Source organism: Sphingomicrobium nitratireducens (assembly GCF_026157035.1).
Lineage (GTDB): Bacteria > Pseudomonadota > Alphaproteobacteria > Sphingomonadales > Sphingomonadaceae > Sphingomicrobium > Sphingomicrobium nitratireducens.
Genome location: NZ_JANJZA010000003.1, coordinates 1 through 54,395 on the forward strand (window position 1 = coordinate 1; position 54,395 = coordinate 54,395).

Consider the following 54,395-nt stretch of genomic DNA (forward strand, 5'->3'; position numbering starts at 1 on the left):
CTCGGCGGCAGCCGCTAAGCGAAACCGCCTACACGGCCCAAACAAGAGGCCCGGGAGGAAACTCCCGGGCCTTTTTGCTATTTCGGTTCGACGATCAGGTAGACGACGGGGGTAGTGCCGACATTGAGCACCTCGTGCCACTCGGTCCCGCCGCTTGCGTAGGAAGAGCCGGTGGCAAGATCGACCTCGCGGGTGCCGCTGGCATCGGTCAGGCGCATGCGACCGCCCGACAGGGCGTAGCCGAAGTGCCGCGCATGATAATGGCGCTCGTGGCCGACGCCGGGCGGGAAGGCGCAGCGCAGCACGCGCTGATGCTCGTCCTCATGCAATTTCTCGCACACCGGCGTGCCCTGCCAACCCGCCTCGAGCGGATCGGGAAGCGGCGGCGTGTGGACAAGGAGAGCGATTGCAAGTGGCAGCATGGGGCAATTCTCCCGGCGCGAAACCAAAAAGGCCGCCCCGATGGGACGGCCTTGGCGTAGATGGTGACCCCTACGGGACTCGAACCCGTGTTTCTGCCGTGAAAGGGCAGCGTCCTAGACCGCTAGACGAAGGGGCCACGTGCTTGACGCGGGGGCCGATTAGGCGAGCGGAGCGCGGGCGTCAAGCGCCTTTCCCGATCAGGCCGCCGCAATATCCTCCAGATGGAGTTCCGCGGCGTTTCCGCCCGTCCATTCGTCGCGCCGGACGGTGCCTGCCAGCCAGAAGCGGGCGTCGGGCGAGGCCGACAGGATGGCCTGTCCGAGCGCGGTGTCGGCGGCCCTGAACGCGATCGTCTTGAACGAGCGGCCGTCCTCGCCGCACGCAACGGCGCGGACATGGTGCTGGCCGACGATCCCGGTGCGCAGCAACCGCACGGGACCGACCGCGACGCGCGGTGCGGGCCAGCCCGCGCCATAAGGGCCCGCGCGCTCGATCTGATCGCACAGTTCGCCCGCAACCCCGCCCGGCGCCAGCAGCGCGTCGATCAGGAGGCGCCGGCCCTCGCGCGCCTGCGCCACATCCTCTTGGAGTCGCTGGCCGAGGTAGGAGGCGAAGCCGTCGATTGCGCCGGGGGCGACGGTGATACCCGCCGCCATGGCGTGGCCGCCCCCCGCGACGAGCAGTCCCTCGTCCTTGGCGGCGAGGACGGCGGCCCCGAGGTCGACGCCCGAGATCGAGCGACCCGATCCCTTGCCCACGCCGTTCTCGTCGAGCGCGACGACGAAAGCGGGCTTGTGGTGGCGTTCCTTGATGCGGCTTGCGACGATGCCGACGACGCCTGGATGCCAACCCTCGCCCGCAACCACGATCACCGGTGCGTCGGCCTGACGTTCGGCCTGCTCGGCCGCCTGTTCGGTGACCAGCATCTCGATCGCGCGACGTTCCTCGTTGAGGCGGTCGAGTTCGATCGCGATCGCCTCCGCCTCGGCGGGGTCGGTGGTCGTGAGGAGGCGTACGCCGAGGTCGGCCTGTCCGACGCGACCGCCCGCGTTGATGCGCGGCCCCAGCGCGAAGCCGAGGTCGCGCGCGACGGGTGCGCGGTTGAGGCGTGCGGCACGTGCGAGCGCGACGAGGCCCAGGTTCGCGCCCTTGCCCATGACCTTGAGCCCCTGCGTGACGAATGCGCGGTTGAGCGTCCTCAGGCGGGCGACGTCGGCGACCGTGCCCAGCGCGACGAGGTCGAGCAGGTCGATCAGCTGCGGTTCGGGGCGCGCCTCGGTGAAGTGGCCGCGGGCGCGCAGCTCGCGCAGCAGCGCCACGCCGAGCAGGAAGGCCATGCCGACCGCGGCGAGGTGACCGTGCGCGGCGCCTTCCTCGCTTTCGTCGAGGCGGTTGGGATTGATCAGCGCGTGCGCGACGGGCAGGCGGCTCGCGCACTGGTGGTGGTCGCACACGATGACGTCGAGCCCGGCCTCGGCGGCCGCCTCGAGCGCCTCGAACCCCTGCGCGCCGCAATCGACGGTGACGACGAGGTCCGCGCCCTGCTGCTTGAGGCCGACCAGGGCATCGGCGCTGGGGCCGTATCCCTCGAGCAGGCGGTCGGGGATGTAGAGCATCGGTTCGACGCCGAGCCGGCGCAGGAGGAGGGTCAGAAGCGCGCCCGAGGTCGCCCCGTCGACGTCGTAGTCACCGAAGATGGCGAGCTTCTCGCCCTTCTCGATGGCATCGGCGAGGCGCGCGGCGGCCTTGTCCATGTCCGCGAAAACGGACGGGTCGGGGAGGAAGTCGCGGATGCGCGGATCGCGTTCGCGCGGCAGGTCGCCTTCCGCCACGCCGCGTGCGAGCAGCAGCTGGTCGACGAGGTCGCGGGCGAGGTCGTCGCCGCCGCGATAGCGCCATTCCCACGGCTGACCCGTGAGGCTCCGCTCGATGTCCAGCACACCGCTCACCGGACCGGATCAAGCAGCCGGTCGCGCAGGTCGAGCGCGTGATCGTGGGGGAGGGCGGCGACGCCGTGATGCGCAAAGCCGCTGCCGCCCGCGACGCCGAGCACGAGGTTGGAGACACCGAGGCGGCGGTCGATGAAGTTGCGCTTGAGGTCGATCGACTGGATGCGGGCGAGCGGGAGGATCACCGTGCGCTGCCGCCAGAAGCCCGAGCGGACGAGCAGCCGATCGCCGTCGAGGCGATGGCGATGGCGGCGCCAGGCGAGGATCCGCGTGATGCCTAGGAAGCCGAGCAGCGCGAGCACCAACAGCAAATGCCAGTCGGTGGTGAGGTAGGCGGCGCCGGCGGCGGCGAGCGCGAACGGCACGAGGAATAGGAGGAAGACAATGACGTAGGCCGGGCTGGGGCGGTGCCAGTCGTCGGCATGAGCGACCGGGCGCCAGTCCATCTCGCGCAGGATGGCATCGGCCTCGTCGTGCGTTGCCAGCGGGGCGACCACATGGTCGCCGCCGTGTCCGCTGTCGCGCGCCAGGCTCTGCAGCTTGACGGCGGTCCAGCCGAAATGGCGGCGGACCGGGCCGGTCGCGAGGATTGCGGCCTGGACGCGCCGCAGCGGGAGGACGACGTCGGTCAGGGTGAGGAGGCCACGGCGGCGGCGGAAGCCCGTTTCGGTGCGGTCGAGCCGGAAGCCGAATTCGCGCAAGACCGTCTGGAGCAACCCGGTCGCCAGCCCGACCAGCACCAGCGTCGCCAGCCCGAACAGCGCGGTAACGACGCGGTTGGCGAGGATGAACGCGATGAAGGGCTGTCCGGCATGACCGAGCTCGAGCCAGAACTGCCGGCGGAAGGGGTCGAAGCCGAGGAGGTCGCCCGCGGTCTGCGTGAAACCTGCGAGGACGCCGAAGACGGCCAGCGAGAAGTTGAACAGGCCGGCGAGGAGGAGGCGCCGCAGATCCATCGCGTAAACGGGGGCGGGTTCGCCTGCCTGTTCGATCGGCGCGTCGCTGTCGGCCGCCATTACGACGGGATCGCCGGCGCGGTGGGCGCGGATGAGATCGCGAAGCGCCTCGGCGTCGGCAAGCGCGATCGAATCGAGCACGCCGTCCTCGTTCTTGTCGCCCGCCGACGCGCCGGTTTCGAGTTTGACACGGGCGAGGCCGAGCAGCCTCGCGATCACGTTCTGCTCGACATTGACGTCCTGTACGCGGTCGAACGGGATCGAACGATGGTTGCGACCCAGAACGCCGCTTTTCATCTCGATCTCGTCGGGCCCGAGTTCCCAGGAAAAGCTGAGCCAGCGGATCAGGGGGCGAAGGAGGCCGACGGCGAGCGTTGCGCCGACGATCAGCGCCGCCAGCTCCCACCGCTGCTGGACGATGAAGTAGGCGCCCGCTGCCAATCCGCCCCAGAGAGAGCGCATGACCCCACCGAGGCCCGCGACGAGTGTCAGCGGGTGGAGCCGCCGGACGTCGCGCCGTTCAATGCCCCCCGCCTCGTTCACTGCCAGTCTGTCCTGATCTCGGCGCGGATCTCGTCGCGCATCGCGGCGGCGCGCTCGGGGCTGAGGCCGGGCAGCGTGACGATGCTGTTGTGCGTCCCCGCCGTATGGACGACGAGGCTGGCCGTTCCGAAGACCTTGTCGAGCGGGCGGCGGGCGACATCGAGATGCTGGACGCGCACGAACGGCACCATCGTGTCGGTGTGGAACAACCAGCCGCGCACGACGCGAAGGAGGTGCGGATCGAGCTTGAAACCGAGGCGCCGGTAGATGCGCAGCGGGACGAACAGGACGATCGCGATCATCAGCACGCCGACGATGGTCGAAAGCACGCCCTGCACCGGCTTGTCGGCCAGAACGACATTGTCGATCACCAGGGCCCCGACGAGAAACGGGAGCCAGGTCAGGAGCAACTGCGTCGTGAGCAGCCAGCGATAAGCGGGCTCGGCGGGCTCCATGCCGGGCGGCAGGAGCGGGCGCGCGGGGTCGATGGCTTCGGACAGCTTGTGATCGAGGGTCGAAAAGTCGGTGTCGCTCATGGCGCCACCTTAGCGCATGAGGCGCAGCCTAACAGCGATTTTCGACCGGAATCAGTCGCCGCAATGATGCTCGCCGCGCACCCAGCGCACGGTGCCCGAGGACGCGCGCATCACGATCGTGTGGGTCGTGACGCAGCCGCCGCTCTTGCGCTTCACGCCGTCGAGGAGCGAGCCGTCCGTCACTCCGCTTGCGGCGAAGATGCAGTCGCCCTTGGCCATGTCGTCGAGCGTGTAGATTCGATCGAGGTCTTCGATGCCCCAGCGGGCCGCGCGCGCCTTCTCGTCCTCGTTACGGAAGACGAGGCGGCCCTGGATCTGGCCACCGACGCAGCGCAGCGCAGCGGCTGCGAGAACGCCCTCGGGCGCGCCGCCCGTGCCGATGTAGATGTCGATCTGCGTGTCGGGATCGGTCGTCGCGATAACGCCGGCAACGTCGCCGTCGGGGATCAGCCGGACGCTGCACCCGATCGCGCGCAATTCCTCGATGATGGCGGCATGGCGCGAGCGATCGAGCACGCAGGCGGTGATGTCGCTAGGCTCGACGCCCTTGGCTGCGGCGAGGCGGGCGACGTTGTTCGTGACGCTATCGGCGAGGTCGATCGTGCCGTCGGGATAGCCCGGGCCAATCGCGATCTTTTCCATGTAGACGTCGGGCGCGTTGAGGAGGCCGCCCTTCTCGGCGATGGCAAGCACCGCGAGCGCGTTGGGGCCGGCCTTGGCGGTGATCGTCGTGCCCTCGAGCGGGTCGAGCGCGATGTCGATCGCGGGGACATCCTGACCCTCGGGGCAGTAGCCGACCTTTTCGCCGATGTAGAGCATCGGCGCCTCGTCGCGCTCGCCCTCGCCGATCACCACCGTGCCCTGCATCGGGAGCTTGTTGAGCGCCTCGCGCATCGCTTCGACCGCGGCGGCGTCGGCGGCGTCGTTGTCGCCGCGCCCGATCCACTTCGATGCCGCGATGGCGGCGGCCTCGGTCACGCGGACCATTTCCAGAACGAGAACGCGGTCGAGGGTGTTGCTGGCGGACATGGGGCCTCCCGAGGAATCTGTCGAGGCGGGCGATAGGCGAGCCGGAATGTCTTGTCGAGACACGCCTCGACTTGATTGCGTCGACGCTTTTTGAGACCATCCGCTTGGTTAAGGTCGGCGTTGCCATCGGGGGTTGGGATGGGGTTTTTCAAGGTCGCCGCGATCCTGTTCGGATTGCTCTACGTCATCGGACTCGGGCTCGAAGGCGTGGCGATGTTCAATCTCTTCGGCAGTGATGTCGAGGGCGGCGATGTCCTGCTCAACCCGCTGGGCTATCCCTGGACCGAGTGGTTCCCCGAGAACACGTCGATGGGCGGCGCGCCGGCGATCACGCTCGTCATCCTCATCTTTATGGCGTACCTGGGAAGCCGCAACCGATAGGTCAGTCGTCCGCCCGATGATCGAGCAGGTGCGCGGCGACGCGGACCGACCGGGTGGCAAGGCGCGTCTCGACGAGGAAGATCGCGAAGCTGACGCCGGTCGCGATCATTGCGCCGATGAAGAGCAGGGCGATGACCGTTCCAAGGTCGATGCCGGTGAGGCCGGCCGCGAACAGCAGCACGACGACCGCGGAGACAAGCACCGCGCCCAGCACCGACAGGGAAATCGCGCGGTTGCAGACGCGGATGCGGCGGTCGAGCATGCGGGCCTCGTCGACCAGCCGGTCATGTTCGGATCCGCGCGCCGCAAGTATGCGCGGTTCGAGCTGGCGCGCGCGGTCGACGATGCGCGCGAGGCGGCCTGCGCACACGTTGAGGAACGCGCCGATACCCGCGAGCAGGAAGACAGGCGCGACCGCAAGCTGGATGTCGGCGGCGACCTGCGTCAGCGTCGGCGCAAGCGCGCTCATCCCAGCACTTTCTTGATGCCGCGCGCAGCCTGACGGATGCGCTGCTCGTTCTCGACCAGTGCCAGACGGACATAGCCTTCGCCATCTTCGCCGAAGCCGATGCCGGGCGCGACCGCAACGCCGGCCTCCTTCATCAGCATCTTCGAGAATTCGAGGCTTCCCATGTCGGCGAACTGTGCGGGGATCGGAGCCCAGGCGAACATCGAGGCGGCTGGCACGGGCACTTCCCATCCGGCGCGACCGAAGCTCTCGACAAGAACGTCGCGGCGCTTGCGATAGAGCTGGCGGTTGGCCTCGACACAGTCCTGCGGGCCGTTAAGGGCGGCGACCGCCGCGGCCTGGATCGGGGTGAAGGCGCCGTAGTCGAGGTACGATTTCACGCGCTTGAGCGCGGCGATCATCTCCGGATTGCCGACCGCGAAACCCATCCGCCAGCCCGCCATCGAATAGGTTTTCGACATCGAAGTGAATTCGACCGCGATGTCCTTGGCGCCCTCCACCTGAAGGATCGAGGGCGTCGGTTCGTCGCCGAAATAGATCTCGGCATAGGCGAGGTCGGAGATGATGGTCAGCCCTGCCTCCCTAGCGAACGCGACCAGTTTCTCGTAGAAAGCGAGATCGGCGACATAGGCGGTCGGGTTCGACGGATAGCCGATCACCAGCACCTTGGGTCGCGGCACGGTGTAGCGCATCGCCAGTTCGAGCTTCTCGAAAAAGAGCGGGCCGGGCGCAGCCGGGATCGAACGGATCGCGGCGCCCGCGATGATGAAGCCGAAATGGTGAATCGGGTAGCTAGGGTTGGGGGTCAGCGCGACGTCGCCCGGCGCGGTGATGGCGAGCGCGAGATTGGCGAAGCCTTCCTTGGAGCCGAGCGTGACGCAGACCTCGGTGTCGGGGTCGATCTCGACACCGAAACGACGCTGGTAATAGCCGGCCTGCGCCTTGCGCAGCCCCTTGATCCCCATCGAGGCGGAGTATCGGTGCGCGGTTGTACTGTCGGCGACTTCCTTCAGTTTCTCGATGACGTGGGCGGGCGGCATGCCGTCGGGATTGCCCATGCCCAGATCGACGATGTCCTCGCCGCGCGCGCGCGCTTCCGCCTTGAGGCGGTTTACCTCGGCGAAGACGTAGGGCGGGAGGCGACGCGTGCGGTAATATTCAGTCATCGCCGCACTGTGCCGTGGGATTGTGCAGTGCGAAAGGGGGATTCTCAGCCCTGGTAGGCGGGAAGCGAAATACCGCGTGCGATGGCCGCACCGCGCAGGCTGAACCCCAGGAGGCCGCCGACGAGCGCCGCAAGGGTGACCGGGGCGCCGAACCACACCAGCAGCACGAACAGCCCCGAGGCGAGCGCGGCGGCGGTGACGTAGAGTTCGGGGCGCATGAGGATCGATGGCTCGCCTGCGAGGACATCGCGGATGATGCCGCCGACGCAGGCGGTCATCACGCCCATCGCGAACGCGGGGACAGGCGCCACGCCGTAGCGCAGCGCCTTGGCCGCGCCATATGTAGCGTAGGCGGCAAGCCCCAGCGCGTCGAACCACAGGAGTGCGCGCTCGGCGAGCCGGGCCTTGCTGAACAGCCAGACCGCGACCGCCGCCGCGACGCACACGAGCAGCGTGGTGTTGTGGTTGACCCAGAACACCGGCGCACCGATCAAGAGGTCGCGCACGGTCCCGCCCCCTACCCCGGTGATCACCGCGAAGAAGATGAAGGTGACCAGGGTCTGCTTCTTTTCGGCAGCGACCAGCGCCCCCGAAACGGCAAAGACGGCAATGCCCAGATAGTCGAGCGCGACGAGCGGGCCGGGTGGGAGCGCGATGTCCGGAGTCATGGGTGCCTCATGCGCCTCTTCGCTTTTCGCCGCAATGGTCGGTATGAGGTGACGCATGACCGAGCGTAACGATCCCGATTTCACCGACATCGCCGCCGCGATGGGCCGCGCGCAGCAGTTGTGGATGGAGGCCTGGGCGGACAGTTTCGCCGACCATGCCAAGTCTCCCGGAATGGGGCTCGCGGACGAGGCCGGAGACGCGGCGCGTCCGACCGGGCCGGGCGCGATGGACTGGATGCAGGCGGGCGCGGAAGCCTGGGCCAAGGGGCTCGACCAATGGCGCCACATGGTCACCGACTATGCCGAGGCGGGACTCAAGCCAGATCGCCGGTTCGCTGGCGAACAGTGGGAAGCGAACCCGGTCTTCTCCGCGCTCAAGCAGCAATATCTCGCCTTCTCCTCGAAAATGGCCGAGACGGTCGACGCGGTCGAAGGGCTCGACGAGGATGCCCGCGAGAAACTTCGCTTCTCGATGCGCGAGTTCCTCGATGCGATGAGCCCGGCCAATTTCCCGCTGACCAACCCGGAAGTGATCCAGCGCGCGGTGGAGACGGGGGGCGACAGCCTGTCGGAAGGCATGGCGCGGATGCTCGGCGACATGGCCAGGGGTCAGATCACGCAGAGCCCCGAGGGCGCGTTCGAGCTGGGCGTCAACCTCGCCACGACGCCGGGCAAGGTGATCTTCGAGACGCCGATGTACCAGCTGATCCATTACGCGCCGACGACCGACAAGGTGCTCGAGACGCCGCTGGTCATCTTCCCGCCGTGGATCAACCGCTTCTACATTCTCGACCTGACGCCCGAAAAGAGCTTCGTGCGCTGGGCGGTCGAACAGGGCGTATCATTGTTCATGGTCAGCTGGAAATCGGCCGACGAGAGCATCGCGGACGTCACTATGGACGATTATGTCGGCGCGCAGGAGGAGGCGATCGACGTGGTGCGCGACCTGCTCGGGGTCGAGACGGTCCACACGATCGGCTACTGCGTCGCGGGCACCGTGCTGGCGATGACGCTCGCCTACCTTGCGGCGAAAGGCGACGCGGACAAGGTGGCGAGCGCGACCTTCTTCACCGCGCAGGTCGATTTTTCCGAGGCCGGCGACCTCAAGCTGTTCCTCGGCGACGAGACGATGACGACCTTGGAGCAGCTGACCGCGGAGACGGGCGTGCTCGACGGGCGCGTGCTGGCGGCGACCTTCAACGCGCTGCGCGGGCGCGACCTCATCTGGAATTACGTCGTCAACAATTACTGGATGGGCAAGGACCCGCGCCCGTTCGACCTGCTCCACTGGAACGGCGACGTTACCAACCTGCCGGGCGAATGGCACCGCGACTATCTGCAGCGGCTCTACCGCGACAATCTGATGGTCGAGCCGGGCGCGATCGAGATCATGGGGAGGCCGATAGATCTCACCTCGATCGAGACGCCGCTCTATATCCAAGCGGGCGAGCAGGACCATATCGCCCCTGCGCCCAGCGTGTGGAAGGTGATGGACCACGCCAGGGGGCCAAAGCGCTTTCTGCTGGCGGGCTCGGGCCATATCGCGGGCGTGGTCAACCCTCCGAGCGCGAACAAGTATCACTTCAGCGTGCTCGAGACCGGCGAGGCGGCGAGCCTCGAGGAATTCCGCGACAAGGCGACCCGCCACGAGGGGAGCTGGTGGCCCGACTGGATCGACTGGATCAAGGGACTGGGCGGCAAGACGGTCGACGCCAAGGGCGCGCGCATTCCCGGTAAAGGCAAGCGCAAGGCGATCGAGGATGCACCGGGGCGCTACGTCAAGACGCGCTAGACGCGCCTAGCAATTCTCGTATTTCCAGTTCCGCTTCTTGCCCTCCGCCAGCCATTCGACGGCTTGAGCGATCCGCTTCGCGCGGGTGGCGTCCTGCTTGGCCTCGTTGATCCAGTCGCAATATTCGCGCCGCGCCCCGGGCGGGAAACCGTCATACCCCGCCCTGGCCGCAGGGGCCGCGTCGAGGGCGGCGGCGAATTCGGGGTGGAGCTTTTCCGGCTTTGGTGTGGACTTCTTGCCGAGCGGCGGGGTCCGCGACAGCGCGAGGGCCGATGCGATGAGGCGGTCGAGCGCGGCATCGTCGGGAAGATCCTCGAGGCTGCCGATCTTGCCGAGCTGACCCATGCCGTCGGCCTCTCCCTTGTCGCCGAGCAGTTCCTTGGCGCGCCAGAAATTGACGGCGCAATGGGCCTTGAAGGCGGCCATGATGAACAGGATCTGCCCATTGGCGATAAACGCCGGGGCACCCCACTTGATCGCTTCTTCGGCCTCGGGAGCGGCATGATGGGCGCGCTCGCGAAGGCGGGTGAGAATGGCTGACGCGAAGGGCGCGGCCTTCGCGATATAGTCGTCGACCCTGGGGTCGCGGGTCAGATGATCCCCCCGCCCAGCAGCAGGCGGACGACCATCACCGCAATCACGAACAGGTTGAGGTTGCGACCCTTGTGTGAGCTTGACAGCTGGCCGAGGCCGGCGCCGATGACGGGCACGATCAGCCAGATCCAGTTGGTCCAGCCGAACAGCGGGATAAGTCCGACGACCGCGAGCACGAGGCCGAGAAGACCGAGCAGGATGGAGACGATGTTGAGCATGGCGACAGTCTGGCGCAGGCCCTACTGTTTTGCAAGGCTAAGACGCTTGGCGTGGGCGTTGCGCACGAGGCCCGCGATGTAGAGCGCCATCGCCGTCCAGATCGCAGCGAAGGCGAACATGCGCACCGGGGTGAAGGCTTCGCCGAACAGGAATACTGCGAGGAAGAACTGGATCGTCGGCGCGATGAACTGGAGGATGCCGACGGTGGAATAAGGCAGACGCCGGGCTCCCGCGGTGAACATCAGGAGCGGGATCGCGGTGACGGCGCCCGAGATGACCAGCAGGAAACCGTGCCACGGGGTCGGTCCGAACAGCGGGTCGCCCATGTCGCGCAGCCACCCCAGCCACAGGATGGTCAGCGGCATCAGCATCAGCGTCTCGAGGAACAGGCCCGCGACCGCGCCGACCGCCACCTTCTTTCGCCAGTAGCCGTAAAAGGCGAAGCTCGCCGCGAGAGTCAGCGTGATCCACAGGTCTGCGAGCGCACCCGCCGCGAGTGCCGCGACACCCAGCGCGGCGATGGCAAGCGCCGACCATTGGAGGCGGCCGAGATGTTCGCCGAGGAGGAAGCGACCGATCATCACGTTGAGCAGCGGATTGAGGTAGTAGCCGAGGCTGGTGGCCAGCACGTGGCCGTCGTTGACCCCGACGATATAGACCGTCCAGTTGATCGAGATGAGGATCGCGGTGCCCAGAAGGGTGGTCATCACCCGCCGGTCCGCGAGCGCGGCGCGTACTTCGCCCCAGCGGTGCCGCGCGGCGATCATCACGGCCAGAGTCGGCACGGCATACAGCACGCGGTGCGCCACCACGTCGAAATTGTCGACCGGCAGCAACGCCTTGAAGTAGATCGGAATGACCCCCCAAAGCCCGAAGGCTGCAAGCGCCAGCATATAGCCGTTTCTCTCGGGGTGGCGTTCCATCGCCCGGCTGCTGCTGTCCCGCATCGGGATTGTCAATCGGCGATATTGAACAGCGTGCGACGGTTTGACGTTGATACCGCATGACCATCGCGCTTAGCATCGGGGGGATGCGGGTGGATTCTCCCTTACTTGCCCTTGTGGCCTGCGGGCTGCTGTCGGCCTGTACGACGGCCGAGCCCGTCGTGCCGCCGGCACCTGCTGCGGTGATGGTCGAGGAAGCCGATCCCGAGGGGTGGGAAAGCATCGTCTCGGCAGCGGACAACGAGCGGCTCGGTCGACTGGAAGAAGCCTGGACGCAGGGTTTCGATGAAACCCTGAAGTTCAAGTCCGCCATCGAGAACGAGGGCGAGTTGCTCGATCCCGACGCCGGACTCGCGCGCGCCGCGCCGACGCCGGGCAGTTATCGCTGCCGCCTGGTCAAGCTCGGCAAGGCCAAGAAGAGCGATCCGGCGTTCATCGCCTACCAGCCCTTCTTCTGCTACATCGACCTCGACGGCGAACGTTTCACCATCGTCAAGCAGACCGGCACGCAGCGCCCCGCCGGGCGACTGTGGGAGGAAAGCGACAGCCGCTTCATCTATCTCGGCAGCCTCTCGCTCGGGAACGAGAACGCGCCCTTGGCCTATGGCGAGGATCCCGAACGCGACATGGCGGGCGTCTTCGAACGCGTCGGGCCGTTTCGCTGGCGGCTGGTGATTCCGTTCCCGCGCAACGGCGGCACGCTCGACGTCTTCGAACTGACCCCGACCGCCGACCAACCCGAATGAGCCTTCACGACGCCGATGAGGTGCGCAGCCACCTCGTGGCGGCGGCGCAGGCGGGCCATGCGCTGACCTATTCCGAATTGCTGGGTCATCTCGGCTACGCCTTTTCGCGGCCCAAGATGCGCGCCTTGTGCAAGACGCTTGCCGACGTCGACGCCGACGCGCGCGGGCGCGGAGAGCCGGAGCTGGCCGTGCTCGTCGTGCGGGCGTCGGACGGATTGCCCGGCCAGGGCTGGTGGATCGGGCTCGACATGGGCGAGTATCGCGGGCCCTGGGAGGGACCCGAGGCAGCGCGCTACATCGCCAGGTGCCAGCAACGCGCCTTCGATCATTGGTCGGTGGCGGCGGACGAGGAAACGGGCTAGGGGGCCAGCCATGGCCCAAAGCGAAGACAAGGTCCGCAGCTTCACCGTCTCGATGGACGATGACGGCATTCGCGTCGACCGCTGGTTCAAGCGGCACCTGCCGGAGATCAGTTTCAACGCCGTGTCGCGCTGGGCGCGGACCGGCCAGCTGCGCGTCGACGGTAGCCGAGTGCAGCCCGGCGACCGGCTCGAGGCAGGACAGGAACTGCGCGTGCCGCCGATGGAAAGCGCGGTAGCACCGACCAAGTCGGTCCGCCCCGAAGAGCAACTCACCGACGAGGAAATCGAAAGCGTGCGCGACATGGTCGTAGCCAAGACGCCCGAGGCCTTCGTGCTCAACAAGCCGCCCGGCCTCGCGACACAGGGCGGGACCAAGACGACGCAGCATCTAGACCGGCTGCTGCCGGGCCTCGTCGAGGGCGCGGAGGGGCGGCCCAAGCTCGTCCACCGGCTCGACAAGGATACCAGCGGGGTGCTGCTCGTCGCGCGTTCGGCCGGCGCGGCGGCGCATTTCTCGAAGGCGTTCTCGGGGCGCACCGCGCGGAAAGTCTACTGGGCGATCGTCGCGGGCGTGCCCGAAGTCGCCGAAGGGATGATCGACCTGCCCCTCGCCAAGCAGCCGGGCACGGGCGGCGAGAAGATGCATGTCGACATGGAAGAGGGATTGCCGGCGCGTACCCGCATCCGCGTGATCGACCGTGCCGGCACGCGCGCGGCCTGGGTCGAATTGCAGCCGCTGACCGGGCGCACCCACCAGCTTCGCGCGCACATGGCGGCGGTCGGGCACCCGATCATCGGCGATGCCAAATATGGCGGGCCCGAGGCCTTCCTGACCGGCGGGATCAGCCGCAAGATGCATCTTCACGCGCGGCGGCTGCGCGTCGATGCGCCGGGCGGCAAGGTGATCGATCGCAAGGCGGACCTGCCGACCCACTTTGCCGAGAGCCTTGCGATGCTGGGCTTCGAAGAGATGGACGGCGACGCGTTGCCGCTGTCGAACCCCGATCCGGCCAAGAGCCCCGAGGCCAAGGCCAAGCGCAAGGCTGCCTACGCCAAGAATTATCGCAAGGCGCGCAAGGGCGAACGGCGCGCTCGCGGCGCGGACAATGCCGGCGGCAAGCCCACGCGTCCGGGCAAGCCCGGCAAGCGGCCGACCAAGCCCGGGCGTGACGGTCCGCGCAAAGGGCGTCGCTAATGCACCCCAACCCCGCATTCGCTTGGCGGGATCGCGACGAGATGATGGGCTTTGTTGGCGAGCAAGCGTTCGCGACCCTCGTCGTCGAGGGTGCAGGGATCGCTTACGCACCGCTTCAGGTGGAGGGCGAGACGATCCGATTTCACCTCGCGCGGCGCAATCCCCTCGTCGAGCGGCTCGAGAGCGCGCATGTCACCGCCAGCGTGATGGGTCCGCACGCCTATCACAGCGCGCAGTGGTACGAGAGCGAGCAGGTGCCGACTTGGCTCTACGCGGTGGTCGAAGTGGCAGGGATCGCGCGCCGGCTGGACGAGGCAGCGCTCGCGCAGCAGGTGCTCGCGCTCTCCGACCGGATGGAGCGCACTTACATGCCCGAAGATCCGTGGACGCATGACAAGATGAAGCCCGGCGCCTTCGAGGCGATGCTCAAGGCGATCGTTGGCTTCGAATTCCCCGCCGAGACGGTGCGCGGCGTGCGCAAGTTCAACCAGCACAAAGACGCCGCGGACATCGCCGCGTCGATCGCCGCGCAGCAATCGGCGGGCCGCGACGATATCGCGACATGGATCGGGGCGCTCGCGCCGTGATCAAGCTCGCCATCTTCGACTGCGACGGCACGCTGGTCGACAGCGGCGCGACCATCCATCGTGCACTCGACACCGCGCTCACGGCGCACGGTCTTACCTGTCCGCCGCCCGAGATCGCCAAGCGGGTGATCGGGCTCAGCCTCGTCGAGGCGATGGAGCAGCTGGTGCCCGAGGGCGACCATCACCTCTTGGCCGAGACCTACAAGGAAGCCTTCTTCGCGATGCGCGGGGCGGGCGAGGTCGAGGAGCCGCTCTACGACGGCATTCTCGACCTGCTCGGCGCGCTCGAGGCGGGCGGCTGGCTGTTGGGCGTGGCGACGGGCAAGAGCGATCGCGGGCTCCGGCACGTGCTCGACTATCACGGGCTCGAGAAGATGTTCGTGACGCTCCATACCGCCGACCGCCACCCGTCCAAGCCCGATCCCTCGATGGCGCTCGCGGCGATGGCCGACGTCGGGGCCGAGCCCGAACACACGGTGCTGATCGGCGATACGGCCTACGACATGGCGATGGCGCGCGGCGCCAACATGGGCGCGATCGGCGCCGGCTGGGGCTATCACGACCATCACGAACTCGAACAGGCCGGTGCCCATCATGTCGCGGATCATGCGCGCGAAGTGATGGACGCGGCGCAACGCTGGATTGCCCGATGAGAGACGAGGACTTGTGGAAGAAGCGCTACGGCGTGATGCAGCTGACGCGGATCGGCGGGCTGATCATCGCACTGGTCGGCCTTTTGGTCGCCAAGGGCGGGGTGGTCACCGACAATGCCTATCCGATGACGGGCGCGTTCCTGGTCGTCGTCGGGATCTTCGATGCCCTGCTCAGCCCGCGCATCCTCAAGCGCATCTTCGACGAACAGGATCGCGGGTTGTGAAGCGGTTCTGGAAGGACGCGAAGGCCGGCAAGGTAGACGGCGGCTGGTCCGTGCTGCTCGACGGGCGCGCAATCAAGACGGTCGAGCGGGCCGACCTCGTGGTGCCGAGCGAGACGCTGGCCGAGGCGGTGGCGCAAGAGTGGAACGCGGTCGAAGAAAGGATCGACCCCAGGGCGATGCCGATGACCGGGATGGCCAATGCCGCGCTCGACCGGATCGCGCCTGCCCGCGAGGAGTTCGCAGCGGGGCTGGCGAAATATGCCGAAAGCGAATTGTGCTGCTACCGCGCCGACGGGCCCGAGAGCCTCGGCGCGATGCAGTCCGAGGCTTGGGACCCGCTGCTCGAATGGGCAGCAGGGCGCTACGGGGTAAGATTCGAGACGACGGCGGGCGTGATGCATGTCGCGCAGCCTGGCGAGACGCTCGACAAGTTGCGCGCAGCTCTCGCGAACGAGGACGCCTTCACGCTCGCGGGCCTGTCGCCGCTGGTGACGATCGGCGGGTCGCTGGTGGCGGCGCTGGCGGTGCGCGAGGGCGCGGTGAGCGCCGAAGAGGCGTGGGACGCGGTCGAAGTCGATGCGCGGCACCAGGCGGAACGCTGGGGCGCGGATGCCGAGGCCGAGGCGCGCGACGAAGGGCGCAAGCGCGACTTCCTCGCCGCGGCACGCTTCCTCGACCTGCTCTAGTTGTTGGGGCGCTCGACCAGGTTCCGGGTGAAATCGGTGAGGTAGGGGCGGCGGTTGCGGCGCATCCGCTCGGCGGTGATGATCGACTGGACCTCGGCGAGACAGTCCTCGACGCTCTCGTTGATCAGCACATAGTCATATTCGCCCCAGTGGCCGATCTCGCCCGCCGCGCGGCGCATGCGGCCCTGGATGACGTCCTCGCTGTCGGTCTGGCGGTCGCGCAGGCGGCGATGCAACTCTTCCATCGAGGGCGGCAGGATGAAGATCGACACGAGGTCGTTGCCGAACGCGCTCCTGAGTTGCTGCGTGCCCTGCCAGTCGATGTCGAACAGGATGTCGCGGCCCGCCTTGAGCGCGTCCTTGATCGGATCCTTGGGGCTGCCGTAGCGATGGTCGAACACGTAGGCCCACTCGGCCAGTTCGCCCTCGTCGACCAGCCGCTCGAACTCGGCGTCGGTGACGAAGTGATAGTCGCGCCCGTCGGCTTCGCCCGGGCGCGGGGGCCGCGTCGTCGCGCTGACCGACATGGTGATGGTCGGGTCGGCGGCCATCAGTCGCCGCGAAATGGTGGTCTTGCCCGCGCCCGATGGCGAGGACAGCACGATCAAGAGGCCGCGGCGGCTGGTTTTCGAAGGCTCCATGACGGGGCCATGCAAACCGGGGGCGTTCCCGTCAAGGCGTTTGGCCCATCGGACGAGCCGTTTGTGCGGCGCAACATTCCTCTTGAAAGGTTTTGCTGCAATTGCTATGTTGCAATGCACAAGAAGAGCTAGGGAGGCATGAATGACTGCCACGGGTGACAAGATCGAAGGCGAGACGAAGATCGAGACGGCGAAGGAGCCGGTCAAGGTCGCGCCGGCCAAGGTCGAAACGCCGGTCGAGGCGAAGGTGGAACCCATCAAGCTGGCCAACCCGGTCAAGAAGGCAGTCAGGAAGGTCAATAAGGCAGCGGCGAAGACCGTTGCCGCGAAACGGAAAAAAGCGGCGCCCAAGGCCAAGAAGCCGGCGGCGGCGCTCGGAAAGGACAAGACGATGGTCAACATGAACATGGAACAGTGGTTCGGTAAGTTCGAAATGCCGACGGCCGACAAGGTCGAGGAATTCGTCGCCGAAGCCGGCAAGAAGGGCGAAGAACTGATCGCCAAGTCGCGCGCGACGACCGAAGAGATGGCCGAGATCGCCAAGGCGAACGTCGAGGCGCTGGTCGAATCGGGCAAGATCGCCGCGGGCGGCCTCAAGGCCTTCGGTGCCGACATCGCCGAAGACGGCCGTGAAGGTTTCGCCAAGGCGTCGGATGCGATCAAGGCGCTCGGCGAGGCGAAGACCCCGGCCGAATTCTTCGAGCTGCAGGGCAAGATGGCCCGCGCGCAGTTCGACGCGATGGTCGCCGAAGGTGCCAAGTACACCGAGCAGATGGTCAAGCTGGCCGGCGAGGCGATGCAGCCCGTGTCGACCCGCGCGAGCCTCAACGCCGAGAAGATCAAGGCGCTGATGGCCTAACGGCCACGCGAGTTTGCCGGACGACCCTCTCCTGGTCCGGCGAGTAGCGAGTAGGCGGCCGCCACCCCGGCAAACGGGGGGCGGCCGTTTCCTTTTTGGGACGACGCCGGAGCAATGCTCCCTTGAAGCGCGTTCGAACCATGCCATATGGCTGACCCGATGACGCAACTGCCGTTCTTCATGGCCGGACCTTCCGATGCCGACGATGCCGATCTCGATACCGGGGTCGTCACACGCACGCGTCCCAAGACCAAGAAGCCGTCGAACTACAAGGTGCTGATGCTCAACGACGACTACACGCCGATGGAATTCGTCGTGCTCGTCCTGCAGCGCTATTTCGGCATGGGCATCGAGGATGCGACCCGCGTCATGCTGCAGGTCCACCAGCAGGGCGTCGCGATCTGCGGCGTGTTCACCTACGAGGTCGCCGAGACCAAGGTCAGCCAGGTCATCGATTTCGCCCGAGAGAACCAGCACCCGCTGCAATGCACGCTGGAAAAGGCGTGAATCGCTTGCCCTGACGCTCGCAGCCGTTAAGGCGGAGCGCCATGGACTCCATCTGGATCAAGGGCGGTACCCGTCTCGAGGGCCGCATTCCGATTTCGGGCGCGAAGAACGCCGCGCTCACGCTCATCCCCTGCGCACTTCTGACCGACGAGGAACTGACGCTCGGCAATTTGCCGCGGCTCGCCGACGTGGACAGTTTCGCGCACCTGATGAACGAGCTGGGCGTCACCACCAAGGTGTCGGGCAAGCGCGGCGCCGATCACAAGCGCGCGATGACGCTCAAGGCCGATCACATCGAATCGACGGTCGCGCCCTACGAACTGGTGCGCAAGATGCGTGCCTCGATCCTCGTGCTCGGCCCGATGCTGGCGCGGATGGGCGAATCGACCGTTTCGCTGCCCGGCGGCTGCGCGATCGGCGACCGCCCGATAGACCTTCACCTGCGCGCGCTCGAGGCAATGGGCGCCGAGATCGAACTGGCCGCGGGCTACGTCAAGGCAAGCGCCCCCAAGGGCCGCTTGCCGGGCGGTGACTACAGCTTTCCCGTCGTCTCGGTCGGCGCGACCGAGAATGCGGTGATGGCGGCGGTGCTCGCGACCGGGCGCACGCAATTGTTCAACGCGGCACGCGAGCCCGAGATCGTCGACTTGTGCAACCTCCTCGTCGCGATGGGCGCGAGAATCGAGGGGATCGGCACCTCGCACCTCGTCATCGACGGGGTCGAGGGGCTGCACGGCGCGGACTACGAGGTCATGCCAGACCGCATCGAGGCGGGCAGCTACGCCTGCGCCGCGGGAATCACCGGCGGGTCGATCGAACTGGTCGGCGCGCGCCCCGGCGACATGCTGGCGATCACCAACGCGCTGGCGGCCGCGGGTCTCGTGACGGAATTCACCGACGACGGGATCAAGGTGTCGGCGACGGGCAAGTTGAAGCCGCTCGCCATCTCGACCGCGCCCTATCCGGGCTTTCCGACCGACATGCAGGCGCAATTCATGTCGATGCTCGCGCTGGCCGAGGGTGAGAGCTACCTCGAGGAGACGATCTTCGAGAACCGCTACATGCACGTCCCCGAGCTGCGCCGCATGGGCGCCAACATCGACACGCGCGGACGCTCGGCGATCGTGCACGGCGTCGAGGGGCTGACCGGCGCGCAGGTGATGGCGACCGACCTTCGTGCCTCGATGAGCCTGGTGCTCGCCGGCCTCGCCGCCGAGGGCGAGACCGAGGTGCTGCGCGTCTATCACCTCGATCGCGGCTACGAGCGGCTCGAGGAGAAGTTGAGCGCGGTCGGCGCGACGATCGAGCGGCGCGGGGGCTAGAGCCCGACCACGTCCAAGGCGTGGAGCGCGGTGCCGACGAGCCCGCCGACCAGCGTCCCGTTGATGCGGATGTACTGAAGGTCGCGCCCGACGGCGGCCTCGAGCCGATCGGTCACGGTCGCCGCGTCCCAGCCGCGCACCGTGTCGCTGACCAGCTTGACGATCGAGCCGCCATAGCTTGAGGCCATGCCGACGACGGCGCGGCGCGCGAAGCGGTTGATCGCCATCTTGAGGCGCGGATCGCTCTCGAGGCTGGTGCCCGCGTTGACGAGGATCTCGCCCAGCTGACCGGCCATCGCGGCGTCGGGGTTGCGCGCGCCCCGGATGACGGCCTCGCGTGCCTGCTGCCACATCGCATCGATCCACAGGGCGACCGAATCATTCTCGATCAGCTGCATCTTCCATTCCTCGACCTTGGCCTGGGTGGAGGGGTCGAGCTGGAGGTCGTTGGCGACGTCGGCGAGCGCGTGCTCGATCTTGATGCGCACGGGATGGGCGGGGTCCTCGTGCATCTCGACGGCGAGCTTGCGCAGCCCTTCGAGGATGGCGTCGGCGAGCTTCTCGTCGAGGCTGGCGACGCGCAGCACCCAGGAGACGCGCTGGCGCACCATTTCGCGGATCATCGATTCGTTGGCGTCGAGCGTGCGCGCCAGCCAGCGGATGGTGGCCTCGAGCAGCGGCAGGTGCCGGTCCTCGTTGATCGCGGAGGCGAGCGCGCGGCCGATCAGCGGGGCGACCGCCATCTCGCGCAGCCGGCGCGAGACCGCGCCCTTGACGATGCCGCCCAGCCGCTCGTCGCCGAGGCTTTCGGCGAGGTCGGCGATCAGGCGGCTCGCCCCCTTGCGGATGCGGCTTTCCTGGCCGGCAGGCGCCTTGAGGAAGCGGCCCGCCGCGCCGGCGAGGTCGAGCCGGTGCATGCGCCGCGCGACCACCGGGGGAATAAGGAAATTCTCGCGAATGAAATTGGCGAGCGCGTCGCCGATCCGATCCTTATTCTTGGGGATGATCGCGGTGTGCGGGATCGGCAGGCCGAGCGGGTGGCGGAACAGAGCGGTGACGGCGAACCAGTCGGCCAGTCCGCCGACCATCGCGGCCTCGGTGAAGGCCTTGAGCCAGCCCAGGACGGGGTAGGCGGGTTCAAACGCGCGCGCGGTGAAGAACAGCGCCGCCATCACCACGAGCAGTCCGGTCGCGACCAGCTTCATCGAAGTCGCGCCCGGCTGGGCGGCGCTGAAGCGGGCAAGCGGCGGGGCGGACGCGATCATCGCGCCCACCCTAGCGGCTTTGCCACGCTTGTCACTCGGCAGGGAGCGGCCTCGGCCCGTCGTCGCGGTCGTCGTGCGGCGCGTGTTCGGGGATGAGCGGGTGCTTGTCGTTGTTGACGAGCCTGCCGAACTTGCGCGCGACCCAATGCTCGACGTCGATCGCGAGGCTGAAATAGGCCGGGACGAGGAGCAGGGTGAGTGCGGTCGAGAAGATGAGGCCGCCGATCACCGTATAGCCCATCGGCACGCGCCAGCTGCCGTCGCCGTGGAGCGAGAGCGCGATCGGGATCATGCCCGCGACCATCGCGACGGTGGTCATCACGATCGGCTGCGCACGCTTGTGGCCCGCTTCGTAGATCGCCTCGTCCTTGTCCATGCCGTCGTTCATCATCTCGAGCGCGAAGTCGACCAGCAGGATCGAGTTCTTGGCGACGATGCCGAGCAGCATCAGGAGGCCGATGAAGACCGGCATCGAGATGGGCTGGCCCGACAGATGCAGCGCGATCGCCGCGCCCAGCGGGGCCAGCAGGAGCGAGCCCATGTTGACGAACGGTGCGAGGAAGCGGCGGTAGAGCAGCACCAGCACCGCGAACACGAGCAGCACGCCCGCGAATACCGCGATGATGAAGTTCTGCACCAGTTCGGCCTGCCATTTCTGGTCGCCGAGATTGAGGCGCTTCACGCCGGTCGGCAGGTTCTTGACCGAATCGAGCGCGTTGATCTTCTCCCACGCCACGCCCTGCACGACGCCCGGCTGGAGGTCGGCACCGACCGCGATACGGCGCAACTGGTCGGTGCGCTGGATGGTGGTCGGGCCCGCGCCGAAACTGACGTCGGCGACCGACTTGAGGGGGACCGAGCCGCCGGTGCGCGTGGGCACGGGCAGGTTCATCAGCGTGTCGAGGTCGCTACGCTGTTCCTCGGCGAGACTGACGCGGATCGGGATCTGGCGGTCCGAGAGCGAGAATTTCGCGCTGTTCTGGTCGATGTCGCCGATCGTGGCGATGCGGATCGTCTGGCTGAGCGCCGCCGTCGTCACGCCGAGGTCGGCGGCAAGGTCGAGGCGCGGGGTGATGACGACTTCGGGGCGAATGTCGTCGCCGACCACGCGCGGGGCGACCAGCTCGGGAATCTTCTCCATGTCGGCGGCGATCTTGTAGGCCGTCTCCTCGAGCAGCTTGGGATCGGACGAGCCGAGATAGAAGGTCAGCGCCTGGCCCGACCCGCCCGGGCCCCCGCCGCCCTGCGACTGGAAATTGACGCGCGCGTCGGCGATCTGCGCCAGCTTGGGCGCGAGCCCGCGCTGGATCTCGGGCGACTTGAGGGTGCGGTCGTCCTTGAAGACGACGTTGATCCAACCCGAGGAAGTATAGACGCGCTGGAAGACCGATTCGACGTTGGGGTCCTGGCTCACCACGTCGGCCGCCTCGGCGGCAACGGCGGCGGTCTGTTCGAGCGTGGCGCCCGGCGGCATCGAGATGCGCACGGTGCCGGTATTCATGTCGAGCTCGGGCTGGAACTGCATCGGCAGCGTCGCGAACAGCACGATCGTGAGACCGAACGTCGCGAACCCCGCCAATACGGCGGCCCAGCGATGGCGCAGCGTCCACACCAGGATCTTCAGATAGTTCTGCATCGCTGGGCCCGAGGCGTGCGGCTGGACGCCCTTGGCGCGCAGGAAATAGGCCGCGATCAGCGGCGAGATCATGCGCGCGACGAGCAGCGACATGATGACCGCGAGGACGACCGTGTAGCCGAAGTGGCGGAAGAACTGGCCCGAGATGCCCGGCATCAGCGCCACGGGCAGGAACACCGCGACGATCGCACTGGTGGTGGCGACCACGGCAAGTCCGATCTCGTCGGCCGCGTCGATCGAGGCCTGATAGGCCGATTTGCCCATGCGCATGTGCCTGACGATATTCTCGATCTCGACGATCGCGTCATCGACTAGGACACCGGCCACCAGCGCCAGCGCCAGCAGCGACAGCGTGTTCAGGTTGATGTCCATCAGGTCCATGAAGAAGAAGGCCGGGATCGCCGAGAGCGGGATCGCGATGGCCGAGATGAGCGTCGCGCGCAGGTCGCGCAGGAACAGGAACACGACGAGCACCGCGAGCAGCGCGCCTTCGATCAGCGCCTGCATCGAGCTTTTATATTGCGAGACCGTGTAGTCGACCGAATTATTGATCTCGACGAAGCGGATGCGCGAATCCTCTTCCTGGATCTTGTTCAGCTCGTCCCATCCGTTTTCGTAGGCGGTCACGTCGCTCGCGCCCTTCGAACGGTTGAACGTGAAGACGACCACTTCCTGGCCGTTCATGCGTGCCAGGCTGGTCTGTTCGGACGCGGCGTCGCGCACCTCGGCAATGTCCTTGAGGCGCACGGTTCGACCGTTGCCGACCGAGACCAGCGTTTCCGCGAGCGCACCCGCGGTCTGGGCGTTGCCGAGCACGCGAACCGTCTGTTCGGACCCGCCGACCTCGGTGCGCCCGCCTGCGGCGTTGATGTTGGTCTGGCGCAGCTGGGCGTTGACCTGCGCCGCGGTGATGCCGTGCGAGCGCAGCGCGTTGGGGTCGAGGATGACGCGAATCTCGCGATCCACACCGCCATAGCGGCTGACTTCCGCCACGCCCTCGCGGCCGAGCATGCGCTGGCTGACTGTATTGTCGACGAACCAGCTCAGTTCCTCGAGCGTCATGTCGGTCGTCTCGGCGGCGACGAAGGACAGGTTCTGGTCGGTAATCGAGACCTGGTTCACGCGCGGTTCGAGGATGCCGTCGGGAAGGTCGCTGCGGACCTGCGAGATGGCGTCGCGCACGTCGTTGACGGCGCGGTCGATTGGGGTTCCGATCTCGAACTGGACGAAGGTGTTGCTCGAGCCTTCGCGCACGCTCGAATTGATCTCGTCGACGCCTTCGATCCCGCGCAGCGCCGCTTCGACGCGCTGGGTGATCTGGTTCTCGATCTCCGACGGGGCCGCGGACGGCTGGACCACCGTGACGTTCGCGGCGGGGAAATCGATGTCGGGATTGTTGGTGATGTCCATCCGGATGAACGCCACCACGCCCGCCAGCAGGAGCCCGACGAACAGGACGATCGGCGGGACCGGGTTGCGGATGCACCAGGCCGAGATGTTACGGAAATTCATCGCTAAAATCAGCCTTCCTTGCGTGCCGCTTGCCGCTTGGGCGAAACCTTTTGCCCGGGGGTGAGGAACGGCCCGGCGGACCGCACGACGACCTCGTTGCCGGTCAGGCCCTCGACGATCGTGACCCCGCGGTCGTCGACCGAGCCGACCTTGACGTCGACCCGGACCACCTCGTTCTTGTCGTTGACCACGTAGACATAGTTGCCGCGTGCGTCGGCCATCACCGCCGCCTGCGGGAGGAGTGGGGCGCTGGTCGTGCCGCTTTCGATGCGCGCTTCGGCGAAGCCGCCGGGGCGGATCGCGCTGTCGTAGGGGATGGCGATGCGGACTTCGCCCTGGCGCGTCGTCGGATCGATGATCGGCGCGACCTGCCAGACGCGACCGACGAACTCGCGGTCCGTGCCCACCGGGTTGACCGTGGCGGGAAGCCCGACGCTGACCGCGGCCATGTCCTGTTGGGACAATTCGGCGCGCACTTCCATTTCGCCCCCGCGGGCCATGCGGAACAGTTGCGGCGTGCCTGCCGAGACGACCTGGCCGACCTCGACGCTGCGGTCGAGGACGAGGCCGCTGGTCGGCGCGCGCACGTCGAGCAGCCCGATGCGGGCGTTGGCGGCGCCGAGCTGGGCCTGGTTGAGACGAACGCGCGCGCGGGCGGCGTCGTAGGCCGCCTGCTTGCGATCGATATCCGCCTTCGAGACGAAGCCGCGTTCGACAAGCGCCTGCGCACGGTCGAGTTCGTTGCGGGCAAGCGCGGCGTCGGCCTCGGCAGCGGCCACGGACGCACGCAGCTGGGCGGCTTCCTGGCTTTGCACGGAGCGTTCGATCTGCGCGAGAAGCTGACCCTGCTTCACCCAGTCGCCTGCATCGACGAGCACGCGAGTGACCCTGCCGCCCTGGCCCGAGACGCCGACCGGCTGGTCGCGCCGCGCGGCGAGCGTGCCCGAGGCGGTAATGGTGCGCGCGATTTCGCTGACGCCCGGCACGATCACGGTGACCACCGTCGCGGGCGCTTCGGTGCGCTCCTCGTCGGCCGCGCCGCCGCGCATCATGAAAAAGGCCGCGGCGAGCACCGCGACGAGGATCGCCGCCCCGATAATGAGGACGCGCCGCCGCTTGCGCCGCTGAATCTCGTTTTGCGTTTCGATGTCCATCACCCCGAAGCCCGTCTCTCGGTTCATGTCGCTATATTCCGGTCTTTAATGGTCGTCGGGAGACACAAGTCCCCCGCACGACATGCTGTTCGCTGTGTTACCTTAATAAGGCAGTTCTCGCAACAGACACGCGCCACGCGCGCGCACATTGCCATGGCTTTTCGACCAACGACCCCGCTTGCCTCGGCAGGCGGGGATGTTGCAAGTGTGAAACGACCTGTCATGATGGCGGCTCAAGATTGCTCGGAAAGGACGTGTCGATGCTCGAACAATATTCCATTCTTGGATGGATCGTGATTGGCCTCCTGGCCGGCGCCATCGCCAAGCTGCTGATGCCGGGCAAGGATCCGGGTGGCTGCGTGGTCACGATCGTGCTCGGCATCGCCGGCGCGCTGCTCGCCGGCTTCCTCGGACACGCGGTCGGCTGGTACGATCAGGGCGAAGGCGCGGGCTTCCTCGCGGCCATCGTCGGCGCCTTCCTGCTGCTGCTCGGCTACCGGGTCGTTTCCAAGAAACGCTGACGCGCCGACGCGCGTTCAGGAACCAGCCATGCCGTCCGGGCAAGCCTCGGGCGAACGATCGGTCATGACCAAGGGAGACGTGCGTATGAAGATGAGGATGCTGCTGACGGCGGGGGCTGCCAGCCTTCTGGTTCCGCTCGGGACGGTGCCCGCTGCCGCGCAGGGCGTGCCTACGGTTAGCCCGAACGCGACGCGGCTCGATATCGCGGTGACGGGCGAAAGCAGCCGCGTGCCCGACCTTGCCATCATCGATGCCGGCGTCGAGACCCGTGCGCCCACCGCGCGCGGCGCGATCGAGGAGAATGCGCGGCGCATGACGCAGGTGCTCGCGGCACTCAAGAAGGCGGGCATCGCCGAGAAGGACGTGCAGACCAGTTCGATCAACCTCAGCCCGCAATACGACTACCGCCGCGACGAGGCGCCGGTACTGACCGGCTATTCGGCCTCGAACCGCGTGTCGGTGAAGTTTCGCGACATCGCCAAGGCGGGCGACATCCTCGACGCGCTGGTCGCGGTCGGCGCCAACCAGATCAACGGCCCCTCGCTAACCATCGACAGGCCGGAGGAGGCGATGGCAGAGGCGCGGCTCGACGCGATCGCCAAGGGACGTCAGCGCGCCGAGCTCTATGCGCGCGCGCTCGGAAAGCGCGTGGTGCGCCTGGCGATGGTAAGCGAAGGTGGCGGCGGGCCGATCATCCGGCCGACCGCAATGCGCTCGATGGCGATGGAAGACGTCGCGGCCGCTCCGCCGACCCCGATCATGCCGGGCGAACAGGAGGTCAGCGTCACGCTGTCGATGAGCTTCGACCTCGAGTAGCGTGGAGCGAAGAGAGAGAGAAAAAGGGCCGCGGGGACAAACCTCGCGGCCCTTTTCTTTGGGGTTACTTGTCCTAGCGGACGGAACCGCGACGGATCAGGTTCACCACACCCAGCAGGATGACTGCGCCAAGCAGCGACCAAAGGATGGTGGTGATGTCGAGCGGGTTGGAGCCGCTGCCGAAAAGCAGGCCGGCGATCACCGCGCCGATGATGCCGACGATGATGTTGAGCATGATGCCCTGCTGGGCATCGGTCTTCATGATGAGGCTTGCGAGCCAGCCAATGACACCGCCAACGACCAGCCAGACGAGAATCGTCGTAATACTCATGCTGTTCCCTCCTGTTACCACCCGGTCTCGTACGCTTTCGCCGGGTTTCCGCACCATCAAACCCCCGGTGCGCGGTCAATGTTCCGGAAACGAAAGGAATTGTCCAGAAAATGCGGTAAACGGAAGTTTGGCGCCGGACGCAAAAAGGCCCCGCCCTTTGGGAAGGGGCGGGGCCGATATTGAGGGGCGAGCCCTAGAGGGGGATCACTCAGTAACGCTGCTGGCGTTCATACTGGTCGCGATAATGCTTCAGTCGCGTCACGCGAAGACCGGGCATGCCCGACCGGTCTACGGCACGCTGCCAGCTGGTGAACTCCTCAAGGCTCAGGGAGTAGCGTTCGCACGCCTCATCGACGGTCAGGAGGCCCCCGGCGACCGCGGCGACCACTTCCGCCTTGCGGCGCACGACCCAGCGGGTCGTCGAAGCAGGCGGCAGCGAATCGAGGGTCAATGGTTCGCCAAGCGGACCAACAACCTGAGCGGGCCGGATTTTCTGATTCTCGAGCATTCTCTTGCCTCAGTTCCTCATCACTATCGACGCACCCCGTTTAACGCCGACCCGTTGAACAAATTCTCACGCGCACTGGTTAACGGCATCCTTATTTTTCCTTTGGCGTCGTTAACCGCGAACCGCCGAACGTGCCCTTGAGGGCGTCGCCGCGATCCTCGCCGGAGAGAAAGCGCGCCACCGCGGCCCCATGGGAATCGGGTGCCACGGTCCGGTCGTTGCGGGCGAGGCCCTCGATCCACTCGACAAGGTCGATCGGTGCGGGTCCTGCAGCCTTCAATTCCTTTTCGTAGCGAGCCAAAAGCGGCGTCCTTCCCTCCTGTTCGACACCCCCTCTATGCGAACAGGGTGAATTTCGAGTAAAGACGCGCCCGAAATGTCCGCAAAATTCGATCTTCCGGTAGCGCCCGAGGAGGCGCGCATCGTCGTCGCCATGTCCGGCGGCGTCGATTCGTCCGTGGTCGCCGTGCTTGCCGCGCAGACCGGCGCCGAGGTGATCGGCGTCACCATGCAGCTTTACGATCATGGCGAAGCGGTGCAGCGGTCGGGCTCGTGCTGCGCGGGGCAGGACATCTACGACGCCAAGACCGTGTGCGACCGGCTCGGCATCGCGCACTACGTCCTCGATTACGAAACGCGATTTCGCGATGGGGTGATCGAACAATTCGCCGACGAATATGCGCGTGGGCGCACGCCGATCCCGTGCACCCAGTGCAACCAGGGCGTGAAGTTCGTCGACCTGATCGGCTTCGCGCGCGACTTGGGCGCGACCTGCCTTGCCACCGGCCACTACGTGCGCCGCGTCGAGCGCGAGGGCCGCGTCGAACTGTGGAAAGGCCGCGATCCGCGCCGCGACCAGAGCTATTTCCTCTACGGGACGACCGCCGAGCAACTCGACTTCCTGCGTTTCCCGCTCGGCGACCTGCCCAAGCCGGAAGTGCGGCGGCTGGCCGAGGAAGCTGGGCTCGAGGTCGCGGCCAAGCCCGATAGCCAGGATATCTGCTTCGTCCCCGACGGCGACTATGCCTCGCTGGTCAAGCGGCTGCGCCCCGAAACCGCCGCACCGGGCGACATCGTCCATGTCGATGGCAGCGTGCTCGGCCGGCACCAGGGGGTCGTCCACTACACGATCGGCCAGCGGCGCGGGCTCGAAGTCGGCGGGCAGGCCGAACCGCTCTACGTCGTCGGTATCGAGCCGGGTGAGCGGATCGTCCGCGTCGGCCCGCGGCGCGCGCTCGCGGTGGCCGCGGCGAGCGTCGAGGACGTCAACTGGCTGGCCGAGGACCAGCGTGAGGTCGAAGCCAAGGTGCGCAGTCTTGCGCAGCCGGTCGCGGCACAGTGGGACGGACGTCGCGTGACCTTCGGTGCGCCCGAATATGGTGTCGCGCCGGGCCAGTCGGCGGTGTTCTACGACGGCGAGCGGCTGCTCGGCGGCGGGACGATCGTGGCCACGCAGGCCGCGGAGATGGCGGCCTAGTCGCCCGGATACATGTCGACGGTTACCGCGCGCTCGGTATCGACCGCCATCTGGTGGAATGCCTCGGCATCCGGATTGCCGTTCATCGATGCGACCATCGCCTTGCGCGCAGTTGCCTCTTCGGCCTTGCAGCGCGTGTCGAGATAGCGCGCGAACGCCTCGCGGCTGCTGGCTACCTGCGTGGCGCGTTCGAGTTCGCCCCGGATGCACTCGGAGAAGCGGTCGTAGGCGGCGGTGGGGTCCTGCGCGGCAAGCGACAGGACGAGCAGGGTCAGGCTGGTCATGACGTCAGGGTAGTAGGAAGCTTCCTTCGATGACGTTAATGCAGCGACCTGCCAGGCGGACACGGTCGCCCGCGCACTCGACGTCGAGATGACCACCACGCGCGGATGCCTGGAGCGCGGTGAAGCGGTCGCGGCCGAGATGGTCGGCCCAGAAGGGGCCGAGCGCGGCATGGGCAGAGCCGGTGACCGGGTCCTCGTCGATCCCGAACCCGCCCGCGAAGACGCGGCTGGCAATGTCGGTCGCCTCGCCCGGCGCCGTCACGATCACGAGATAGGGAAATTTGCGCAGCGCCGCGAAATCGGGATCAATCGCCTCGACCTCGCGCTGGCTGTCGAGCAGCAGGATCGCCGCACCGTCAAACCGTTCGGTGAAATGCAAGGGCCGCGGCGCGATGCCGAGCGCGCGGCACAGGCCCGCACGTTCGACCTCGGCGACGGGATTGGCAGGCAGGTCGAGGACGAGACGCTCGACGTCGCGTTCGACCGAAAGAATGCCGCTATGGGTCCTGAACCGCACCTTTGTCGCACTGCCGATGACCACGTGCCCCGACGCGATGGTCGCGTGGCCGCACATGTTCACTTCGCTCGTCGGCGTGAACCAGCGCAGGTCCCAGTCGGCCTCCTTGCCGTCGGCTTTCTTGAGGAATGCGGTTTCCGAGAGATTGTTTTCGACCGCGATGGCCTGGAGCGTCGCATCGTCGAGCCAGTCGTCGAGGATCATGACCGCGGCCGGATTGCCGGTCAGCGGCTGGCCGTCGACCACGAAGGCGTCGACCTGCGTGAAGGGGATCTTCATTCGGGCGTCAGGTCCTGGCCGGGTTCCTCCAGTCCCTTCGGGTCGGGATGGATAAGAACGTCGACGAGCGGGAATTCCTCGTGGATGCGGGCCTCGATCTCGTCCATCACGTCGTGCGCCTCGGCGACCGTCATCTTCGGGTCGAGCCAGATGTGGAACTGCGCGAAATCGTGCCCGCCCGACGTGCGCGTGCGCAATTCGTGCAGGCCGTGCAGTTCGGGATGCGCCTTGACCATGGCGAGGAAGCGGTCGCGCTTCTCGTCGTCCCACTCGCGGTCCATCAGCTGGTCGATCGCATGGGTCGCGCCGCGCCACGCGCCGAGGAACAGCCAGATGGCGATCGCGAACCCGAACACGGGATCGATCCAGTGGATCCCGAACAGCTGGTCGATGACGAGCGCCACGATTACCGACAGGTTGAGCAGCAGGTCCGACTGGTAGTGGACGTGATCGGTCTGGATCGCGACCGAGTTGGTCCTCGCGATCACGAAGCGCTGGTAGGCGAGCAATCCGAACGTGACCGCGATCGCGACGATCGACACGCCGACGCCCAGTTCGAGGTCGTGGGTCGGCTCGTTCGCGCCGAACCGCCCGAACGCGCGCCACGCGATGCCGAGCGCGGAAAAGCTGATCAGCACGACCTGGAAGAGGGCGGCGAGCGCTTCCGCCTTGCCGTGACCGAAGCGGTGCTCCTCGTCCGCAGGCGTCGCCGCGATGCGAACGCCGAAAAAGGTGACGAGGCTGGCGAGCAGGTCGAGCGCGGTATCGGCGAGGCTGCCGAGCATGGCGACCGAATCGGTGCTCCAGCTCGCCCACACCTTGAGCCCGACGAGGAACAGCGCGACCGAGATGCTCGCGAGCGCGGCGCGGCGGGTCAGCGTGGCACGATCACCGGCAGAGCCGTGGTCATGGCCGTGATGGGCGTGAAAGCCGCTCACGGGTAGAGCAGCCCGTCCTGCCAGTTGCCGTCCGCGTCGCGGACGAAGACCCGGCGATGGTGGAGGCGCGCGTCGCGATCCTCCCAGAATTCCATGTGGGTCGGCACCACGCGGTAGCCGCGCCAGTGATGCGGCCGCGGAACCGGCTTTCCTTCGAATTGCGCATGCGCGGCGCGCACGCGCGCGAGGAAATGGTCGCGATGCTCGAGGTGCTGGCTCTGGAGCGAGGCGTGGGCGCCGACCTGGCTGTCGCGCGAGCGCGAGGCGAAATAGTCGTCGGCCTCGGCCTCGGGAACCTCCTCGACGGGACCCTCGATGCGGACCTGCTTGCGGATCGATTTCCAGTGGAACAGCAGCGCGGCATTGCCGTTGTCGGCGAGCTCGTTGCCCTTCCGGCTGAGGCTGTTGGTGTAGAAGGTGAAGCCGTGCGGTCCGTGGCCCTTGAGCAGGACCATGCGGACGGAGGGGCGCCCGTCGCGGGTCGCAGTGGCCAGCGCCATCGCCTCGGGGTCGTTGGCCTCGCTCTCGTGCGCGGCGACGAACCACCGGTCGAACAGGTCGAAGGGATCCATGGCCCATGGGGTAAAGGGTGAAGACGGGCCGGGGCAAGGGGGATTGTTGCGCGCAAGGATCGAACCCCTCTGGTCATCGGGCGTTGGACAGGGCTAGAGGAGTCTTATGGACCTATATCAGCAGCTGGGACTGAAGCGCGGGGCGAGCGAGGCCGAGATCAAGAAGGCCTACCGCTCGCTTGCCAAGCAGCTTCATCCCGACCGGAACAAGGACAATCCCAAGGCCGCCGAACGCTTCGGCGCGGTCACGCAGGCCTACGACATCCTCTCAGACAAGGACAAACGCGCCCAGTACGACCGCGGCGAGATCGACGAGGAGGGCAATCCGCGCATGCCGTTCGGCGCGGGGGCCGGCGGGTTCGGCGGCTTCGGGCGCGGCGGCACCGGGCAATCCGGCGGGGCGGCGGGGTTCGACCCGTCGGGAATGGAAGATCTCTCGGACCTGTTCGAAGGCCTGTTCGGCGGCACGCGCGGCGCAGGCGGGACGCGCACGGGCGGCTTTTCCGGATTCGGGCAGCGCCGCAGCGCACCGCCCCAGAAAGGCGCCGACGTCGCCTATCGCCTGACCGTTCCGTTCGAGGATGCCGCGACGCTGGAGCCGCAGCGCGTGCAGCTGGCGGGCGGCAAGACGATCGACCTCAAACTTCCTCAAGGCGTCGAGGACGGCACCAAGATTCGGCTTGCCGGTCAGGGCCAGGACGGACCCGGCGGCAAAGGCGATGCGATCGTCACCATCGTGCTCAAGGCCCATAAGTTCTTCCGCCGCGACGGGGCCGACATCCGCCTCGACGTGCCGGTCACGCTCAAGGAAGCGGTGCTCGGCGCCAAGGTGAAGGTGCCCACCGTCGACGGTGCCGTGATGGTGACCGTCCCTAGGAACACGTCGGGCGGCACCGTCCTTCGTCTCAAGGGCAAGGGCTTTTCCAAGAAGGGCGGGGGACGCGGCGACCAGCTAGTCACGCTCGAGATCGTGGTGCCCAAGGGCGACGAGAAGCTCGAGGCGTTCGTCGCCGACTGGGAGGCGCCGGGCGACGTCCGCGCCGATCTGGGGGTCTAGGGACGTTCGTACGTGACCGGTCGTTCCCCCGAAAGCCCCGAGGCCCGGCGCAAGAGGCTCGCGGCGCTCCACGCGCGCTTCGGCAGCGACGCGCTGCGCAAGTTCAACCGGCACACGATCAAGGAAATCCTCAAGCGGGTCGCGATCGGCGTCTATAATGACGGGTTCCTGCACGCCGGGAACCTCGCCTACATCTCGCTGCTCGCGCTGTTCCCCTTCATCATCCTCGCAACTGCGGTCGCCAGCCTGGTGGGTCGCGGCGGCGACGGCGATGCCGCAGTCCTCGCGATCCTCTCGCGTCTGCCGCCCAACGTCGCGGACGTGCTCGCCGAGCCCTTGTTCGACGTCGTCGCGGCGCGCTCGGGCCTGCTGCTCTGGTTCGGCGCGCTGGTCGGGATGTGGACCGCGGCGAGCTTCATCGAGACGATCCGCGACATTCTGAGGCGCGCCTACGGCGTGCGCTATACCGCGCCGTTCTGGGAATATCGCCTCGCCTCGATCGGCATGATCATCGGCGCGGTCATCCTCTTGATGGCCGCCTTCACCGCGACGGTCATGCTCTCGAGCCTCCAGCACTACGTCAACGAGGCGCTGCCCATTTCCGAGGACATCGTCAGCGACCTCGGCCTCTACCGAGTGCTTCCCGCTGTGACCCTGTTCTTCACCATCTACGCGATCATCTTCGCGCTGACGCCGATGCGTTATCGCAAGCGCGGCTGCCGCAAGTGGCCGGGGGCGCTTCTGATCACCCTGTGGTGGCTGGTGACGGTCGAACTACTGCCCGACGCGATCGGACTGTTCGGCGGCTATGCCAAGACCTATGGCAGCCTTGCGGGCGTGATGGTGACGCTCATCTTCTTCTACATCGTGGGATTCGGGGTCGTGATCGGCGCCGAATTGAACGCGGCGCTGGCGGATGCAGGCGATACCGCGCTAAGGGGCGAGCATTACGAAGGACCTTACTCGGAAGAGCTCGAGTTCGAGGATTACGAGTTCGACGAGCAGGTTCATGGCCGCCAGGCGGCGACAGAAGGACAACAGGACTAAGAGGGGCGACCCATGACGGGATTGATGAAGGGCAAGCGCGGGCTGATCATGGGGCTCGCCAACGACAAGTCGCTGGCGTGGGGCATCGCCAAGCAGCTCGCGGACCAGGGCGCCGAGCTCGCCTTCAGCTACATGGGCGAAGCGCTCGAGAAGCGCGTGCGCCCGCTCGCGGACCAGCTCGGCAGCGACTTCCTGATCGAATGCGACGTGTCGGACATGGCCAATCTCGACGCCGCTTTCGACACGCTCAAGCAGCGCTGGGACCGGCTCGACTTCGTCGTCCACGCGATCGGCTTTTCCGACAAGAACGAGCTGCGCGGCGGCTATGTCGACACCAGCCTCGACAATTTCCTGATGACCATGAACATTTCGGCCTACAGCCTCGTCGCGGTGGCCAAGCGCGCGCAGGACATGATGACCGATGGCGGTTCGATCATCACCCTGTCCTATTACGGCGCCGAGAAGGTCATTCCGCACTACAACGTGATGGGCGTCGCCAAGGCCGCGCTCGAAACGAGCGTCCAGTATCTCGCCAGCGACCTCGGCCCGAAGAATATCCGTGTGAACGCGATCTCGGCAGGCCCGATCAAGACGCTCGCCGCCTCGGGCATTGGCGACTTCCGCTACATCATGAAGTGGAACGAGCATAACAGCCCGCTGCGCCGCAACGTGACGATCGAGGATGTCGGCGGGGCCGGCCTGTTCCTGTGCAGCGACCTTTCCGCCGGGATTACCGGCGAGGTCGTCCACGTCGATGCGGGCTACCACGTCATCGGCATGAAGAACCCGGACGCGCCCGACCTGACGGTCGAATAGAACGCACGACAGTTTCGCAGACCGGACACCGCCCAGTCGACGGCGCTGTGGGCTCTGGTACGCAATCGAAGGAGGGATGCACTTTCGTTCTTGCCTTGCGAAATTAATCTGCGATGTCTCCCGTATTCCAACGGTAAGAATGCGTAGATGGCGTTAGACGGAAACCTCGACTGGATCTACGACGCCGCATTTGATGACGAAGCACTGGCGCGCATGGCAAATCGATTGCTTGCAGCGACCGACAGCCAGTTCCTGCTTGCTGGTTGGGTGGATAGCCAGGGAGTCTATCAGCCTCTCGTCTCCGCCAATCATCGCGATGACGTGCTGATGAGCTACTTCGAGGATTTCGCCGACAAGGATCCCTGGTTTGCTGCCGAGATGCCCAAGGCGCCGCTCGAGCGAACGACCCGCTTGAGTGACGAGGTTCCCAACGCGCTATTCGCGCGCAGCGAGCTCTACAACGAATTCCTTCGCCCTAGCGGTCTCGATGTCATGCATGCCGCATCGGTCGGGGCAGCGAATGCTGACGGGATGGGGGCGATGATCTTCCAGCGGTGTCGCGGTCGAGGCGATCGCGATTTTAGCGACGAAGACATGGCGACCATCGCCGGCATGTCGGGAGCGGTGCGCCATGTCCTCAAGGTTCGCGCTCGACTTCGCCGCAGCGAACAGAACGAGGGTGCGTTCTCGCTCGTGTCCTCCCGCGCACGGATCGGCGCCATTCTGCTGGGTGAAAAGGGACGAATCATCCAAGCCAATGCCTTGGCGGAGAACCTTCTCGCTTCGGGAGACATAGTATCTGCTCTGCGTGGCAGGATTGTCGGGGCAGACGCGCTCGGCAGTTGGATGGCAGAGGCAATCAGGCGCGCGACCGACGCGACCGCACCGAGCGCATCTGCAACCATCAGTGACGTGTCCCGGATGGGGGCGGCTTCATTGACGATCATTCCCGTTCGGGGGGTTTCCGAACGGCGAGCCATGCTGATGATTTCGCTGCGTGCCGAATTGATGCCTGGACATGATGTGGCGATGATGCAGGCGTTCGGCCTAACCGCTGGCGAGGCAGCCGTCGTTCGCCTTATCGCAAACGGGGCCTCGGCAGCTGAGGTCGCGGTGAGGCGTGGACGTTCTCTTCAGACGGTGCGCGTCCAAATCCGTAATGCCATGTTCAAGATGCATTGCGCTCGGCAAACAGAGCTTATCGAGTTGGCGCGAAGCCTTGTCCTGTTCGTTGACAGCACCGGAAGCGCGCCGTTCGAGCTTTGATTGACCCTGACCAGCGACTGAAAAGCCGATTCTAGCGCTATTCGGTTGTCAACAACTCAACTGTATTGTACCAACAATACAGTTGAAGGTCGGCCCACGCGTCCTTCGTTTCAACGGAGGGCGTCGTGGCGCGTTTGAAACTGTTGAGCGATCCTGTCGGGAATCTGTCGCTGCGCAGGCAGGCGCTGCTGTGGCTGATCCCGTTGCTTTCGCTCGCCTACGAGACCGACCTGACCGCACTTTTGTGGCTGGGCTCGACCACGGCGATCCTCTTGACCAGCGCGTCGGCGCGCCAGTCGGTTTTCGCGATGATCTATCGCAACTGGTGGACGACGCTGGCGGTCGGCGTGGGGATCGGGCTTCTGTTCGGGGCCCTCATCAATCCCGCCATCGACGGGTTGGCCGAGACGATCACGGGCAGCGAAATCGACCTGTCGCAATTCGCCGATGTCGAGGGCGACAGCGGGGCCTTTATCGAGCTGCTCATCGTGGCGATCCTGTTCGGTGGAGTCGTCGAGGAGGCTTGTTTCCGCGGCTTCTTCATCGGCTGGGGTGTGACCTTGTTCGGGAAGCGCTGGGCGATCCCGATCCTGCTCGTCTCGTCGGCCGTGTTCGGGATGGGGCATCTCTACCAGAGCCCCGCGGGCGCTCTGTCGACGGGGCTGTTCGCGCTGATCGTCGGCGGGCTCTATCTGGCGCTGGGGCGCAAGCTCCTGCCTGTGATCCTGATCCATGCGGTCAGCAACGCCTGGGGCGTGACCGAGATCTATCTGGGCGCGGTCTAGGACGCTTGCGGGACGAAGCAGGATTGCGCAGGATCGCGGCGGAAACGGGTACGCGCCCGACCGCAAACAGGAGTACCGGATCATGCAGGTCACAGGGCGCTGCTTCTGCGAGGACATCGAGTACGAGGCGGAGATCGATCCGGCCCTGGTCGGAGTCTGTCATTGCCGCGATTGTCAGGTGATGAGCGGGTCGGCCTTCCGCATGGTCGGCGCGATCGACCCGTCGACCCTGCGGTTCACGCGCGGCCAACCGACGACCTTCGACAAGACGGCGGATTCGGGCGGCATTCGCCGGATGCTCTTTTGCGGTCGCTGCGGCACGCACCTGTTTGCGCTTCCCGGCAACGACTCGGCGACCCCGTACGCCTCGCTTCGGGTGTCGACTTCGGACCAGTTCGACCGCTTGCCGCCGAAGTGGGAGGTGTATTGCTGTTCGAAGGTCTCGTGGCTGGAGCCGCTGGATGGCGCGGTCCAGTGCGACCGGATGCCGCCGTCTCTTGACGCCTAGCGGCGCTTCTTCCCGATCAGCGTGCCCTTCTCGCCGCCGGTCCACAGTTTGAAGTCGAGGCAGGGCCGCGCCTTCACACATCCCCAACTGGCGCATTGATGCGGCGCAATGGTTTGGTTAGCGTCCCCGCCACAACGAGGAAGGGACTTATATGCGCTCGATCCGACTGGCACTTGCCGCGAGCGCCTTGTGCCTGCCGGCGGCCGGCCTAGCCGTAACGGCGGAACCGACGCAGGCCGACGCCGCGATGGCCACGCTAGCCGACGACATCGTCGCCGAGTGGATAGCGACCGAGCCGTTCTTGCCGCTGTTCGTCGACGTGGGCGAGGGACAGCAAGACCGCTTGCGCGACTATTCGCCGGGCGAGATCGCCCGGCACGACGCCGCGATCGACGCCCTCCTCGACCGGCTCGCGACGATCGACCCTGCCGCGCTGACCAGCGTCGAGCGCCGCCGCGACCATGCGATCGCGAATGAGATGCTCGAGGTCGCGCAGGGTCTGCGCGTCTGCCGCACCGAACTGTGGCTCGTCTCCCAGATGGACGGCTGGGTGCCTTCTGCCCCGACCCTGGCCGACCGGCAGCCGGTCGCGACCGCCGAGGAGCGCGCCGCCGCGCTGCGCCGCTGGACGAGCTTCCCCGCCTTTATCGCCACCCAGATCGCCAACCTGCGCTACGGCCTCGCCACGGGCTATTCGGTCCCGCGCAGCGTCGCCGGGCGCGTGGCGACGATGGTCGAAGGGCTGATCGCCGAGGACCCCGCCGCGTCGCCTTTCGCCGCGATGGCCAGGAATGGCGGCGACGCGGACTTCACCCGCGCGGTTCACGCGATGGTGGCGGACGACATCAACCCCGCGCTGCGCACCTATCGCGACTTCCTGCGCGACGACTACATCCCCCGCGCCCGCGAGAGCCTGTCGCTGCTCGACCTGCCCAACGGACGCGCCTGCTACGACGCGATGCTGCGCGGCTACATCTCGATCGATCGCCCGGGCGAGGAGGTGGCGGCGATCGGCCGGGCCTTCGTCGCCGACAACGTCCGCTCGGTGCTCGAGCTGGGTCGCGAGGCCTACGGCACTACCGACCTCGCCTCGACCATCGCGCGCACCAAGGCCGACCCTGCCGACCGCTACCCGAGCCGCGAAGCCGCTGCGGAAGAGGCGCGCGACCTGATCGAACGCTCGCGCGCCGCCAGCGCGGTGCTCGTCGACCGCCTCCCCGAGCAGGGGCTCGAGGTGCGCGTGCTTACCGAAGCGATGGAGGCGGGCGGCGCCAACTCGAACTACGAGCCGAGCCCCGACACCGCCCGGCCCGCCGTCTACAATCTGGCGGTCGGACCGCTGGCGGAGGCGAGCCGCTCGCAGCACGCCATCACCACCCTCCACGAGGGCTATCCCGGCCATCACCTCCAGATCGGCTACACCGTCGCGCTCGAGCGGAGCGACCTGTCGAAGATCTACGACAATTCGGCCTACACCGAGGGCTGGGCGCGCTACGCCGAGCAGCTGGGCGAGGAAGTCGGACTGCTCGCCAGCCCGCAGGCGCGCATCCTGCGCCGCATCTGGCCGGGCCGCGGGATGGTCGTCGACCCCGGTATCCACCTCGAGCGCTGGTCGCGCCAGCAGGCGATCGACTATCTCAAGGAGAGCGGCCGGTTCGACGACGCCTCGATCGAGAGCATGGTCGACCGCATCGCGATCATCCCGGGGCAGCTGACCGCCTATGATACGGGCGGACAGGAGATCAAGGCGCTGCGCCGCGAGGCGGAGGAGGCGCTCGGCGACCGCTTCGACCTCGCCGCGTTCAACGCGCTGATCCTGCGCAACGGGATCGTGCCCTTGTCGCTGCTCCGCCGCGACGTCGAGGCGTGGATCGCCGCCAGCCGGTAAGGCGCCGGGGTCAGGCGCCCGCGCGCACCGTGCCGATCAACGTGCCCTTCTCGCCGCCGGTCCAGCGGCGGAAGTCGATCCCGGGCCACGCCGACTTCCAGCGCCGCGCGACCAACCGCTCGCCCGGACGATTGGCATCATCGAGCAGCACGGTCGCGCCGTGCGCGAGCAAGGGAAAGAGGCGATCGGCGCCTCCGCGCGTCATCGGGTGGAGGCTCCACGGCGGGCCGTCGATGATGACGAGCTCGATGCCGGGCTCGATTTCGGGCAGGTCGTAGAACAGGCCGGGCCAGTCTTCGGACGGCTTGAGCGCCGCGTGGCGGATGTCAGCTTCCAGTCCATGCGTGGCGAGCCACTCCTTTGTCTTTTCGACGAAATCGGCGTGCTGGTCGAAACTGAGGTGCGGCGGGCACCCCGCTTTCTTGAGCGCGGCGGCGATTACCAGCGAACTCGCCCCGCAGCCGAACTCGACGACGCGCTGCGGCTTCTCGCGCTCGATCGTGTCGCAGATCAGGTGGAGGAGGCCCGTATCCGCCTTCCAGCTGCCGAGATGGGGGAGGGCATCGGCGGGAAGGTCGAGCCGTTCGAGCAGACGCGCCTTTTCGCTCTTCGATCCGCCCCGCAGCGATTTGAGGAGAAAGGGCGCGGTGAATGGGGCGAACAGGGCGACCGTCAGCCGGTCCCGCCAAGTGACATGGGCATTGGCCTCATGGTCCTTGGCAAGGAACCCGGTCTGCTCGCGGCTGGTCATGTCAGCTGGCGAAAGGATCCGAGACGAGGATCGTGTCGTCGCGCTGCGGGCTGGTCGAGACCAGCGCGACCGGGCAGCGGATCAACTCCTCGATGCGCCGCACATACTTGATCGCCTGCGCGGGGAGTTCGGCCCAACTGCGCGCGCCCGCGGTACTGTCGGACCAGCCTTCCATCTCCTCGTAGACCGGCTCGACCGCGGCTTGGTCGGCAGCGTTGGGCGGGAGATAGTCGTAGACAGTGTCGCCGATCCGATAGCCTGTGCAGATCTTCACCGTGTCGAACCCGTCGAGCACGTCGATCTTGGTCAGCGCGATGCCGGTGATGCCACTGACCGCCGCCGACTGGCGCACGAGCACCGCATCGAACCAGCCGCAGCGACGCTGGCGCCCGGTGACGGTGCCGAATTCATGACCCCGCTCGCCAAGGCGCTGGCCGTCGGCATCTTCCAGTTCGGTCGGGAAGGGACCCGAGCCGACCCGCGTCGTATAGGCCTTGACGATGCCGAGCACGAAGCCCGCCGCCCCCGGGCCGGTGCCCGATCCGGCGCCGATCTGGCCCGCGACCGTGTTGGACGAGGTGACGAACGGATAGGTGCCGTGGTCGACGTCGAGCAGCACGCCCTGCGCGCCTTCGAACAGGACGCGGCGGCCCTTGCGGCGCGCCTCGTCGAGGTCGCGCCACACGGGGCGCGCGAAGGGCAGGACGAAGTCGGCGATCTCGGCAAGGTCGTTCTTGAGACGCTCGCGGTCGATCACCTCGTGGCCGAAACCGGCGCGCAGATGATCGTGGTGCGCGCACAGTCGGTCGAGCAGCGGGTCGAGGTCGCCGAGATGGGCAAGGTCGCACACGCGGATCGCGCGGCGGCCGACCTTGTCCTCGTAGGCCGGGCCGATGCCGCGCCGCGTGGTCCCGATCTTGCCCGCGCCCGAGGCGTCCTCGCGCAATGCGTCGAGGTCGCGGTGGATGGGAAGGATCAGTGGGCAGGTTTCGGCGATCCACAATTGCTCGGGGCTCACGGTGACGCCCTGGCCCTGCAATTTCTCGACCTCGGCCTTGAGTGCCCAGGGATCGAGCACCACGCCGTTGCCGATCACCGAGGGGGTGCCGCGCACGATGCCAGAGGGGAGCAGCGAGAGCTTGTAGACATTGTCGCCGATAACGAGCGTGTGGCCGGCATTGTGGCCGCCCTGGAAGCGCACGACCATATCGGCGCGGCTGGCGAGCCAGTCGACGATCTTGCCCTTGCCCTCGTCGCCCCACTGCGCGCCGATCACGGTGACGTTGCCCACGAACGATTCCTTGCTGTGCCTCTGTAGCCCCGCGTCCTATTGCGAGACGGCTCCAGCGTCCAGCGACAAGTCGGCCCATTGCAAGAGCGTTTCTTGATCTATATCAAGAAGCCAGCCCCGTTCGGTCGAGTCGCATCCCCCAAGTCGATCGTCCAACCCGCGGGGCTTCATGGAGAAACGACATGAAAAATCTTGTCTTGGGGGTGGCGCTTTGCGCGCTGATGTCGGCTGCCCCGGCCACTGCGGGCGACCCGACCTGCTACAATTTCGCCGGTGTGACCGGCTGGGCCAATCACGGCCAGCATATCGTCGGCGACTACGTGACCGGCGACGGTAGCGTGGGCTACGAGTGGCCGCCCGAAGGAGTCGGCCAGTCGGTCAGCGCCAATGGCGGCGCGGCGCTTCCGGGCGGACCCGGACCGGGCGCTCACTTCGGTGCTAGCGCCCCGCCCGGTGCGTCCTTTTGCGTCGAGAATGCCAAGTCGGGCGAAGCGCTCTACGGCGACGATTAAGTCAGAAGCGTAGGGGAACGACCTGCCGGACGCCGTCGATGGCGCAAAGCGTCTTGACGACGTCCGGTCCAGGTTCGCTGTCGATCGCAATCAGGGCGACCGCTTCGCCGCCGACCGTGCGTCGGCCCAGGTTGAAGGTCGCGATGTTGATGTCGTTCTCGCCCAGCACCGTGCCCAGCTTGCCGATGAAGCCCGGCGTATCCTGGTTGACGATATAGAGCATCGGCCCAGCCAGTTCGGCCTCGATCCCGACGTCGAAGATGTGGACGAGCCGCGGATTGTCGGCGCCGAACAAGGTGCCCGCCACGCGGCGCTTGCCTTCGGGCGTGGTCGCGGTGACGCGCACCAGCGTGTGATAGTCGCCCTCGTGGCTGTGGCGCACTTCGGAGACGTCAAGCCCGCGTTCGCGCGCGAGCACGGGCGCGTTGACCATGTTGACGCTGTCCGAATAGCTGCCCATCAGCCCCGCGAGCACCGCGCCGGTGATCGGCGCGATGGTGAGGTCGGCGGCATCGCCCTCGACCTCGACCGCGAGCGCCTTGACCCGCTCGCCCAGCACCTGACCGACCAGCTTTCCAAGGCGCTCCGCGAGCCCCATGTAGGGCTTGAGGCGCGGCGCTTCCTCTGCCGAGAGCGAGGGCATGTTGATCGCGTTGGTGACCGCGCCGGTCAGCAGATAGTCGGCCATCTGCTCGGCGACCTGGATCGCGACATTGACCTGCGCTTCCTGCGTCGAGGCGCCGAGGTGCGGGGTCGAGATGAACCCCGGCGTGCCGAATAGCGGGCTGTCGGTGGCGGGCTCGCTTTCGAACACGTCGAGCGCGGCGCCCGCGACCTGCCCGCTGTCGAGCGCGTCCTTGAGCGCCGCCTCGTCGATCAATCCGCCGCGCGCGCAGTTGATGATCCGCACGCCCTTCTTGGTCTTGGCGAGCGCCTCGCGCGAGAGGATGCCGCGCGTCTCGTCGGTCAGCGGCGTGTGAAGCGTGATGAAGTCGGCGCGGCCGAGCAGCGCGTCGAGGTCGACCTTCTCGACCCCCATCTCGACCGCGCGTTCGGGCGTCAGAAACGGGTCGTAGGCGACTACCTTCATCTTCAGGCCGAGCGCGCGGCTGGCGACGATCGAACCGATATTGCCCGCGCCGATTAGGCCGAGCGTCTTGCCGGTCAGCTCGACGCCCATGAACTTCGATTTCTCCCACTTGCCGGCCTGGGTCGAGGCATCGGCCTCGGGCAGCTGGCGGGCGAGCGCGAACATCAGCGCAATGGCGTGCTCTGCGGTCGTGATCGAGTTGCCGAACGGCGTGTTCATGACGACGACGCCGCGCGCTGAAGCGGCCGGGATATCGACATTGTCGACCCCGATGCCGGCGCGGCCGACGACCTTGAGCCGGCTGGCCGCGTCGAGCAGGTCACGCGTGACCTTGGTCGCCGAGCGGATGGCTAGCCCGTCATAGTCGCCGATGATCGCCTTCAGTTCGTCGGGCGAGAGGCCAGGGCGTTCGTCGACCTCGAGGCCGCGTTCGCGAAAGATCGCGGCAGCGCGCGGGTCCATCTTGTCCGAAATCAGGATCTTCACGCGTTCATCTCCTCGTAGGCCGCATCGAGCCACGGCCCCAGCTTCTCGATATCGTCGGTGTCGACCGTCGCGCCGCACCAGATGCGCAGGCCCGGCGGCGCGTCGCGGTAGCCGCCGATGTCGTAGGCGACGTCCTCGGCCTCGAGCCATTTGGTCATTTTCGAAATGGCGTCGCGGTCGGCGCCGTCGATGGTCAGGCAGACGCCCGTGCGCGAGCGGATGGCGGGATCCTCGCACAGGTGATGGAGCCACGAGCGGCCCTGCACCATCGCGTCGACCGCCGCGGCATTGGCCTTCGTGCGCGCGATCATCGCGTCGAGACCGCCGATCCCCTTCGCCCATTCAAGCGCCACGATCGCGTCCTCGACCGCCAGCATCGAAGGGGTGTTGATCGTCTCGCCGCGGAAGATGCCCTCGATGAGCTTGCCGTCCTTGGTCAGGCGGAACAGCTTGGGGAGGGGGCGGTCGGGGGTGAAGGTCTCGAGCCGCTCGACCGCACGGGGGCCGAGGATGAGGACGCCGTGCGCCGCCTCGCCGCCCAGCACCTTCTGCCACGAGAAAGTCGCGATATCGATCCGGTCCCACGGCAGGCGGTGGGCAAACACCGCGCTGGTCGCGTCGGCGAACGACAACCCCTCTCGATCCTCGGCGATCCAGTCGCCGTCGGGCACCCGCACGCCCGATGTCGTGCCGTTCCAGGTGAACAGCACGTCGTGCGACCAATCGACCTGCGAGAGGTCGGGGAGCGTGCCGTAATCGGCTTCCATTACGGTCGGCGAGAGCTTCAATTGCTTGACCGCGTCGGTCACCCAGCCCTTGCCGAAGCTTTCCCAGGCGAGCGCGGTGACCGGGCGCTCGCCCAGCATCGTCCACATCGCCATCTCGAATGCGCCGGTGTCGGAGCCCGGGACGATGCCGATGCGGTGCGTGTCGGGCAGCTCGAGCAGCTCGCGCATCAGCGCGATGCAATGCGCCAGCCGCGCCTTGCCGAGCGCGCCGCGATGCGAACGACCGAGACTGTCGGTAGCCAATTTGTCGAGGGACCAGCCCGGCGGCTTGGCGCAGGGTCCGGAAGAAAAATAGGGGCGCGCTGGGCGCACCGTGGGACGTGTCATTCTCTCAACTCTCCTCGCAGAGAGCACGCGCCGCGTTGGGACGGCGTGGCCCGATGACAGGAATAGGAGTTAAGGCGAACGCGCGAAACGCTTTTTTTGTCCCTGCTTGTCCGTTCGAAGATTCGGCGGAAAGCTGCGGATTCCATTTACTCAGCGTTAAAAGGTTAATTTAGCGCAAGGTTTGAGCTCAACTCGTCGTGTTCGATGAGCCGTTCGTCCTGCAACCCGGAACCCGCGCTTGAATTGCTTAACCATTTGCGCGCAGTTTTACCCTTCATCGCCGCATCGGGTCTCTTTTGTCCCGTTCGGCACGGGGAGCGGGGAAGTCCTCGATACAGTTTTAGGGCGTTCGGCACGACTTTTAGGGAAAGCCGGTCGGACGATTTTGGGAGCGGGGATCGAGATGGGCAACACGCTGGCATTCGCCAAGACACTGGTTCGCGGTCGTGAACTCTACGTTCGCGATGGCGAAACTGTGCGCCGTCTCGGCGTTCCCGCCTGGGCCCAGCTGACGATCTTCGCGCTTTTCCTGGCCCTTGTGGGCTGGTCCTCCTTCGCCACCGCGCGCTTCATCACCGCCCAACAGGCGGTGGTTTCGTATGAGGAGGAGGTCAACCGCCACCAGCTTCTCGAGCAGCGCCAGAAAGCGCTCGCCGCGATGGCAACGACGCTCGCCGACGAGAAGTTCTCGGCCGCGGTCGAACAGCTCGAGGAACTCGGCGTCGACGCGCAGGCGCTCGGCACGGGCGGCCCCTACCAGCCGGTGACCGAAGGCGATGCGACCTTCAAGCAGCTGTTCCAGAGCTGGAAGAAGCTCGACAACCTCTCGGACGGCGCGATCGCCGTCCCGTCGGAAAAGCCGGTCAAGTCGGCGGTCCTCACCTCGGGCTACGGCACCCGCAACGACCCGTTCAAGGGTCGCCGCGCGCGTCATGGCGGCCTCGATCTTGCCGGCCCGATCGGCACGCCGATCTACGCGACTGCCGACGGCGTCGTGCTTCGCGCGGGCTGGAACAGCGGCGGTTACGGCAACCTCGTCGAGATCGACCATGGTCGCGGCATCGTCACCCGCTACGCCCACATGTCGAACATCGCGGTCAAGGCGGGCGACCGCATCGCGCGCGGTACGCAGGTCGGCAAGATGGGCTCGACCGGGCGTTCGACCGGCAGCCACCTTCACTATGAAGTCCGCATCGACGGCAAGGCTGTCAACCCGATCCCCTTCATGAAGTCGACCGACTATCTGGTCGCGATGAAGGAATCGAACGAATCGATGGAAGAACTGGGCCTGGGCGGCGGCGACCGCTAAGCGGCTTGCCCCCGCGAGGGGGGCTTCCTATCTAGCGTTCCCGTGAACGCCATTTTCCTCACCGACAATGCAGCGCGCCGCGTGGCGATGATTGCCGACAAGCAGGGCAAGCCTGCCATCCTGCGCCTTTCGGTCGACGGCGGCGGCTGCGCGGGCTTCACCTACAAGTTCGAACTCGGCGAAGTCGAGGACGGCGACACGCTCGCCACGAGCGAAGGCGCCACCCTGGTGGTCGACCCGGTCAGCCTCGATTTCCTGAAAGGGGCCGCGGTCGATTTCGTCGAGGACCTGTCGGGGGCCTCGTTCCGCGTCACCAATCCCAACGCGGCCAGCGGGTGCGGGTGCGGATCGAGCTTCTCGATCTGATGAAGATCGTCACCTTCAACATCAACGGCATCCGCGCGCGGCTCGAGCGGCTGGTCGAGTATCTTGCGGCGGAAAAGCCCGACATCGTGTGCCTGCAGGAACTGAAGGCGGGCGACGACGCGCTCCCGGCCGATGCGTTCGAGGAAGCGGGCTATGCCGGCGTCTGGCACGGCCAGAAGGGTTTCAACGGCGTCGCGATCCTGGCCAAAGGGACGAAGCCCGAATTGCGCCGCAAGGGCCTTCCCGGCGATCCCGACCCCGATCAGTCGCGTTACATCGAAGCCGAAGTGGACGGCCTCGTCGTCGCGTCGATCTACCTGCCCAACGGCAACCCGATCGGAACCGCGAAGTTCGCCTACAAGCTGGAATGGATGGAAAAGCTGCGGCTGCATGCGGCCGACCTCCTGGCCGCGGAGCGTCCGACGGTGCTGGCGGGCGACTACAACGTCATCCCCGAGGACCGCGACACCTGGTCGCGCTCGGCGATGAAGGACGATGCGCTGTTTCAGCCCGAGAGCCAGCAGGCGTTCCGGCGGCTGGTCGCGCAGGGCTGGACCGATGCGCTGCGGCTGTTCCACCCGGACGAGAAGCGCCTCTACACGTTCTGGGACTATCAACGCGGCGCCTGGCAGCGCGATGCGGGCTTTCGCATCGACCACCTGTTGTGCAGCCCGCAGGTCGCCGACCGTCTGACAGGGGCGAACGTCGACAAGTGGGCGCGCGGCGAGGAGAAGGCCTCCGATCATGCGCCGACCTGGATCGGCCTCGCGGACTAGCCGCTACAGCGCCTTTTCGTAGACCCGGTAGGTGTGGTTGGTCTCGGCGCCCGGTAGCTGGGCGATCGACATCATGCCCTGGTTGTCCTCGAGCACCCAGCCGAACTCGCCGAAGTTGATCCCATATTTGTCGACGCACACGCGGCGCGTGAACTCGATCATCATGAAGGCGAGCTGGCTGGCGACGCGGCCGCCCTGCAACTCCTTGACCACGCCCATCAGCGGCACGCGCACGCGCTTGGTCTTCGGATCGCGCAGGCGCCACAGCAGCTTGGCCCAGCCGAACGGGAAAAGCCGCCCGTCGAGATCGGCGATCATCTCGTTGACGTCGGGGATGGTCAGCATGAAGGCGACCGGCCTGCCGTCGAGCTCGGCGATCTTGACGAGGTCCTCGACGATGATCGGCTTCAATTTCTTCGCCCCGAACGCGATTTCGGCGTCGGTCAGCGGGATGAACCCCCAATTGTCCGACCAGGCGTCGTTGAGGATGTTGAGGATGATCGCCGCTTCCTTGTCGAAGTTCGACTTGTCGACGTCACGGATGACGATGCGGTCGGATTTCTCGCCGGCCTTGATCAGCCGCTCGATGACCGGGATCATGTCGATACGGATGTCGAGCGAGAAGGTGTGGAGGTCCTTGGCCTTGGCGTAGCCTGCGCCCTCGATCCAGCCGCGATATTCGGGACGGTGGTGTCCCATCATGACCATCGGGCTCTCCTCGAACCCCTCGATGAGCAGGCCGGGCTCGTCCCAGATCGAGATGCTGATCGGGCCGAGCGCGCGCGTCATGCCCTGGTCGCGCAGCCACTCCTCCGCCTTCGCGATCAGCGCCGCGGCGGCTTCGGGTTCGGTCGCCTCGAACATGCCCCACTGGCCGGTGCCGGGCTGCATGTGCTGCTGCACGAGATCGTCGACCTGCGCGGTCACGCGCCCGACCACCCTGTCGCCGCGTAGCGCCAGCCATGCCTCCAGCCGTCCATGTTCGAACCAGGGATTGACCTTGGGGTCGAGCAGCCCGTGGACCTCGCTCTTGAGGGGCGGGATCCAGTGGGGATCGTCACGATACACTTCCCAGGCGAAGTCCACGAAGGCCTTGCGGTCGCCGCGCGTTTCGACGCGTTTGAGGGTCAAGGGTGCATTCATGCTCCCTGCGCTAGACGAGCGCGTGTCCCTTGTCATCACGCCTCGGCGTGACCATCTGGCAATTTGCGGCGGATCAAGGCGGTTCGCCATCTTCACGCCCAATTTGCCTTGCAGGGGGCGCGGGAAGACAAGGCATTGATATGACGACCGATACGCTACCCTTCACGGCCTCCGAAGCCGGCGCGCCGAGTCTGCGCCGCGCCGCTGCGCGCGGTGACGACAAGGCGATGCTCAAGGCCGCCGCGCAGATGACGCGCGACCTCAATCGCCCCGATGCGCGCATCTACTGGGCCGACCTGATCGGTTCTGCCGTGCTCGGCTACGGCGCGCTGGCGCTGTGCATCGCCGACCGCGGCGGGATCGCGTCCTATTTTGCAGGGGTGGTCGCGGTGCTCGCTCTGTACCGCGCCGGCAGCTTCATCCACGAGATCGCGCACATCAAGAAAGGCGACCTGCCGTGGTTCCGCTTCGTGTGGAACCTCATCGTCGGCGTCCCGCTGCTCGCCCCCTCCTTCATGTACGAGGGCGTGCACAACCAGCATCACGCCAAGACCAAGTACGGCACGATCGACGATCCGGAATATCTCCCGCTCGCCTCGATGAAGCCGTGGAGCCTGCCGCTCTTCCTGATCTTCGCCGCGCTCGCGCCGGTGCTGCTGCTCGGCCGCTTCGCGATCCTCGCGCCGCTCTCGGCGATCTGGCCCGCGCTGCGCCGCCAGGTCGTGGGTCGCTATTCGGGGCTTCAGATCAATCCTCAGTTCGTGCGCGAACCCGCTCAGGGCAGCGACGCGCGCAATTGGCGCTGGCAGGAGGTCGCCGCGAGCGCCTGGGCGGTCTCGCTGATCGCACTGATGGCGACCGGCATCCTCCCGATCCGTGAATTCCTGATCGTGCTCGGCGTGATGAGCGGCGTGATGTTCCTCAACCAGGTGCGCACCCTCGTTGCCCACCTGTGGGAGAATGAGAGCCTCGAGCCGATGAGCGTGACCGACCAGTATCTCGACAGCGTCAACGTGCCCCCGCCGGGCACGCTGCCCGCGTTGTGGGCGCCGGTGGGCCTGCGCTACCATGCGCTGCATCACCTGCTTCCCGGCGTGCCCTATCACAATCTGGGCGAGGCCCACCGCCGCCTGACCGCCGAGCTGGAAGCCGAGAGCGCCTATCACGCCTCGCACCACCGCGCGCTGCTGCCGCTGGTCGGCCGGATCGCGCGCTCGACGATGAAGCGCCGCGCGGCCTGATCTACTCTTCGGAGCGGATCAGGACCGTCTCGCCGATCACGAAGAACAAGAGGAACGGGCCCCACGCCGCGACGATCGGCGGGTAGACCCCGGCATTGCCCATCGCGAGCGCGAAATTGTCCGCGACGAAATAGGCAAACCCCAGCGCCATGCCGATGACGGCGCGCAGCAGCACCTGCCCGGACCGGGCCAGCCCGAAGGCCGCTACCGCCGCCAGCAACGGCATCAGCAGGGTCGACAGGGGCGCGACGATCTTGTGCCACCAGCCCGCGCGCGCGGCCTCGCTAGGGCGCCCCGCGGCGTCCAGCCCGGCAATGTCCTCGCGCAGTTCGAGGATGTCGCGCGCGGTCGGGTCGACCTTGGCGAGGAGGAAGCGCGACGGCTCCACCCCGGACAGGCCGGTGCCGCGCGCACCCTCGGTGACGAGGTTCATGCCGCTGTCATAGGTCCGCAGCCCCGTGAACGCCCAGTCGCCGTCCGCGCGAGGAACCGCGCGCTCGATCTCGGTAATGGTCGTCAGGCTGCCGCCCTCGCGGCGGTAATAGGTCAGCCCCTCGAGGTGGAAGTCGAGCCCGCGCCCTGCCGCGTGGTCGGCGTGGACGAGGTCGTCGCCGACCGCCAGCCAGACGTTCGAGACCACCCCCGTTTCCGGCGGGACGGGACGATATTCGTTGTCGGTCCACGCGTTCACCGCGCGCGCCGAATTGACCACGACCGTCTCGTTGAACACGAACAGGACCGCGGCGACGCCGAGGCTGGCAATGATCAGGGGGGCGAGAATCTGGTGGGCGGACAGGCCCGCCGCCTTCATCGAGATGACCTCGCTATGCTGGTTAAGCGCGGTGAAGGCGATCAGCGTGCCGAGCAGCACCGAGAATGGCAGGAAGCGCGACATCAGCAGTGGCAGGCGCAGCTGGACGTAGCGCCACAGCTCGGCCTCGCCATTGCCCTCGACCGCGAGGATCTTGCCGCTCTCGCCAAGGAGGTCGAGCATCATCAGCACCAGCACCAGCGCGACCAGGACGGCGAGGCTGCGCGTGACGAACAGGCGCGCCATGTAGAGCGCGAGCCGCCGCGAGGGGAGGAAGTCGGTGTTGATCATTCGCCCGCCGCCGCTGCCTTGCGCGCCGCCAGCGCCCGCGCGCGCGGATCGGGAACGATCTTCTTCACCGCCTTCGACAGCTTGGCGAAGAAGGCCTCGAGCGCGCCGATCGGCTGGCCGCCGGGGCGGTGCGCGATGACGTGGTACATCCAGAAGATCAGCGCGACGAAGAACAGGAAGGGCAGCCACAGGGCGACTTCGGGGTTGAGACGCCCCTGGGCGCCGGCGCCTTCCGCATACTGGTTGATCTTGTGGTAGGTCACCACCATCACGATCGCCACGAAGATGCCGAGCGAGGACGAAGAGCGCTTGGGCGGCACTGCCAGCGCCACCGCCAGCAGCGGCAGCATCAGCATCATCACCACCTCGACCAGGCGGAACCCGACATTGGCGCGCGCGGCGCGCTGGATGTCGGCGTCGGTGTTGGGCCTCATGTAGGCGAGCTTGAACACCTCGGGCAGCGTCAGTTCGCGAATCTCGTTGCCGCGTCCGCGGAAGGCATCGATCGCGGGCAGGCTGATCGGCAGGTCGTAGGCGTCGAACGAGAGGGTACGCGGGGTCGGGAAGTCGGTGCTGTCCTGGATCAGTCGACCGTCGCGCAGGCGGAAGATGATCGTGTCGGGATCGTCGGTTGCGAGAAACTGGCCCGCGCTCGCGGTGGCCGCGATCTTCTCGCCCTCGCCGTCGTCGAGCGCGACGAAGATGCCCTTGAGGCGCGTGCCCTCGGCTTCGCTCTCCTCGATCCGCAGCGTCATCTTGTCGCCCATCTTGTTGAACTCGCCGACCTTGATCGAGGCACCGAGCGCGCCCGAGCGAAGATCGAAGCGCAGGCCCTCGTAATTGTAGCGGGCATAGGGCTCGACATAGGAGACGATGAGGAGGTTCAGCAGCAGCAGCCCGAATGCGTACATGTAGGGGATCCGCAGCATGCGGGTATAGCCCACCCCGATGCCGCGAAGGCTGTCGAGCTCGCTCGAGAGCGCGAGCTTGCGAAAGGCGAGGAGGATGCCGAGCAACAGCCCGATCGGGATGCCGAGCGAGAAATAGTTGGGCAGCATGTTGGCCAGCATCCGCCACACCACGCTGACCGGCCCACCTGCCGAAACGACGAAATCGAACAGGCGGAGCATCTTGTCGAGGACGAGCAGCATCGCTGCCAGCACGAGCGTGCCGATCAGCGGGACCATGATGGTCCGTGCGAGATAGCGGTCGATCAGCCCGAGCTGCACCTTTTGGTCGTCCTGCCACCATGATTTGGCCGCATTGCGGCACGAAACAGCAGCGCCATAAGGCACAGCTGCCTTCACCGTAAACCCTAGACCCGCGAACGAGTGCCAACGACCCCATGACGACGCCCCGCATCGCCCTCCTCTCCAACCCCTGTTCGACCGGCAACCGCGCCTCGCTGCCGCGGATCCGCGACTATTGCGCGGGCCAGGCGGACATCTTCCATTACGAGGTGGACGAGGCGGAGCAGATTGGCGAGGCGGTGCGCACCATCGCGCAGGTCAAGCCCGCCATGCTGGTGATCAACGGCGGCGACGGGACGGTGCAGGCGGTGCTGACCGAACTGCACAATGTCGACCATTTCGACGGAGCGACCCCGCCGGTCGCGGTCCTGCCGAGCGGCAAGACCAACCTCATCGCGCTCGACCTTGGCGCGCAGGGCGACCCGATCGCCATGCTCCAGAAGTTGCAGGCCGTGGTCCGCGGCGGGATCGAACCGCACATCGTCGCGCGCGAACTGATCGCGCTGCGCCAGGGGCAGGACGACCAGAACCCGGTGATCGGCATGTTCCTGGGCGGTGCGGGCCTTGCCGACGTGATGCTCTACTGCCGCAACCGTATCTATCCGCTCGGCCTGCCCAACGGCGTCAGCCACTTCCTCACCGCGATCGCGGTAGTGATGCAGCAGCTGTTCGGCCTCAAGGGCAAGTCGCTGCCGCCCGAGCCGCGCGAGATGACCCTTTCGCTCGGCCAGCGCGCGCCGATGCTCGGCCGCTTCTCGCTGCTCATGGTGACCACGCTCGACAAGCTCCTGCTCAACCAGGAGATGGCGAGCGAGGGGCAGGGCGGGCTCAAGCTGATCGTCGTCGAACAGCGTCGCTGGGCGCTCCTTAGGGCGATGGGCGCAAGCATCATGGGCAAGCTCGGCCGCAGCAAGGTCGAGGGCGTCCACATCGAGCAGACCGATGCGGTGTCGATCGAGGGCGATGACAGCCAGGTGATCCTCGACGGCGAGATGTTCTCGGCGAAGATCGGGCGTCCGATCCTCCTCCAGCCCGCCCGTCCGCTCTCGTTCGTCCGCCTCGCGGCCTGACGTGACCCAGCCCCTTCGCGCCCTCATCGCGGCCGAGCTCGCCGAGCCGGTCGATCCGCGTGTCGCCGCCATGGCCGCGGCCATCGCCGCCGAACATGGCGAGGCGTCTCGCGCGGTGCTGTTCTACGGCAGCTGCCTGCGCCAGAACGAGCTCGAAGGGCTGATGCTCGATTTCTACCTGATCGTGGACAGTTACGAGAAAGCCTACGAGAAGGGCTGGCTGGCCAAGGCCAACGCGCTCATCCCGCCCAATGTCTTCCACTTCCAGCATGACGGGCTGGTGGCGAAGTATGCGGTGCTCGACGAGGCCGATTTCGCCCGCGAGAATTCGACCGATGCGCGCAGCGTCTCGGTCTGGGCCCGCTTCGCACAGCCGGTGCGGCTGGTGTGGAGCGCCGACGAGAAAGCGCGCGAGGGAGTCATCAACGCGGTCACGCAGGCGCCCGTCACGCTCTTCTCGCTGACGCTGCCGGTGATGGCCGATCCCGATCCCGATCCGGTCGCGGTGTGGAACCGGGGCTTCCAACTGACCTACGGCGCCGAACTGCGCGCCGAGCGCAAGGGCCGCGGCGGGTCGATCATCGATAGCGACCCCGAGCGCTACGCCGCGGTTGGCGCTGCGGCGCTCGACGCCGCGCGTGCGGCGGCCTCGGGACGCAGCGCGGCAGCGGCAGGACGTAAATGGAAGCGGCTCCAGGCCAAGGGAAAGTGGCTTTCGGTGGCGCGGCTAGCCAAGGCCAGTGCGACCTTCAACGGCGGGGCGGAATATATCGTTTGGAAGATCAACCGCCACGCCGGCACGCAGATCGAACTCAGCGAGTTCCAGAAACGGCACCCGCTCTACGCAGCGATCACCCTGCTGCCGCGGCTCCTTCGCTCGGGTGCTGTGCGCTGAACCCGGCGCGTAGCGCGGAAGCGACCGCGCTCGACAATCCGCCGACGGTGAAGGGCTTGCGGAGGATTTCGTAGCCGGTCAGTTCGTCGCTTTCGCCTTCGCCGACATAGCCGGTGACGAACAGCACGGCGACGTCGTCCTGCAGCAACTTCAGTTCGCGGACCAGTTCGGGACCCGTCATCTCGGGCATGATGACGTCGGTGATGACGAGGTCGAACGCGCCCGGCTCGAACAGTTCGAGCGCTTCGCGCCCGCTGCCGCAGCTGCGCGGGTCGTAGCCGAGATCCTCTAGCGCGCCTACGGTCGCGGTGCGCACGCGCGGGTCGTCCTCGACGAGGAGGATGCGCGCGTTGGCGCACACGATGTCGTCATCCTCGCGCATCTGCGCGGCGGCGGCCGGATGGACTTTCACCTTGTCCTGCTCCTGCGTGCTCCTGGGCAGGTAAAGCGACACGGTCGTGCCCCGGTCGACCTCGGACACGATCCCGACCTCGCCGCCCGATTGGTGGACGAAGCCGAAGATCTGGCTGAGCCCGAGGCCGGTGCCCTTGCCCACTTCCTTGGTCGTGAAGAACGGCTCGAACGCGCGCTCGCGCACTTCGTCGGTCATGCCGCACCCCGTGTCGGTGACCGAGATCCTGAGATAGTCGCCCGCGGCGATGTCGCCGACCTCGCCCGACTTCATCGTGACGTTGTCGCTCTCGATGGTGAGCTGGCCGACGCCGCTCATCGCGTCGCGCGCGTTGACCGCGAGGTTGAGCAATGCGTTCTCGAACTGGTGAGCGTCGACGAAGACCGGCCAGGCGTCCTTGTCGAGCCGGATGTCGACGCTGACCCGTTCGCCGAGCGTGCGGTCGAGCAGGTCCTTCATCGATTCGATGACCGAGGCCGACTTGATCTTCTCTGGCATCAGCGGTTCGGAGCGCGCGAAGGAGAGGAGGCGGCGCGTCAGCGCGGCGGCGCGCGTGGCGCCTTCCATGGCGTTGGTGAGATGGGTCAGGAGTTCGCGGCGCGGTCCGTCGATGCGGCGGCGCGCGAGGTCGAGCCCGCCGACGACGACCGCGAGCATGTTGTTGAAGTCGTGCGCGATGCCGCCCGTCAGCTGGCCGACCGCTTCCATCTTCTGGACCTGGCGCAGCTGCGCTTCGGCGGCCTGGCGTTCTTCCGCCTCGGCCATCAACGCCTCGTTGGCGGCGAGCAGTTCGGCGGTGCGCTCCGCGACCGCGGCCTCTAGCGCGTCGGCGCGTTCGGCTTCGCTCTCGGCTTCCTGCTTGGAAGCGAGATACTGGCGCAGCGTCTGGATCGAGAGGCCACCGAGCGCGATCGCCATTGCGGCGACGATCACCCCGAGCCAGCTCAAGTAGTCGGT

59 protein-coding genes and 1 tRNA gene (1 of these 60 running past the window's edge) are annotated in these 54,395 nt (G+C 66.8%); 29 read left to right on the top strand and 31 right to left on the bottom strand.

Features of this window, described 5'->3' with window-relative positions:
• Positions 1-77 precede the first annotated feature (77 nt).
• The 6 genes from NNY25_RS11090 to glpX all read right to left on the bottom strand — a co-directional run bounded on the left by NNY25_RS11090 (position 78) and on the right by glpX (position 5,436).
• Positions 78-422 carry a cupin domain-containing protein gene (locus tag NNY25_RS11090; RefSeq protein ID WP_265571660.1) on the bottom strand — a complete coding sequence of 115 codons (345 nt, stop codon included), beginning with the start codon at positions 420-422 and terminating at the stop codon, positions 78-80.
• A 61-nt stretch (positions 423-483) separates the two neighbouring features.
• A tRNA-Glu gene (locus tag NNY25_RS11095) sits at positions 484-559 on the bottom strand.
• A gap of 61 nt (positions 560-620) precedes the next feature.
• A complete protein-coding gene (recJ, locus tag NNY25_RS11100; RefSeq protein ID WP_265571662.1) occupies positions 621-2,372 on the bottom strand; it encodes a single-stranded-DNA-specific exonuclease RecJ in 1,752 nt (583 codons plus the stop codon).
• On the bottom strand, positions 2,369-3,871 hold the full coding sequence (locus NNY25_RS11105; RefSeq protein WP_265571663.1) for a PH domain-containing protein: 1,503 nt from the start codon (positions 3,869-3,871) through the stop codon (positions 2,369-2,371). The genes recJ and NNY25_RS11105 overlap by 4 nt, the downstream gene beginning before the upstream one ends.
• Complete coding sequence (locus tag NNY25_RS11110) at positions 3,868-4,407, bottom strand: PH domain-containing protein (RefSeq protein WP_265571664.1); 540 nt, start codon at positions 4,405-4,407, stop codon at positions 3,868-3,870. Before NNY25_RS11110 ends, NNY25_RS11105 begins: the two co-directional genes overlap by 4 nt.
• Positions 4,408-4,458: 51 nt before the next feature.
• A complete protein-coding gene (glpX, locus tag NNY25_RS11115; RefSeq protein WP_265571666.1) occupies positions 4,459-5,436 on the bottom strand; it encodes a class II fructose-bisphosphatase in 978 nt (325 codons plus the stop codon).
• A 138-nt stretch (positions 5,437-5,574) separates the two neighbouring features.
• Here glpX and NNY25_RS11120 point away from each other — a divergent pair, with 138 nt between their 5' ends.
• A complete protein-coding gene (locus NNY25_RS11120) occupies positions 5,575-5,817 on the top strand; it encodes a hypothetical protein (protein ID WP_265571668.1) in 243 nt (80 codons plus the stop codon).
• 1 nt (position 5,818) lies between these two features.
• On the opposite strand, the gene NNY25_RS11125 is transcribed toward NNY25_RS11120, so the two are convergent.
• Genes NNY25_RS11125 through NNY25_RS11135 form a run of 3 tightly spaced genes read right to left on the bottom strand, consistent with a single transcriptional unit; the run spans position 5,819 to position 8,120 of the window.
• A complete protein-coding gene (locus NNY25_RS11125; protein WP_265571669.1) occupies positions 5,819-6,286 on the bottom strand; it encodes a DUF2721 domain-containing protein in 468 nt (155 codons plus the stop codon).
• Positions 6,283-7,452 (bottom strand): LL-diaminopimelate aminotransferase, encoded by a 1,170-nt coding sequence (locus NNY25_RS11130; RefSeq protein WP_265571670.1) that lies wholly within the window; start codon positions 7,450-7,452, stop codon positions 6,283-6,285. The genes NNY25_RS11125 and NNY25_RS11130 overlap by 4 nt, the downstream gene beginning before the upstream one ends.
• Positions 7,453-7,496: 44 nt before the next feature.
• Positions 7,497-8,120 carry a trimeric intracellular cation channel family protein gene (locus NNY25_RS11135; protein WP_265571671.1) on the bottom strand — a complete coding sequence of 208 codons (624 nt, stop codon included), beginning with the start codon at positions 8,118-8,120 and terminating at the stop codon, positions 7,497-7,499.
• Positions 8,121-8,175: 55 nt separating this feature from the next.
• Here NNY25_RS11135 and NNY25_RS11140 point away from each other — a divergent pair, with 55 nt between their 5' ends.
• The gene (locus tag NNY25_RS11140) at positions 8,176-9,912 is read left to right on the top strand and encodes a PHA/PHB synthase family protein (protein ID WP_265571672.1); all 1,737 of its coding nucleotides are present in this window, start codon (positions 8,176-8,178) and stop codon (positions 9,910-9,912) included.
• A 6-nt stretch (positions 9,913-9,918) separates the two neighbouring features.
• Here NNY25_RS11140 and NNY25_RS11145 read toward each other — a convergent pair whose 3' ends face one another.
• Genes NNY25_RS11145 through rarD form a run of 3 tightly spaced genes read right to left on the bottom strand, consistent with a single transcriptional unit; the run spans position 9,919 to position 11,648 of the window.
• A complete protein-coding gene (locus NNY25_RS11145; protein WP_265571759.1) occupies positions 9,919-10,506 on the bottom strand; it encodes a YdeI/OmpD-associated family protein in 588 nt (195 codons plus the stop codon).
• The gene (locus tag NNY25_RS11150) at positions 10,503-10,724 is read right to left on the bottom strand and encodes a hypothetical protein (protein ID WP_265571673.1); all 222 of its coding nucleotides are present in this window, start codon (positions 10,722-10,724) and stop codon (positions 10,503-10,505) included. Before NNY25_RS11150 ends, NNY25_RS11145 begins: the two co-directional genes overlap by 4 nt.
• Positions 10,725-10,745: 21 nt before the next feature.
• The gene (gene rarD, locus NNY25_RS11155; protein ID WP_265571674.1) at positions 10,746-11,648 is read right to left on the bottom strand and encodes an EamA family transporter RarD; all 903 of its coding nucleotides are present in this window, start codon (positions 11,646-11,648) and stop codon (positions 10,746-10,748) included.
• A gap of 80 nt (positions 11,649-11,728) precedes the next feature.
• Here rarD and NNY25_RS11160 point away from each other — a divergent pair, with 80 nt between their 5' ends.
• From NNY25_RS11160 to NNY25_RS11190, 7 genes are read left to right on the top strand one after another with little or no spacing between them, the layout of a single operon-like run.
• Entirely contained in the window at positions 11,729-12,415 is a 687-nt protein-coding gene (locus NNY25_RS11160) for a DUF4893 domain-containing protein (protein WP_265571675.1), read from the top strand.
• The gene (locus tag NNY25_RS11165) at positions 12,412-12,777 is read left to right on the top strand and encodes a ribose-phosphate pyrophosphokinase (protein ID WP_265571676.1); all 366 of its coding nucleotides are present in this window, start codon (positions 12,412-12,414) and stop codon (positions 12,775-12,777) included. The genes NNY25_RS11160 and NNY25_RS11165 overlap by 4 nt, the downstream gene beginning before the upstream one ends.
• A gap of 10 nt (positions 12,778-12,787) precedes the next feature.
• Entirely contained in the window at positions 12,788-13,972 is a 1,185-nt protein-coding gene (locus tag NNY25_RS11170) for an RluA family pseudouridine synthase (protein ID WP_265571677.1), read from the top strand.
• A complete protein-coding gene (locus tag NNY25_RS11175; protein WP_265571678.1) occupies positions 13,972-14,559 on the top strand; it encodes an FMN-binding negative transcriptional regulator in 588 nt (195 codons plus the stop codon). The genes NNY25_RS11170 and NNY25_RS11175 overlap by 1 nt, the downstream gene beginning before the upstream one ends.
• Positions 14,556-15,212, top strand: a complete 657-nt coding sequence (locus NNY25_RS11180) for an HAD-IA family hydrolase (RefSeq protein WP_265571679.1) — start codon at positions 14,556-14,558, stop codon at positions 15,210-15,212. Before NNY25_RS11175 ends, NNY25_RS11180 begins: the two co-directional genes overlap by 4 nt.
• Positions 15,209-15,436 carry a hypothetical protein gene (locus NNY25_RS11185; RefSeq protein WP_265571681.1) on the top strand — a complete coding sequence of 76 codons (228 nt, stop codon included), beginning with the start codon at positions 15,209-15,211 and terminating at the stop codon, positions 15,434-15,436. The genes NNY25_RS11180 and NNY25_RS11185 overlap by 4 nt, the downstream gene beginning before the upstream one ends.
• On the top strand, positions 15,433-16,122 hold the full coding sequence (locus NNY25_RS11190; protein WP_265571682.1) for an ATP12 family chaperone protein: 690 nt from the start codon (positions 15,433-15,435) through the stop codon (positions 16,120-16,122). The genes NNY25_RS11185 and NNY25_RS11190 overlap by 4 nt, the downstream gene beginning before the upstream one ends.
• Here NNY25_RS11190 and gmk read toward each other — a convergent pair.
• Positions 16,119-16,763: a guanylate kinase gene (gmk, locus tag NNY25_RS11195; protein WP_265571683.1), complete on the bottom strand. Its 645-nt coding sequence runs from the start codon at positions 16,761-16,763 to the stop codon at positions 16,119-16,121. The two genes, NNY25_RS11190 and gmk, sit on opposite strands and share 4 nt — an antisense overlap.
• A 142-nt stretch (positions 16,764-16,905) precedes the next feature.
• On the opposite strand from gmk, the gene NNY25_RS11200 reads away from it, so the two are divergent.
• From NNY25_RS11200 to murA, 3 genes are all read left to right on the top strand, one after another.
• Positions 16,906-17,622 carry a phasin family protein gene (locus NNY25_RS11200; protein ID WP_265571684.1) on the top strand — a complete coding sequence of 239 codons (717 nt, stop codon included), beginning with the start codon at positions 16,906-16,908 and terminating at the stop codon, positions 17,620-17,622.
• Positions 17,623-17,802: 180 nt separating this feature from the next.
• Complete coding sequence (gene clpS / locus NNY25_RS11205) at positions 17,803-18,129, top strand: ATP-dependent Clp protease adapter ClpS (RefSeq protein WP_265571760.1); 327 nt, start codon at positions 17,803-17,805, stop codon at positions 18,127-18,129.
• Positions 18,130-18,170: 41 nt separating this feature from the next.
• A complete protein-coding gene (murA, locus tag NNY25_RS11210; protein ID WP_265571686.1) occupies positions 18,171-19,451 on the top strand; it encodes a UDP-N-acetylglucosamine 1-carboxyvinyltransferase in 1,281 nt (426 codons plus the stop codon).
• Here the strand turns inward: murA and NNY25_RS11215 are convergent.
• The 3 genes from NNY25_RS11215 to NNY25_RS11225 are packed head-to-tail and all read right to left on the bottom strand — an operon-like array spanning position 19,448 to position 25,045.
• Complete coding sequence (locus NNY25_RS11215; RefSeq protein WP_265571688.1) at positions 19,448-20,716, bottom strand: DUF445 domain-containing protein; 1,269 nt, start codon at positions 20,714-20,716, stop codon at positions 19,448-19,450. The genes murA and NNY25_RS11215 overlap by 4 nt on opposite strands.
• Before the next feature lie 31 nt (positions 20,717-20,747).
• A complete protein-coding gene (locus NNY25_RS11220) occupies positions 20,748-23,864 on the bottom strand; it encodes an efflux RND transporter permease subunit (protein WP_265571690.1) in 3,117 nt (1,038 codons plus the stop codon).
• Positions 23,865-23,872: 8 nt separating this feature from the next.
• Positions 23,873-25,045 (bottom strand): efflux RND transporter periplasmic adaptor subunit, encoded by a 1,173-nt coding sequence (locus NNY25_RS11225; protein WP_265571691.1) that lies wholly within the window; start codon positions 25,043-25,045, stop codon positions 23,873-23,875.
• Positions 25,046-25,278: 233 nt separating this feature from the next.
• Here NNY25_RS11225 and NNY25_RS11230 point away from each other — a divergent pair, with 233 nt between their 5' ends.
• Both NNY25_RS11230 and NNY25_RS11235 read left to right on the top strand, forming a co-directional pair.
• The gene (locus tag NNY25_RS11230) at positions 25,279-25,539 is read left to right on the top strand and encodes a GlsB/YeaQ/YmgE family stress response membrane protein (protein ID WP_265571693.1); all 261 of its coding nucleotides are present in this window, start codon (positions 25,279-25,281) and stop codon (positions 25,537-25,539) included.
• A gap of 64 nt (positions 25,540-25,603) precedes the next feature.
• A complete protein-coding gene (locus tag NNY25_RS11235; protein WP_265571695.1) occupies positions 25,604-26,356 on the top strand; it encodes an SIMPL domain-containing protein in 753 nt (250 codons plus the stop codon).
• A 73-nt stretch (positions 26,357-26,429) separates the two neighbouring features.
• Here the strand turns inward: NNY25_RS11235 and NNY25_RS11240 are convergent, their stop codons facing one another.
• The 3 genes from NNY25_RS11240 to NNY25_RS11250 form a co-directional block, all read right to left on the bottom strand.
• Positions 26,430-26,687, bottom strand: coding sequence for a GlsB/YeaQ/YmgE family stress response membrane protein (locus NNY25_RS11240; protein ID WP_265571697.1), 258 nt, complete (start codon positions 26,685-26,687; stop codon positions 26,430-26,432).
• A gap of 208 nt (positions 26,688-26,895) precedes the next feature.
• A complete protein-coding gene (sciP, locus tag NNY25_RS11245; protein WP_265571700.1) occupies positions 26,896-27,195 on the bottom strand; it encodes a CtrA inhibitor SciP in 300 nt (99 codons plus the stop codon).
• Positions 27,196-27,286: 91 nt separating this feature from the next.
• Positions 27,287-27,496 (bottom strand): hypothetical protein, encoded by a 210-nt coding sequence (locus NNY25_RS11250; RefSeq protein ID WP_265571701.1) that lies wholly within the window; start codon positions 27,494-27,496, stop codon positions 27,287-27,289.
• Positions 27,497-27,571: 75 nt separating this feature from the next.
• Here NNY25_RS11250 and mnmA point away from each other — a divergent pair, with 75 nt between their 5' ends.
• The gene (gene mnmA / locus NNY25_RS11255; RefSeq protein WP_265571703.1) at positions 27,572-28,672 is read left to right on the top strand and encodes a tRNA 2-thiouridine(34) synthase MnmA; all 1,101 of its coding nucleotides are present in this window, start codon (positions 27,572-27,574) and stop codon (positions 28,670-28,672) included.
• Here the strand turns inward: mnmA and NNY25_RS11260 are convergent.
• From NNY25_RS11260 to pdxH, 4 genes are read right to left on the bottom strand one after another with little or no spacing between them, the layout of a single operon-like run.
• Positions 28,669-28,956 (bottom strand): hypothetical protein, encoded by a 288-nt coding sequence (locus tag NNY25_RS11260; protein ID WP_265571705.1) that lies wholly within the window; start codon positions 28,954-28,956, stop codon positions 28,669-28,671. The two genes, mnmA and NNY25_RS11260, sit on opposite strands and share 4 nt — an antisense overlap.
• Positions 28,957-28,960: 4 nt before the next feature.
• On the bottom strand, positions 28,961-29,752 hold the full coding sequence (locus NNY25_RS11265; protein WP_265571707.1) for a PhzF family phenazine biosynthesis protein: 792 nt from the start codon (positions 29,750-29,752) through the stop codon (positions 28,961-28,963).
• The gene (locus tag NNY25_RS11270; protein ID WP_265571709.1) at positions 29,749-30,690 is read right to left on the bottom strand and encodes a cation diffusion facilitator family transporter; all 942 of its coding nucleotides are present in this window, start codon (positions 30,688-30,690) and stop codon (positions 29,749-29,751) included. The genes NNY25_RS11265 and NNY25_RS11270 overlap by 4 nt, the downstream gene beginning before the upstream one ends.
• Positions 30,687-31,262, bottom strand: a complete 576-nt coding sequence (gene pdxH, locus NNY25_RS11275) for a pyridoxamine 5'-phosphate oxidase (RefSeq protein WP_265571711.1) — start codon at positions 31,260-31,262, stop codon at positions 30,687-30,689. Before pdxH ends, NNY25_RS11270 begins: the two co-directional genes overlap by 4 nt.
• A gap of 106 nt (positions 31,263-31,368) precedes the next feature.
• On the opposite strand from pdxH, the gene NNY25_RS11280 reads away from it, so the two are divergent.
• The 7 genes from NNY25_RS11280 to NNY25_RS11310 all read left to right on the top strand — a co-directional run bounded on the left by NNY25_RS11280 (position 31,369) and on the right by NNY25_RS11310 (position 38,629).
• Positions 31,369-32,319, top strand: a complete 951-nt coding sequence (locus NNY25_RS11280; protein WP_265571714.1) for a DnaJ C-terminal domain-containing protein — start codon at positions 31,369-31,371, stop codon at positions 32,317-32,319.
• A gap of 12 nt (positions 32,320-32,331) precedes the next feature.
• On the top strand, positions 32,332-33,366 hold the full coding sequence (locus NNY25_RS11285; RefSeq protein ID WP_265571715.1) for a YihY/virulence factor BrkB family protein: 1,035 nt from the start codon (positions 32,332-32,334) through the stop codon (positions 33,364-33,366).
• Positions 33,367-33,378: 12 nt separating this feature from the next.
• Positions 33,379-34,182 carry an enoyl-ACP reductase FabI gene (fabI, locus tag NNY25_RS11290; RefSeq protein ID WP_265571717.1) on the top strand — a complete coding sequence of 268 codons (804 nt, stop codon included), beginning with the start codon at positions 33,379-33,381 and terminating at the stop codon, positions 34,180-34,182.
• A 147-nt stretch (positions 34,183-34,329) separates the two neighbouring features.
• On the top strand, positions 34,330-35,448 hold the full coding sequence (locus NNY25_RS11295) for a helix-turn-helix transcriptional regulator (protein ID WP_265571719.1): 1,119 nt from the start codon (positions 34,330-34,332) through the stop codon (positions 35,446-35,448).
• 125 nt (positions 35,449-35,573) lie between these two features.
• A complete protein-coding gene (locus NNY25_RS11300) occupies positions 35,574-36,233 on the top strand; it encodes a CPBP family intramembrane glutamic endopeptidase (RefSeq protein WP_265571721.1) in 660 nt (219 codons plus the stop codon).
• 82 nt (positions 36,234-36,315) lie between these two features.
• Positions 36,316-36,741, top strand: coding sequence for a GFA family protein (locus tag NNY25_RS11305; RefSeq protein WP_265571723.1), 426 nt, complete (start codon positions 36,316-36,318; stop codon positions 36,739-36,741).
• 247 nt (positions 36,742-36,988) lie between these two features.
• Positions 36,989-38,629, top strand: coding sequence for a DUF885 domain-containing protein (locus NNY25_RS11310; protein WP_265571724.1), 1,641 nt, complete (start codon positions 36,989-36,991; stop codon positions 38,627-38,629).
• A 10-nt stretch (positions 38,630-38,639) separates the two neighbouring features.
• On the opposite strand, the gene NNY25_RS11315 is transcribed toward NNY25_RS11310, so the two are convergent.
• The gene (locus NNY25_RS11315; RefSeq protein ID WP_265571725.1) at positions 38,640-39,380 is read right to left on the bottom strand and encodes a class I SAM-dependent methyltransferase; all 741 of its coding nucleotides are present in this window, start codon (positions 39,378-39,380) and stop codon (positions 38,640-38,642) included.
• Position 39,381: 1 nt separating this feature from the next.
• Entirely contained in the window at positions 39,382-40,671 is a 1,290-nt protein-coding gene (locus tag NNY25_RS11320) for an adenylosuccinate synthase (RefSeq protein ID WP_265571727.1), read from the bottom strand.
• Between the two features lie 182 nt (positions 40,672-40,853).
• Here NNY25_RS11320 and NNY25_RS11325 point away from each other — a divergent pair, with 182 nt between their 5' ends.
• Positions 40,854-41,183: a hypothetical protein gene (locus NNY25_RS11325; protein ID WP_265571728.1), complete on the top strand. Its 330-nt coding sequence runs from the start codon at positions 40,854-40,856 to the stop codon at positions 41,181-41,183.
• Between the two features lies 1 nt (position 41,184).
• Here the strand turns inward: NNY25_RS11325 and serA are convergent, their stop codons facing one another.
• Positions 41,185-42,735 (bottom strand): phosphoglycerate dehydrogenase, encoded by a 1,551-nt coding sequence (gene serA, locus NNY25_RS11330; protein WP_265571761.1) that lies wholly within the window; start codon positions 42,733-42,735, stop codon positions 41,185-41,187.
• Positions 42,736-42,755: 20 nt separating this feature from the next.
• Positions 42,756-43,874 (bottom strand): phosphoserine transaminase, encoded by a 1,119-nt coding sequence (locus NNY25_RS11335; RefSeq protein ID WP_265571729.1) that lies wholly within the window; start codon positions 43,872-43,874, stop codon positions 42,756-42,758.
• Between the two features lie 403 nt (positions 43,875-44,277).
• On the opposite strand from NNY25_RS11335, the gene NNY25_RS11340 reads away from it, so the two are divergent.
• The 3 genes from NNY25_RS11340 (at position 44,278) to xth (ending at position 46,325) form a co-directional block, all read left to right on the top strand.
• On the top strand, positions 44,278-45,183 hold the full coding sequence (locus NNY25_RS11340) for a M23 family metallopeptidase (RefSeq protein ID WP_265571731.1): 906 nt from the start codon (positions 44,278-44,280) through the stop codon (positions 45,181-45,183).
• Positions 45,184-45,270: 87 nt separating this feature from the next.
• On the top strand, positions 45,271-45,549 hold the full coding sequence (locus NNY25_RS11345; RefSeq protein WP_276591840.1) for a HesB/IscA family protein: 279 nt from the start codon (positions 45,271-45,273) through the stop codon (positions 45,547-45,549).
• Positions 45,549-46,325 carry an exodeoxyribonuclease III gene (xth, locus tag NNY25_RS11350; RefSeq protein ID WP_265571762.1) on the top strand — a complete coding sequence of 259 codons (777 nt, stop codon included), beginning with the start codon at positions 45,549-45,551 and terminating at the stop codon, positions 46,323-46,325. Before NNY25_RS11345 ends, xth begins: the two co-directional genes overlap by 1 nt.
• A gap of 3 nt (positions 46,326-46,328) precedes the next feature.
• Here the strand turns inward: xth and NNY25_RS11355 are convergent, their stop codons facing one another.
• Positions 46,329-47,468 carry an N-acetyltransferase gene (locus tag NNY25_RS11355; RefSeq protein WP_265571735.1) on the bottom strand — a complete coding sequence of 380 codons (1,140 nt, stop codon included), beginning with the start codon at positions 47,466-47,468 and terminating at the stop codon, positions 46,329-46,331.
• 140 nt (positions 47,469-47,608) lie between these two features.
• On the opposite strand from NNY25_RS11355, the gene NNY25_RS11360 reads away from it, so the two are divergent.
• Positions 47,609-48,709: a fatty acid desaturase family protein gene (locus tag NNY25_RS11360; protein ID WP_265571736.1), complete on the top strand. Its 1,101-nt coding sequence runs from the start codon at positions 47,609-47,611 to the stop codon at positions 48,707-48,709.
• A 1-nt stretch (position 48,710) separates the two neighbouring features.
• Here the strand turns inward: NNY25_RS11360 and lptG are convergent, their stop codons facing one another.
• On the bottom strand, positions 48,711-49,811 hold the full coding sequence (lptG, locus tag NNY25_RS11365) for an LPS export ABC transporter permease LptG (protein ID WP_265571738.1): 1,101 nt from the start codon (positions 49,809-49,811) through the stop codon (positions 48,711-48,713).
• A complete protein-coding gene (locus NNY25_RS11370) occupies positions 49,808-51,040 on the bottom strand; it encodes an LptF/LptG family permease (protein ID WP_265571740.1) in 1,233 nt (410 codons plus the stop codon). The genes lptG and NNY25_RS11370 overlap by 4 nt, the downstream gene beginning before the upstream one ends.
• Before the next feature lie 116 nt (positions 51,041-51,156).
• Between NNY25_RS11370 and NNY25_RS11375 the strand changes: the two genes are divergently transcribed.
• Both NNY25_RS11375 and NNY25_RS11380 read left to right on the top strand, forming a co-directional pair.
• Positions 51,157-52,131, top strand: coding sequence for a diacylglycerol/lipid kinase family protein (locus tag NNY25_RS11375; RefSeq protein WP_265571742.1), 975 nt, complete (start codon positions 51,157-51,159; stop codon positions 52,129-52,131).
• Position 52,132: 1 nt separating this feature from the next.
• Complete coding sequence (locus NNY25_RS11380) at positions 52,133-53,026, top strand: hypothetical protein (protein WP_265571743.1); 894 nt, start codon at positions 52,133-52,135, stop codon at positions 53,024-53,026.
• On the opposite strand, the gene NNY25_RS11385 is transcribed toward NNY25_RS11380, so the two are convergent.
• A protein-coding gene (locus NNY25_RS11385) for an ATP-binding protein (RefSeq protein WP_265571744.1) crosses the window boundary here: on the bottom strand, positions 52,983-54,395 show its 3' portion. 579 nt of this gene lie beyond the right edge of the window; 1,413 of the gene's 1,992 nt are visible here — the last part of the coding sequence; its start codon lies off the right edge, out of view — the gene reads right to left on this strand; its stop codon occupies positions 52,983-52,985. The two genes, NNY25_RS11380 and NNY25_RS11385, sit on opposite strands and share 44 nt — an antisense overlap.

Bases quoted from the DNA above. Each gene is read 5' to 3' on its own strand.
- NNY25_RS11345 (WP_276591840.1), top strand. From the start codon at position 45,271: ATGATTGCCGACAAGCAGGGCAAGCCTGCCATCCTGCGCCTTTCGGTC.
- NNY25_RS11360 (WP_265571736.1), top strand. From the start codon at position 47,609: ATGACGACCGATACGCTACCCTTCACGGCCTCCGAAGCCGGCGCGCCG.
- NNY25_RS11295 (WP_265571719.1), top strand. From the start codon at position 34,330: ATGGCGTTAGACGGAAACCTCGACTGGATCTACGACGCCGCATTTGAT.
- NNY25_RS11135 (WP_265571671.1), bottom strand. From the start codon at position 8,120: ATGACTCCGGACATCGCGCTCCCACCCGGCCCGCTCGTCGCGCTCGAC.
- NNY25_RS11200 (WP_265571684.1), top strand. From the start codon at position 16,906: ATGACTGCCACGGGTGACAAGATCGAAGGCGAGACGAAGATCGAGACG.
- NNY25_RS11225 (WP_265571691.1), bottom strand. From the start codon at position 25,045: ATGAACCGAGAGACGGGCTTCGGGGTGATGGACATCGAAACGCAAAAC.
- rarD (WP_265571674.1), bottom strand. From the start codon at position 11,648: ATGGAACGCCACCCCGAGAGAAACGGCTATATGCTGGCGCTTGCAGCC.
- NNY25_RS11325 (WP_265571728.1), top strand. From the start codon at position 40,854: ATGAAAAATCTTGTCTTGGGGGTGGCGCTTTGCGCGCTGATGTCGGCT.
- NNY25_RS11160 (WP_265571675.1), top strand. From the start codon at position 11,729: ATGACCATCGCGCTTAGCATCGGGGGGATGCGGGTGGATTCTCCCTTA.
- fabI (WP_265571717.1), top strand. From the start codon at position 33,379: ATGACGGGATTGATGAAGGGCAAGCGCGGGCTGATCATGGGGCTCGCC.
- NNY25_RS11165 (WP_265571676.1), top strand. From the start codon at position 12,412: ATGAGCCTTCACGACGCCGATGAGGTGCGCAGCCACCTCGTGGCGGCG.
- NNY25_RS11120 (WP_265571668.1), top strand. From the start codon at position 5,575: ATGGGGTTTTTCAAGGTCGCCGCGATCCTGTTCGGATTGCTCTACGTC.
- xth (WP_265571762.1), top strand. From the start codon at position 45,549: ATGAAGATCGTCACCTTCAACATCAACGGCATCCGCGCGCGGCTCGAG.
- NNY25_RS11230 (WP_265571693.1), top strand. From the start codon at position 25,279: ATGCTCGAACAATATTCCATTCTTGGATGGATCGTGATTGGCCTCCTG.
- sciP (WP_265571700.1), bottom strand. From the start codon at position 27,195: ATGCTCGAGAATCAGAAAATCCGGCCCGCTCAGGTTGTTGGTCCGCTT.
- NNY25_RS11235 (WP_265571695.1), top strand. From the start codon at position 25,604: ATGACCAAGGGAGACGTGCGTATGAAGATGAGGATGCTGCTGACGGCG.
- NNY25_RS11125 (WP_265571669.1), bottom strand. From the start codon at position 6,286: ATGAGCGCGCTTGCGCCGACGCTGACGCAGGTCGCCGCCGACATCCAG.
- gmk (WP_265571683.1), bottom strand. From the start codon at position 16,763: ATGGAGCCTTCGAAAACCAGCCGCCGCGGCCTCTTGATCGTGCTGTCC.
- NNY25_RS11170 (WP_265571677.1), top strand. From the start codon at position 12,788: ATGGCCCAAAGCGAAGACAAGGTCCGCAGCTTCACCGTCTCGATGGAC.
- NNY25_RS11175 (WP_265571678.1), top strand. From the start codon at position 13,972: ATGCACCCCAACCCCGCATTCGCTTGGCGGGATCGCGACGAGATGATG.
- clpS (WP_265571760.1), top strand. From the start codon at position 17,803: ATGGCCGGACCTTCCGATGCCGACGATGCCGATCTCGATACCGGGGTC.
- NNY25_RS11220 (WP_265571690.1), bottom strand. From the start codon at position 23,864: ATGAATTTCCGTAACATCTCGGCCTGGTGCATCCGCAACCCGGTCCCG.
- NNY25_RS11355 (WP_265571735.1), bottom strand. From the start codon at position 47,468: ATGAATGCACCCTTGACCCTCAAACGCGTCGAAACGCGCGGCGACCGC.
- NNY25_RS11090 (WP_265571660.1), bottom strand. From the start codon at position 422: ATGCTGCCACTTGCAATCGCTCTCCTTGTCCACACGCCGCCGCTTCCC.
- glpX (WP_265571666.1), bottom strand. From the start codon at position 5,436: ATGTCCGCCAGCAACACCCTCGACCGCGTTCTCGTTCTGGAAATGGTC.
- serA (WP_265571761.1), bottom strand. From the start codon at position 42,735: ATGGACCCGCGCGCTGCCGCGATCTTTCGCGAACGCGGCCTCGAGGTC.
- NNY25_RS11140 (WP_265571672.1), top strand. From the start codon at position 8,176: ATGACCGAGCGTAACGATCCCGATTTCACCGACATCGCCGCCGCGATG.
- NNY25_RS11215 (WP_265571688.1), bottom strand. From the start codon at position 20,716: ATGATCGCGTCCGCCCCGCCGCTTGCCCGCTTCAGCGCCGCCCAGCCG.
- NNY25_RS11310 (WP_265571724.1), top strand. From the start codon at position 36,989: ATGGCCACGCTAGCCGACGACATCGTCGCCGAGTGGATAGCGACCGAG.
- murA (WP_265571686.1), top strand. From the start codon at position 18,171: ATGGACTCCATCTGGATCAAGGGCGGTACCCGTCTCGAGGGCCGCATT.
- lptG (WP_265571738.1), bottom strand. From the start codon at position 49,811: ATGATCAACACCGACTTCCTCCCCTCGCGGCGGCTCGCGCTCTACATG.
- NNY25_RS11340 (WP_265571731.1), top strand. From the start codon at position 44,278: ATGGGCAACACGCTGGCATTCGCCAAGACACTGGTTCGCGGTCGTGAA.
- pdxH (WP_265571711.1), bottom strand. From the start codon at position 31,262: ATGGATCCCTTCGACCTGTTCGACCGGTGGTTCGTCGCCGCGCACGAG.
- NNY25_RS11240 (WP_265571697.1), bottom strand. From the start codon at position 26,687: ATGAGTATTACGACGATTCTCGTCTGGCTGGTCGTTGGCGGTGTCATT.
- NNY25_RS11265 (WP_265571707.1), bottom strand. From the start codon at position 29,752: ATGAAGATCCCCTTCACGCAGGTCGACGCCTTCGTGGTCGACGGCCAG.
- NNY25_RS11130 (WP_265571670.1), bottom strand. From the start codon at position 7,452: ATGACTGAATATTACCGCACGCGTCGCCTCCCGCCCTACGTCTTCGCC.
- mnmA (WP_265571703.1), top strand. From the start codon at position 27,572: ATGTCCGCAAAATTCGATCTTCCGGTAGCGCCCGAGGAGGCGCGCATC.
- NNY25_RS11335 (WP_265571729.1), bottom strand. From the start codon at position 43,874: ATGACACGTCCCACGGTGCGCCCAGCGCGCCCCTATTTTTCTTCCGGA.
- NNY25_RS11315 (WP_265571725.1), bottom strand. From the start codon at position 39,380: ATGACCAGCCGCGAGCAGACCGGGTTCCTTGCCAAGGACCATGAGGCC.
- NNY25_RS11280 (WP_265571714.1), top strand. From the start codon at position 31,369: ATGGACCTATATCAGCAGCTGGGACTGAAGCGCGGGGCGAGCGAGGCC.
- NNY25_RS11305 (WP_265571723.1), top strand. From the start codon at position 36,316: ATGCAGGTCACAGGGCGCTGCTTCTGCGAGGACATCGAGTACGAGGCG.
- NNY25_RS11110 (WP_265571664.1), bottom strand. From the start codon at position 4,407: ATGAGCGACACCGACTTTTCGACCCTCGATCACAAGCTGTCCGAAGCC.
- NNY25_RS11375 (WP_265571742.1), top strand. From the start codon at position 51,157: ATGACGACGCCCCGCATCGCCCTCCTCTCCAACCCCTGTTCGACCGGC.
- NNY25_RS11260 (WP_265571705.1), bottom strand. From the start codon at position 28,956: ATGACCAGCCTGACCCTGCTCGTCCTGTCGCTTGCCGCGCAGGACCCC.
- NNY25_RS11185 (WP_265571681.1), top strand. From the start codon at position 15,209: ATGAGAGACGAGGACTTGTGGAAGAAGCGCTACGGCGTGATGCAGCTG.
- NNY25_RS11150 (WP_265571673.1), bottom strand. From the start codon at position 10,724: ATGCTCAACATCGTCTCCATCCTGCTCGGTCTTCTCGGCCTCGTGCTC.